Source organism: Mycobacterium sp. DHQP2018-32-09, assembly GCF_058148405.1.
Genome location: NZ_JBYVYK010000040.1, coordinates 1 through 56160 on the forward strand (window position 1 = coordinate 1; position 56160 = coordinate 56160).

The 56160-nt window shown below is 69.9% G+C and carries 58 protein-coding genes; 30 read left to right on the top strand and 28 right to left on the bottom strand.

Annotation, left to right across the window (positions count from 1 at the left end):
- The 3 genes from AC30CM_RS18940 to AC30CM_RS18950 all read right to left on the bottom strand — a co-directional run.
- Window positions 1–523 (bottom strand): MlaD family protein (locus tag AC30CM_RS18940; RefSeq protein WP_490118448.1); only part of this gene is annotated, 523 nt, incomplete at its 3' end.
- A 148-nt stretch (window positions 524–671) separates the two neighbouring features.
- Window positions 672–1079 carry a TIGR03668 family PPOX class F420-dependent oxidoreductase gene (locus tag AC30CM_RS18945; protein ID WP_490118449.1) on the bottom strand — a complete coding sequence of 136 codons (408 nt, stop codon included), beginning with the start codon at window positions 1077–1079 and terminating at the stop codon, window positions 672–674.
- A gap of 3 nt (window positions 1080–1082) precedes the next feature.
- Window positions 1083–1766, bottom strand: coding sequence for a hypothetical protein (locus AC30CM_RS18950; protein ID WP_490118450.1), 684 nt, complete (start codon window positions 1764–1766; stop codon window positions 1083–1085).
- 166 nt (window positions 1767–1932) lie between these two features.
- Between AC30CM_RS18950 and AC30CM_RS18955 the strand changes: the two genes are divergently transcribed.
- From AC30CM_RS18955 to AC30CM_RS18970, 4 genes are all read left to right on the top strand, one after another.
- Window positions 1933–3087, top strand: coding sequence for an ABC transporter substrate-binding protein (locus AC30CM_RS18955; protein WP_490118451.1), 1155 nt, complete (start codon window positions 1933–1935; stop codon window positions 3085–3087).
- A complete protein-coding gene (locus tag AC30CM_RS18960) occupies window positions 3084–3935 on the top strand; it encodes an ABC transporter permease (RefSeq protein WP_490118497.1) in 852 nt (283 codons plus the stop codon). Before AC30CM_RS18955 ends, AC30CM_RS18960 begins: the two co-directional genes overlap by 4 nt.
- A 71-nt stretch (window positions 3936–4006) precedes the next feature.
- On the top strand, window positions 4007–4696 hold the full coding sequence (locus AC30CM_RS18965; RefSeq protein WP_490118498.1) for an ABC transporter permease: 690 nt from the start codon (window positions 4007–4009) through the stop codon (window positions 4694–4696).
- Entirely contained in the window at window positions 4693–5757 is a 1065-nt protein-coding gene (locus tag AC30CM_RS18970) for an ABC transporter ATP-binding protein (RefSeq protein ID WP_490118452.1), read from the top strand. Before AC30CM_RS18965 ends, AC30CM_RS18970 begins: the two co-directional genes overlap by 4 nt.
- 13 nt (window positions 5758–5770) lie before the next feature.
- Here AC30CM_RS18970 and AC30CM_RS18975 read toward each other — a convergent pair whose 3' ends face one another.
- Together AC30CM_RS18975 and AC30CM_RS18980 are read right to left on the bottom strand one after the other, a co-directional pair.
- On the bottom strand, window positions 5771–6349 hold the full coding sequence (locus AC30CM_RS18975) for an orotate phosphoribosyltransferase (RefSeq protein WP_490118453.1): 579 nt from the start codon (window positions 6347–6349) through the stop codon (window positions 5771–5773).
- 49 nt (window positions 6350–6398) lie between these two features.
- Window positions 6399–7151: a HugZ family pyridoxamine 5'-phosphate oxidase gene (locus tag AC30CM_RS18980; RefSeq protein ID WP_490118499.1), complete on the bottom strand. Its 753-nt coding sequence runs from the start codon at window positions 7149–7151 to the stop codon at window positions 6399–6401.
- A gap of 475 nt (window positions 7152–7626) precedes the next feature.
- Here AC30CM_RS18980 and AC30CM_RS18985 point away from each other — a divergent pair, with 475 nt between their 5' ends.
- On the top strand, window positions 7627–8565 hold the full coding sequence (locus AC30CM_RS18985) for a hypothetical protein (RefSeq protein ID WP_490118454.1): 939 nt from the start codon (window positions 7627–7629) through the stop codon (window positions 8563–8565).
- 50 nt (window positions 8566–8615) lie between these two features.
- Window positions 8616–9965, top strand: coding sequence for a maltokinase N-terminal cap-like domain-containing protein (locus tag AC30CM_RS18990; protein ID WP_490118455.1), 1350 nt, complete (start codon window positions 8616–8618; stop codon window positions 9963–9965).
- Here the strand turns inward: AC30CM_RS18990 and AC30CM_RS18995 are convergent.
- A complete protein-coding gene (locus AC30CM_RS18995; RefSeq protein ID WP_490118456.1) occupies window positions 9962–11035 on the bottom strand; it encodes a cellulase family glycosylhydrolase in 1074 nt (357 codons plus the stop codon). The two genes, AC30CM_RS18990 and AC30CM_RS18995, sit on opposite strands and share 4 nt — an antisense overlap.
- Before the next feature lie 193 nt (window positions 11036–11228).
- On the opposite strand from AC30CM_RS18995, the gene AC30CM_RS19000 reads away from it, so the two are divergent.
- Window positions 11229–13190 (top strand): ArnT family glycosyltransferase, encoded by a 1962-nt coding sequence (locus AC30CM_RS19000; RefSeq protein WP_490118457.1) that lies wholly within the window; start codon window positions 11229–11231, stop codon window positions 13188–13190.
- Here the strand turns inward: AC30CM_RS19000 and AC30CM_RS19005 are convergent.
- Genes AC30CM_RS19005 through AC30CM_RS19015 form a run of 3 tightly spaced genes read right to left on the bottom strand, consistent with a single transcriptional unit; the run spans window position 13153 to window position 15249 of the window.
- Entirely contained in the window at window positions 13153–13893 is a 741-nt protein-coding gene (locus AC30CM_RS19005) for an ABC transporter permease (protein WP_490118500.1), read from the bottom strand. The genes AC30CM_RS19000 and AC30CM_RS19005 overlap by 38 nt on opposite strands.
- 58 nt (window positions 13894–13951) lie before the next feature.
- Complete coding sequence (locus AC30CM_RS19010) at window positions 13952–14803, bottom strand: ATP-binding cassette domain-containing protein (protein WP_490118458.1); 852 nt, start codon at window positions 14801–14803, stop codon at window positions 13952–13954.
- Entirely contained in the window at window positions 14800–15249 is a 450-nt protein-coding gene (locus AC30CM_RS19015; RefSeq protein ID WP_490118459.1) for a MarR family winged helix-turn-helix transcriptional regulator, read from the bottom strand. Before AC30CM_RS19015 ends, AC30CM_RS19010 begins: the two co-directional genes overlap by 4 nt.
- 100 nt (window positions 15250–15349) lie before the next feature.
- On the opposite strand from AC30CM_RS19015, the gene AC30CM_RS19020 reads away from it, so the two are divergent.
- Window positions 15350–15697, top strand: coding sequence for a hypothetical protein (locus AC30CM_RS19020; RefSeq protein WP_490118460.1), 348 nt, complete (start codon window positions 15350–15352; stop codon window positions 15695–15697).
- Between the two features lie 28 nt (window positions 15698–15725).
- On the opposite strand, the gene AC30CM_RS19025 is transcribed toward AC30CM_RS19020, so the two are convergent.
- Together AC30CM_RS19025 and glgX are read right to left on the bottom strand one after the other, a co-directional pair.
- Entirely contained in the window at window positions 15726–16466 is a 741-nt protein-coding gene (locus AC30CM_RS19025; protein WP_490118461.1) for an O-methyltransferase, read from the bottom strand.
- A gap of 59 nt (window positions 16467–16525) precedes the next feature.
- Window positions 16526–18667 (bottom strand): glycogen debranching protein GlgX, encoded by a 2142-nt coding sequence (gene glgX, locus AC30CM_RS19030; RefSeq protein WP_490118462.1) that lies wholly within the window; start codon window positions 18665–18667, stop codon window positions 16526–16528.
- 325 nt (window positions 18668–18992) lie between these two features.
- On the opposite strand from glgX, the gene AC30CM_RS19035 reads away from it, so the two are divergent.
- The gene (locus AC30CM_RS19035) at window positions 18993–19862 is read left to right on the top strand and encodes a hypothetical protein (RefSeq protein ID WP_490118463.1); all 870 of its coding nucleotides are present in this window, start codon (window positions 18993–18995) and stop codon (window positions 19860–19862) included.
- 68 nt (window positions 19863–19930) lie between these two features.
- Here AC30CM_RS19035 and AC30CM_RS19040 read toward each other — a convergent pair whose 3' ends face one another.
- From AC30CM_RS19040 to AC30CM_RS19070, 7 genes are all read right to left on the bottom strand, one after another.
- On the bottom strand, window positions 19931–20482 hold the full coding sequence (locus AC30CM_RS19040; RefSeq protein WP_490118464.1) for an isochorismatase family protein: 552 nt from the start codon (window positions 20480–20482) through the stop codon (window positions 19931–19933).
- 14 nt (window positions 20483–20496) lie between these two features.
- Window positions 20497–21813, bottom strand: a complete 1317-nt coding sequence (locus AC30CM_RS19045; RefSeq protein WP_490118465.1) for a hypothetical protein — start codon at window positions 21811–21813, stop codon at window positions 20497–20499.
- Window positions 21810–22256 (bottom strand): hypothetical protein, encoded by a 447-nt coding sequence (locus tag AC30CM_RS19050; protein ID WP_490118466.1) that lies wholly within the window; start codon window positions 22254–22256, stop codon window positions 21810–21812. The genes AC30CM_RS19045 and AC30CM_RS19050 overlap by 4 nt, the downstream gene beginning before the upstream one ends.
- Entirely contained in the window at window positions 22253–22465 is a 213-nt protein-coding gene (locus AC30CM_RS19055) for a hypothetical protein (RefSeq protein WP_490118467.1), read from the bottom strand. Before AC30CM_RS19055 ends, AC30CM_RS19050 begins: the two co-directional genes overlap by 4 nt.
- Window positions 22462–24318: a hypothetical protein gene (locus tag AC30CM_RS19060; protein ID WP_490118468.1), complete on the bottom strand. Its 1857-nt coding sequence runs from the start codon at window positions 24316–24318 to the stop codon at window positions 22462–22464. The genes AC30CM_RS19055 and AC30CM_RS19060 overlap by 4 nt, the downstream gene beginning before the upstream one ends.
- Window positions 24319–24448: 130 nt before the next feature.
- Window positions 24449–25816 carry an acyl-CoA dehydrogenase family protein gene (locus tag AC30CM_RS19065; protein WP_490118469.1) on the bottom strand — a complete coding sequence of 456 codons (1368 nt, stop codon included), beginning with the start codon at window positions 25814–25816 and terminating at the stop codon, window positions 24449–24451.
- A gap of 75 nt (window positions 25817–25891) precedes the next feature.
- Window positions 25892–26659, bottom strand: a complete 768-nt coding sequence (locus tag AC30CM_RS19070; RefSeq protein WP_490118470.1) for a CDP-diacylglycerol diphosphatase — start codon at window positions 26657–26659, stop codon at window positions 25892–25894.
- A gap of 24 nt (window positions 26660–26683) precedes the next feature.
- Here AC30CM_RS19070 and AC30CM_RS19075 point away from each other — a divergent pair, with 24 nt between their 5' ends.
- The 6 genes from AC30CM_RS19075 to mmpH all read left to right on the top strand — a co-directional run bounded on the left by AC30CM_RS19075 (window position 26684) and on the right by mmpH (window position 31199).
- On the top strand, window positions 26684–27217 hold the full coding sequence (locus tag AC30CM_RS19075; RefSeq protein ID WP_490118471.1) for a hypothetical protein: 534 nt from the start codon (window positions 26684–26686) through the stop codon (window positions 27215–27217).
- A 13-nt stretch (window positions 27218–27230) separates the two neighbouring features.
- Window positions 27231–27524, top strand: a complete 294-nt coding sequence (locus tag AC30CM_RS19080; protein WP_490118501.1) for a hypothetical protein — start codon at window positions 27231–27233, stop codon at window positions 27522–27524.
- 40 nt (window positions 27525–27564) lie between these two features.
- Window positions 27565–28017 carry a PPOX class F420-dependent oxidoreductase gene (locus AC30CM_RS19085; protein ID WP_490118472.1) on the top strand — a complete coding sequence of 151 codons (453 nt, stop codon included), beginning with the start codon at window positions 27565–27567 and terminating at the stop codon, window positions 28015–28017.
- 140 nt (window positions 28018–28157) lie between these two features.
- A complete protein-coding gene (manT, locus tag AC30CM_RS19090; protein ID WP_490118473.1) occupies window positions 28158–29417 on the top strand; it encodes an MMP alpha-(1->4)-mannosyltransferase in 1260 nt (419 codons plus the stop codon).
- Window positions 29411–30127: a class I SAM-dependent methyltransferase gene (locus tag AC30CM_RS19095; RefSeq protein WP_490118474.1), complete on the top strand. Its 717-nt coding sequence runs from the start codon at window positions 29411–29413 to the stop codon at window positions 30125–30127. The genes manT and AC30CM_RS19095 overlap by 7 nt, the downstream gene beginning before the upstream one ends.
- Window positions 30128–30131: 4 nt before the next feature.
- Window positions 30132–31199 carry an MMP endo-(1,4)-3-O-methyl-alpha-D-mannosidase gene (gene mmpH / locus AC30CM_RS19100; protein ID WP_490118475.1) on the top strand — a complete coding sequence of 356 codons (1068 nt, stop codon included), beginning with the start codon at window positions 30132–30134 and terminating at the stop codon, window positions 31197–31199.
- Window positions 31200–31206: 7 nt separating this feature from the next.
- On the opposite strand, the gene AC30CM_RS19105 is transcribed toward mmpH, so the two are convergent.
- Window positions 31207–31842, bottom strand: coding sequence for a class I SAM-dependent methyltransferase (locus tag AC30CM_RS19105; RefSeq protein ID WP_490118476.1), 636 nt, complete (start codon window positions 31840–31842; stop codon window positions 31207–31209).
- 52 nt (window positions 31843–31894) lie between these two features.
- On the opposite strand from AC30CM_RS19105, the gene AC30CM_RS19110 reads away from it, so the two are divergent.
- Complete coding sequence (locus tag AC30CM_RS19110; RefSeq protein WP_490118477.1) at window positions 31895–32464, top strand: TetR/AcrR family transcriptional regulator; 570 nt, start codon at window positions 31895–31897, stop codon at window positions 32462–32464.
- On the opposite strand, the gene AC30CM_RS19115 is transcribed toward AC30CM_RS19110, so the two are convergent.
- Entirely contained in the window at window positions 32451–33149 is a 699-nt protein-coding gene (locus AC30CM_RS19115; RefSeq protein ID WP_490118478.1) for a TetR/AcrR family transcriptional regulator, read from the bottom strand. The two genes, AC30CM_RS19110 and AC30CM_RS19115, sit on opposite strands and share 14 nt — an antisense overlap.
- Window positions 33150–33264: 115 nt before the next feature.
- Between AC30CM_RS19115 and AC30CM_RS19120 the strand changes: the two genes are divergently transcribed.
- A complete protein-coding gene (locus AC30CM_RS19120) occupies window positions 33265–34641 on the top strand; it encodes a cytochrome P450 (protein ID WP_490118502.1) in 1377 nt (458 codons plus the stop codon).
- A 15-nt stretch (window positions 34642–34656) separates the two neighbouring features.
- Here AC30CM_RS19120 and msrA read toward each other — a convergent pair whose 3' ends face one another.
- A complete protein-coding gene (gene msrA / locus AC30CM_RS19125; protein ID WP_490118479.1) occupies window positions 34657–35172 on the bottom strand; it encodes a peptide-methionine (S)-S-oxide reductase MsrA in 516 nt (171 codons plus the stop codon).
- The gene (gene msrB / locus AC30CM_RS19130; protein ID WP_490118480.1) at window positions 35169–35681 is read right to left on the bottom strand and encodes a peptide-methionine (R)-S-oxide reductase MsrB; all 513 of its coding nucleotides are present in this window, start codon (window positions 35679–35681) and stop codon (window positions 35169–35171) included. The genes msrA and msrB overlap by 4 nt, the downstream gene beginning before the upstream one ends.
- A 208-nt stretch (window positions 35682–35889) precedes the next feature.
- Here msrB and AC30CM_RS19135 point away from each other — a divergent pair, with 208 nt between their 5' ends.
- Window positions 35890–36408 (top strand): nuclear transport factor 2 family protein, encoded by a 519-nt coding sequence (locus AC30CM_RS19135; protein ID WP_490118481.1) that lies wholly within the window; start codon window positions 35890–35892, stop codon window positions 36406–36408.
- The gene (locus tag AC30CM_RS19140) at window positions 36405–37421 is read left to right on the top strand and encodes an NAD-dependent epimerase/dehydratase family protein (protein ID WP_490118482.1); all 1017 of its coding nucleotides are present in this window, start codon (window positions 36405–36407) and stop codon (window positions 37419–37421) included. Before AC30CM_RS19135 ends, AC30CM_RS19140 begins: the two co-directional genes overlap by 4 nt.
- Before the next feature lie 91 nt (window positions 37422–37512).
- Here the strand turns inward: AC30CM_RS19140 and AC30CM_RS19145 are convergent, their stop codons facing one another.
- Window positions 37513–38166: an enoyl-CoA hydratase-related protein gene (locus AC30CM_RS19145; RefSeq protein WP_490118483.1), complete on the bottom strand. Its 654-nt coding sequence runs from the start codon at window positions 38164–38166 to the stop codon at window positions 37513–37515.
- Window positions 38167–38204: 38 nt separating this feature from the next.
- On the opposite strand from AC30CM_RS19145, the gene AC30CM_RS19150 reads away from it, so the two are divergent.
- Window positions 38205–39578: an NAD(P)/FAD-dependent oxidoreductase gene (locus AC30CM_RS19150; RefSeq protein WP_490118484.1), complete on the top strand. Its 1374-nt coding sequence runs from the start codon at window positions 38205–38207 to the stop codon at window positions 39576–39578.
- An 18-nt stretch (window positions 39579–39596) separates the two neighbouring features.
- Here AC30CM_RS19150 and AC30CM_RS19155 read toward each other — a convergent pair whose 3' ends face one another.
- Window positions 39597–40082 carry an SRPBCC family protein gene (locus tag AC30CM_RS19155; RefSeq protein ID WP_490118485.1) on the bottom strand — a complete coding sequence of 162 codons (486 nt, stop codon included), beginning with the start codon at window positions 40080–40082 and terminating at the stop codon, window positions 39597–39599.
- Window positions 40083–40164: 82 nt separating this feature from the next.
- Between AC30CM_RS19155 and AC30CM_RS19160 the strand changes: the two genes are divergently transcribed.
- The 7 genes from AC30CM_RS19160 to AC30CM_RS19190 all read left to right on the top strand — a co-directional run bounded on the left by AC30CM_RS19160 (window position 40165) and on the right by AC30CM_RS19190 (window position 49446).
- On the top strand, window positions 40165–40536 hold the full coding sequence (locus AC30CM_RS19160) for a DUF427 domain-containing protein (RefSeq protein WP_490118486.1): 372 nt from the start codon (window positions 40165–40167) through the stop codon (window positions 40534–40536).
- Window positions 40537–40649: 113 nt separating this feature from the next.
- Complete coding sequence (locus AC30CM_RS19165) at window positions 40650–41552, top strand: DNA-3-methyladenine glycosylase family protein (protein ID WP_490118503.1); 903 nt, start codon at window positions 40650–40652, stop codon at window positions 41550–41552.
- Between the two features lie 104 nt (window positions 41553–41656).
- Window positions 41657–42214 carry a Dps family protein gene (locus AC30CM_RS19170; RefSeq protein WP_490118487.1) on the top strand — a complete coding sequence of 186 codons (558 nt, stop codon included), beginning with the start codon at window positions 41657–41659 and terminating at the stop codon, window positions 42212–42214.
- A 611-nt stretch (window positions 42215–42825) separates the two neighbouring features.
- Entirely contained in the window at window positions 42826–47457 is a 4632-nt protein-coding gene (gene gltB, locus AC30CM_RS19175; RefSeq protein ID WP_490118488.1) for a glutamate synthase large subunit, read from the top strand.
- Entirely contained in the window at window positions 47450–48916 is a 1467-nt protein-coding gene (locus AC30CM_RS19180; protein ID WP_490118489.1) for a glutamate synthase subunit beta, read from the top strand. Before gltB ends, AC30CM_RS19180 begins: the two co-directional genes overlap by 8 nt.
- A 25-nt stretch (window positions 48917–48941) precedes the next feature.
- A complete protein-coding gene (locus tag AC30CM_RS19185) occupies window positions 48942–49151 on the top strand; it encodes a hypothetical protein (RefSeq protein ID WP_490118490.1) in 210 nt (69 codons plus the stop codon).
- 145 nt (window positions 49152–49296) lie between these two features.
- Window positions 49297–49446: a hypothetical protein gene (locus tag AC30CM_RS19190; protein ID WP_490118505.1), complete on the top strand. Its 150-nt coding sequence runs from the start codon at window positions 49297–49299 to the stop codon at window positions 49444–49446.
- Between the two features lie 51 nt (window positions 49447–49497).
- Here AC30CM_RS19190 and AC30CM_RS19195 read toward each other — a convergent pair whose 3' ends face one another.
- Window positions 49498–50340 (bottom strand): LLM class F420-dependent oxidoreductase, encoded by an 843-nt coding sequence (locus AC30CM_RS19195; protein WP_490118491.1) that lies wholly within the window; start codon window positions 50338–50340, stop codon window positions 49498–49500.
- 94 nt (window positions 50341–50434) lie between these two features.
- On the opposite strand from AC30CM_RS19195, the gene AC30CM_RS19200 reads away from it, so the two are divergent.
- Both AC30CM_RS19200 and AC30CM_RS19205 read left to right on the top strand, forming a co-directional pair.
- Window positions 50435–51436, top strand: a complete 1002-nt coding sequence (locus AC30CM_RS19200; RefSeq protein ID WP_490118504.1) for a PHP domain-containing protein — start codon at window positions 50435–50437, stop codon at window positions 51434–51436.
- Between the two features lie 27 nt (window positions 51437–51463).
- The gene (locus tag AC30CM_RS19205; protein WP_490118492.1) at window positions 51464–51892 is read left to right on the top strand and encodes a hypothetical protein; all 429 of its coding nucleotides are present in this window, start codon (window positions 51464–51466) and stop codon (window positions 51890–51892) included.
- A 57-nt stretch (window positions 51893–51949) separates the two neighbouring features.
- Here the strand turns inward: AC30CM_RS19205 and dinB are convergent, their stop codons facing one another.
- Complete coding sequence (gene dinB, locus AC30CM_RS19210; protein WP_490118493.1) at window positions 51950–53152, bottom strand: DNA polymerase IV; 1203 nt, start codon at window positions 53150–53152, stop codon at window positions 51950–51952.
- A 41-nt stretch (window positions 53153–53193) separates the two neighbouring features.
- Entirely contained in the window at window positions 53194–53832 is a 639-nt protein-coding gene (locus AC30CM_RS19215; protein WP_490118494.1) for a TetR/AcrR family transcriptional regulator, read from the bottom strand.
- A 77-nt stretch (window positions 53833–53909) separates the two neighbouring features.
- Here AC30CM_RS19215 and AC30CM_RS19220 point away from each other — a divergent pair, with 77 nt between their 5' ends.
- On the top strand, window positions 53910–55379 hold the full coding sequence (locus AC30CM_RS19220) for a flavin-containing monooxygenase (RefSeq protein WP_490118495.1): 1470 nt from the start codon (window positions 53910–53912) through the stop codon (window positions 55377–55379).
- A 67-nt stretch (window positions 55380–55446) separates the two neighbouring features.
- Here the strand turns inward: AC30CM_RS19220 and rraA are convergent, their stop codons facing one another.
- Window positions 55447–55932, bottom strand: coding sequence for a ribonuclease E activity regulator RraA (gene rraA, locus AC30CM_RS19225; protein ID WP_490118496.1), 486 nt, complete (start codon window positions 55930–55932; stop codon window positions 55447–55449).
- Between the last annotated feature and the right edge of the window lie 228 nt (window positions 55933–56160).

Genomic DNA, 56160 nt, shown 5'->3' on the forward strand with positions numbered 1-56160 from the left:
CGTTGAGCTTGACCGGGTCGACCTTCTGGGCCACCGACACCACGGTCTCGAACAGCGTGTTGAACTCGGTGGTCACCGACGTCACGTCGATGGGCTGGGCCGGATCGATCCGGCCCTGCGGATCGCGCGGCGTCGACAGCGCGACGTACTTGTTGCCGAACACCGTCGACGCCTTGATCTGCGCCTCGACGTTCTGCGGGATCAGGTGCACGAACCTCGGTTGCACGTCGAGTGCGATGGTGGCGGCCGACGTGCCGCCGCGCCGAACGGGGGAGACCCCTGCGACGCGGCCGATCTCGACGCCGTTGTAGGTCACCTTGGAGCCGGGGTCCATCGACAGGCCTGACCGGGTGGCCACCAGGGTCAGCCGCGTCTTCAGGTCGAAGTCGCCGCGGAATTGCGCCCACACCAGGCCGATGACGAGCGCGGCGATCACGATCAGCACCACGGCGGACGTCTTGACCGGCGGGTCGTACCGCCAATGCCGAAACCGGTACTGCAGCGAAGCGATCGGGGAGCCCACCTGTGCTCCCTTCGAACCCGGGGTGCGGCCGAATCACCTTCTCAACCAGGCGGTTGGTCTGCAACGACTTTCGCCGGGATGCGACGGGTATCATCTTCGGCGCGCACTGTGATCGCGGTCACTGCGCGCCATCGCGGCTACGCGAGGATCAGGCGCGCCATCCCGACCACCGCGTCACGGTGATCGTCACCACGGGGCCGTCGAGCGCGATCCGGTCGTACTGCGGGTACTTCGCGCGCAGCAGGCCGTATCCCTTGGCCATCTGTTCACCGGTCTCGTGCACCTGCGCGGTGCCGTCCGCGCGCACCCACCACAGCTGCGTCCAGTCCTCGTCGTAGTGGTCCACCAGCAGGCTGACGCGCGGGTTGGCGGCGATGTTGGCGAGGCGCCGCAGCCGGTGTGTCGTCTTGCGCTTGGCGTCGACCGCGGTGAACACCACGCCCTGGCTGACGGCGAAGACCACGGGCACCACGTGCGGGGCCCCGTCGCTGCCCACCGTGGCGAGCGTCGCCACCGGAGCCTCGGAAAACCATGCCGCAGCATCGAATTCGGGCATCGCTCAGCGATTCGACGGCTTCTGCGGTGACACGCTCATGGGCGAACGGGTCACGTTGATCTCGGGCTTCTTCGACGGCCGCGGGTCATACCGCGGTCCCTGGTACACCGGCGCCGACGGGGCCTCGCTGGGCGGGGGCGGCGGCGGTGGAGGAGGTGGCGGGGGCGGCGGCAGGGCCGACGACGGCGTGGTGGTGGGCGCCGTGGTGGTGGGCGCATCCGACGTCGGCGCGGGCGGGGCATCGGATTCCCCCGACGAGCCGGTGCCGAAGGCCAACAGGACCACCGAGACCACGAGCGTCACCAGGGCGAGCCCCACCGCGGCGATGCCGACCTTGGCCTGCGTCGAGTCGTACCAGGGTTTGGGGGCCGACTTGAAGTTCCAGGTGTTGGCGTCGAAGGCGTCGAAGCGGTCACCGGGATGGACACCGGGATCGCCACCGTCGGCCCAATCGGTCTCACTCCAGGCGATGCCGCCGGTGTACCCGCCGGTGGGATCCGACGCCGGATCGTCGGCGTCCTCGAGTCGGTAGTCGTCGGGACGGACGACGGCCAGGGGGTCCGTCGGGGTCGGATCGTCCAGCGCGGCAACCGCGTCCGGCGCGGCATCACCCGACGTGTCGTCGGCCATGATGTCCCCGCCGTGCTGGGGGCGGTCGGCATCCCCCGCCGCGAGCCTGTCTGCCACCCCCCGATGGTATTCGCCGACCAGCGAAAACGTGCAAACCACGACGATTTGGGGTCGGTGTCGCTGGTAGAACGCCTCGGGGAGTTCACCTCGACGCCGTCGCGAGGTCACCGCGGGGTCGCCCGCGGGCCACCGTCACGACTCCCGACCTCGATTAAGGTGCGGCATGCCCTTCGTCACCCGTGCCGCCAGGCCCACCACGCGTCTGGTCGCCGGCCTGAGCGTCGTCGTCGCCCTCGCCCTGCCGTTCACCGCATGCGCACCGCCGCAGAAGGACACCGGCGGCGCCCAGACCCAGTCCGGCGTCCCCGCGGGCAAGGCCACCTCCGCCTCCGACTTCGGCGGCATGGACGGGCTGATCGCGGCCGCGAAGGCCGAGGGCGCGCTCAACGTCATCGCCCTGCCGCCGGACTGGGCGAACTACGGCGCGATCATCGAGGCGTTCGGCAAGAAGTACGGCATCACGGTCAACTCGATGCAGCCCACGGCCGCCAGCCAGGACGAGATCAACGCGGCCACCCAGCAGCGGGGCAAGTCCACCGCCCCCGACGTCTTCGACCTGGGGCAGTCGGTCGCGCTGGCCAACACCGCGATGTTCGCGCCCTACCGGGTGTCCACGTTCGACGACATCCCCGCCGCCTACAAGGACCCCGACGGCACCTGGGTGAACGACTACGGCGGCTACATGTCCATCGGCTACGACTCGGCCAAGGTGCCCGCGATCACCAGCGTCGACGATCTGGCCAAGCCCGAGTTCCGCGGCAAGGTGGCCCTCAACGGTGATCCGACCCAGGCGGGTGCGGCCTTCTCCGGTGTCCTGATGGCCGCGCTCGCCAAGGGCGGCTCCGCCGACGACATCGCGCCCGGTGTCGACTTCTTCGCCGCGCTGAAGCAGGCCGGCAACTTCCTGCCCGTCGACCCGACCCCGGCGACGATCGGCTCGGGCCAGACGCCCGTCGTCATCGACTGGAACTATCTCAACGCGGCGGTGAACGCGAAGTTGCCGACATGGCGGGTCTTCGTACCGGACAATGCTGCGGTGGCCGGTTACTACTACCAAGCGATCAACGCGGATGCGCCCCATCCCGCGGCGGCGCGACTGTGGCAGGAATTCCTCTACGGCGACGAGGGGCAGAACCTGTACGCGGCCGGCGGTGTGCGGCCGGTGCGTGCCGACGCCATGCTGCGAGCGGGCACCATGAATCCCGCGGTGGTGGCCAAGATCCCGGTGATCGACGGGCCCGTCACGGTGCCGTCACCCGCGCAGACCGCGGCCGCGGGAACCTACCTGCAGGACAACTGGGCCAAGGCGGTGGGCTGATTCTGCTTCGCCGACTGCGGGATTCACTGCCGCTGCTGCCGTTCTTCGCGATCGTCGCGATCTTCCTGATCGTGCCCACCGTCACCGTCGTGTTCAGCGCCTTCGTCGACGAGGGCGGGTTCTCCCTGGCGCGCATCGAGGCGCTGTTCTCCGCGACCGCGCTCGCCGCCCTGTGGAAGTCCGTCGTGCTGTCCGGCAGCACGGCCTTGCTCGGCGCGCTGTTCGGTGCCGTGCTCGCGTGGCTCGTCGTCACGCGGCCCGCCGAGTCGATGGTGCGGCGCACCGTGATCTCGCTGTGCAGCGTGCTGGCCCAGTTCGGCGGTGTCGCACTGGCCTTCGCCTTCCTGGCCACCATCGGCCTCAACGGCGTGCTGACGCTGTGGGTGCAGAGCGCGTTCGGCTGGAACCTCGCGGGTACGGGCTGGCTCTACGGGCTGCCGGGGCTGGTGTTGGTGTACACGTACTTCCAAATCCCCCTCATGGTCATCGTCTTCCTGCCCGCGCTGGAGGGACTGCGGGAGCAGTGGCGCGAGGCCGCCGTCAGCCTGGGTGCATCGACGTGGCAGTACTGGCGGGAGGTGGCGGTGCCGCTGCTCACGCCGGCATTCCTGGGCTCGGCACTGCTGTTGTTCGCCAACGCCTTTGCCGCCTATGCCACGGCTGCCGCGCTGGTGAGTCAGGGCAGCCCCATCCTGCCGCTGCTGATCCGGGCGGCGTTGACCAGTGAGGTGGTGCTCGGCCAGTCCGGCTTCGCCTACGCGCTGGCGCTGGAGATGATCGTCGTGGTGGCCGTCGTGATGGTGGCCTACAACCTGCTGGTGCGTCGATCGGCACGGTGGCTGCGGTGATCGCCAGACGTATTGCGCGAGCGGCCCTGTGGGTGGCCTTCGGCCTGTTCTTCCTGTTCCCGCTCTACGCGATGGCCGACTTCTCCACCCGAAACCTGCTGTCCGGTGGACGCACCGGGGCGGCCTGGGCGAACCTGTTCGCCGACGACGCGCTGTATCAGGCCATCGTCACGTCACTGCTGTTGTCGGCGTTGACCGTCGTCGCGATGCTGGTGATCCTGGTGCCCACCATGATCTGGGTGCGGCTGCGCACCCCGTGGGCCAAGGGCATCGTCGAGTTCCTCTGTCTGCTGCCGTTGACCATCCCGGCGCTCGTCATCGTCGTCGGCCTGAAGAACGTCTACCTGTGGGTGACGTACTTCCTCGGCGAATCACCGCTGACGCTGACGTTCGTCTACGTCGTCGTGGTGCTGCCGTTCGCCTACCGGGCGCTCGACGCGGCGCTGTCGGCCATCGACCTGCAGACCCTCGCCGAGGCCGCCCGCTCCCTCGGTGCCGGCTGGATCACCACCATCCTGCGGGTCGTGGTGCCCAACATCTGGTCGGGCGTGCTGTCGGCGGCGTTCATCTCGGTGGCGGTCGTGCTCGGCGAGTACACCATCGCCTCGCTGTCCGGTTTCGAGACGCTGCAGGTGCAGATCGTGTTGATCGGCAAGAGCGACGGGCCGACGTCGGTGGCGGCCTCGCTGGCGGTGTTGATCCTGGGATTCGTCTTGCTCCTGGGGCTTTCCCTACTGACCCGACGGAGGCGAAGGACATGACGGCCGCTGCTGCTGCTGGATCGACCGGACCGGGGGTGGGCGTCGAGCTGAGCGACCTCACCCGCGTCTACGGGTCCGTGCGCGCACTCGACGGGCTGACCCTGCACATCGAACCGGGCGAGTTCATCGCGCTGCTCGGGCCGTCGGGGTGCGGCAAGACCACGGCGCTGCGCATCCTCGCGGGTCTGGACGAGGCCACGTCGGGGACGGTGTCGGTGGGGGGACGCGACGTCACCTCGGTTCCGGCGAACAAGCGCGACATGGGCATGGTGTTCCAGGCCTACAGCCTCTTTCCGCACCTGACCGCGCGGCAGAACGTCGAGTTCGGGCTCAAGGTGCGCGGCCGTGGCAAGGGCGACCGGGCGCGCCGCGCCGGCGAGATGCTGGAGCTGGTAGGGCTTTCCGCCCACGTGGACAAGTACGCCTCGGAGATGTCGGGCGGCCAACAGCAGCGCGTCGCCCTGGCACGCGCGCTGGCCATCGAGCCCAGCGTGCTGCTGCTCGACGAGCCGCTGTCGGCGCTGGACGCCAAGGTGCGCACCCAGTTGCGCGACGAGATCCGGCGCGTCCAGCTCGACGTCGGCACCACGACGCTGTTCGTCACGCACGATCAGGAGGAGGCGCTCGCCGTTGCCGACCGCGTGGGCGTGATGAGCCAGGGCAGGCTGGAACAACTCGCGCCGCCCGCCCAGGTGTACGCCAACCCCGCCACCCCGTTCGTCGCGGAGTTCGTGGGGCTGAACAACAAGGTGGCCGCGACGGTCGCCGACGGCAGCGCGCAGCTGTTCGGCACCTCGGTGCCGACGCTACGGGGCTCGATCACCTCCGGTGCGGGCACGGCGCTGCTGCGGCCGGAGGCGGTGACGGTGACCGCCGATCCCCAGGGCGCCGCGACGGTCAAGTCGGTGGCGTTCCTGGGCCCGATCTCGCGGGTGTACGTGGCGCTGCCCGACGGCACGGTGGTGGACGCGCAGCTGACCAGCGCCGCCGCGCGCGCCTTCGAGCCGGGCTCGGCGGTGAGCCTCGGCGTGGAGCCGACACCGATCCTGGTGGTGCCCTGACCGCCGGTCGCGCCTAGACGTCCCGAACCGGGTCGATTCCGAGGTCGCGGTAGCTAACGAGGGCGGCGAACGGTACGCCCTTGCGGGCGAAGCGCGCCGCGGCGATGTCGCCGCGATCGACCATCGGGATCACGCCGGTGACCACCACACCCAGCGGCGCGATGCGGTCGTAGGCGAGCTCGGTGGATCCGCCGGTGCTGATGACGTCGTCGACCAGCAGCACGCGCGTGCCCGCCTCCAGCCGGGTGCCCTCGATCCACTGCTCGCGACCACGCTGCTTCTGCTCCTTGCGCACCGAGAACCACGCCTTGCCGGTCACCATGGCGATGCCGTGCGCCAGCGGGTCGGCGCCCATCGTGAGCCCGCCGACGGCGTCGAACTCGATGCCGTGGCGCGCCGCCAGATCGGCGACGGCACGGCTGACGATGGTGAGCCGTTCCCCGGTGTCGATGGCGAACTTGCCGTCGATGTAGTCATGGCTGAGTTGCCCACTGGCGAGCTTGAACGGCTCCTCGCGACGCTCGTGGCCACGGGTTCGGATCAGGTCGAACGCGGCTTGCCAGCTGTCCGGACGGTCGCTCGCATCAGGCATGGGGTGATCGTATCGGCCCCGGTCGAACCCGGGCCGCTGCGGTGCGGGATCACCGCGCGCGGCGGGCGAGTTCTGCTGCGGCCGAACGCAATCGAGCAGGGGAGTCGACGGGGCTGGCGAACCCCACCCGGGTGTAGGCCATGCCGCGTTCGCACGTCACCCGCAGGTCCAGTCCGTAGCGATCCAGCCCGGTGCACTGCGCGGCGGTGGTGTCCGGGTAGCCGCCGAGCGTGCGTGCCATGTCGGCCAGCGAGTCCGCATGGTCGGCGTTGAGGTGCGCGATCGCGCCCGCGGCGGCAGGCGAGACCGGATCGGGGGAGGCGGCGGCATAGTCGTCGCCGGTGGCCGAGTCCATGCGGCCGTAGCCGCCGACCCACCGCGCCCGGTCGACGCGCAGCACCCATAGGGTGAAGTCGGCGTAGTCGACGTAGTACTTCGCGGCGGGCACGGCGTCGAGATGCGCCTGGCGTGCGGCGTCGTAGGCATCGCCCGTCGGTGCGGTGACGACGCCGGCGAGCGTGATCCTGGCGTTGGCCAGCGGGTCGGTCTCGGTGGCGGGGGCGACGACGGCGATGCTGGCGCGCTGATCGCCGGCGAGATTGCGGCCGTGTTCGGCGAGGTTGGACACGCACAGCACCGGGGCGCCCCCGAGCAGTCCGTAGGTCACCAGCGAGGCCCACGGGGCGCCGTCGGCGGTGAGGGTGGCGAGCGTGCCGGTGTTCGTCGACGCCGCGATGGTCCGGGCCTCCTCGGCGGCCGACGGCCGTCGGGAGTCGACGACGGGCGTGAGTGGCGGCGGCATCGACGGGGCGTCACCGGGGTCGCCATGGTCGCGTAGTCGTGGGGCCACGACGGCACCTTACCCGCATCGGACGGCCGTCGATTCGACACCGGATGCGGCATGGGGTGTGCAACAATCCAACTCTGCTCGAATCGTCGTGAATTGCTCTGTCCAACAATTCAATTGCGCAATCAACTGGTGAAGAGAGAGGGACTTGTCGACCCCGTTCCAGCGCCTCGTGCACGCCGCCGGTGTCGTAGCAACGACACTGGTCCTCGTGTGCGCGAACGCCGGTCTCGCGGTCGCGGAACCCGACGAGTCCCCGTCCTCGCCCGAGGGGGGTCAGACGAGCGAACCCGCGCCCAGCGGTGATTCGGAAACCACGTCGGCCACCACACCCGACGTGAAGAGCCCTTCGACGCAGTCGGACCCATTGCCAGAACGCCCCCGCGCGGTCTTCGGCAACGGCCGGACACCCGGTCAATCCCGTCCGGTGATGAAGGTCGAGGCGCAACGCACCGTCCGCGGTGCCCAGCCGCCCGTCGAAACCGGCCCCCCACCATCCGACTCCGGCGAACCCGCGCCGGTGTCGCCCGCGGCACCGGCGGAGGCCGCATCACTACCCGCGCGGGGCCGACAGGCGGCCCCCGTCCCGCGTCCGCTGGACCCCACTCCCGCGCCGCAGCGCCCGTGGGACAGCAGCGCCGAGGTCCACTTGCCGTTCGTGGCACCGTTCACGGTGCCGCTGCCCACGTTCGTCGGGACCACCGCGACGCGCTACTCGATCGACCTCACCGATCCCTTCGCCGCCTACGCGTCGCTGCGCGACACGTACGACTCGTTCAGCTCGGTGATGGGCCAGGCGGTCGCGACCGCACGCGCGCCCTACGATCCGTCGCCGCCCCCACCGCCGGAGCCCGCGCTGCGGACCATGGAGGAGCAGCCCGTCGCCGACGCATCCGGTGGCCTCGTCGGGGGCGGGGGCATCGCGCCCGTCGCCAGCCGCGGCGGCGGCAGCGACGTCATGCCCAACGCGCCCGTGGTGCAGGCGCCCATGGCGGTCATGCCGCTGCCGCGGATCGGGCCGCCGCGCCCGGTGACGCGCGCCGTGCCCGCAGGTGCGGCACCGCAGGTGATCGCGACGGGTTCGGCGGGCGTGCGGACGTCCGAGGTGCGGGGCTCGGTGGTGCAGACGGGGACCGTGCGGGCCAGCGAGGCGCCCCCGGCCAACACCACGGCGGCGATGGGCAACACCGCCTTCCGGCAGGGATATCCGCAGGCGCTGCGCACGGCGCGGGTCGGCGAGGTCGCCGTCGTCGCCGTCCCTGGCCTCGCCGGCCTGCTGATGCTGGTCGCCGGCGGCGGCGTGATCGGCTACCGGCAGGCCAATACGATGCGCTACCTGCGCGCCGACGCCGCGCGCTTCCTGCACTGAACCGCGCGCGATGATTCCGGGGCCGCCTCGGTGGGTAGCTTGAAGTCACGATGCCGAATTCATTCGAGGAGTCGTTCGAATCGTGGCTGACCCGGCAGCGCTGGTATGCCGGTCGCACCCGCGAACTGTCCGCAGTGCGCCGTGCTGCCACCGTGCCGCTGGCCGATGGACTGGACTGGATGCTCGTCGACGCCGACTACGCCGACGGCTCGACGGACCGCTACCAGGTGATCGTCGGATGGCAGGCGGCAGGCGCGGCGGGCGCCGAGGACCAGGTCGGCGCCAGGGATGGAAACACGCACAGGGCCACCATCGGCGGTGACGGCCCGCGGGTCGCCCACGACGCTCTGTTCGATCCGGCGGCAGGCAGGCAGCTGCTCGAACTCGTGCGTCGGTCGGCGGTCGTCGGTCCGCTGCGCTTCGTCGCCGAACCCAGCGCGGACCTGCCGGTCGACGTCGACGTGCGCGTGATGGGCGCCGAGCAGAGCAACACCAGCATCGTCTTCGGCGACTCCGCGATCCTCAAGGTCTTCCGTCGCGTCAGCCCGGGCATCAACCCCGACATCGAGTTGAACCGCGTGTTGGGCCGTGCGGGCAATCGGCACGTGGCGCGGCTGCTGGGGTCCATGGAGGCCGACGTCGACGGTGCCCCGCACGCGCTGGGGATGGTGACCGCGTTCGCGGCGAACTCCGTCGAGGGCTGGGACCTGGCGACCGCCGAAGGGCGCGGGTCCACCGCCGACGACTTCGTGGACGAGTCGTTCGCGCTAGGCGAGGCCGTCGCCTCCGTGCACCGCACCCTTGCGGACGAACTCGGCACCGCCACCGAGGACTTCCCCGCCGACACGCTGATCCAGCGGCTGCACGCCATCGCGAACGCCGTGCCGGAGGTGGCCACCCATGCCGATGCGATCGAGGCCCGCTATGCCGCGCTGGCCGGCGAGACCGTCGTCGTGCAACGCATGCACGGCGATCTGCACCTGGGGCAGGTGTTGCGGACGCCGCAGCGGTGGCTGCTGATCGACTTCGAAGGGGAACCGGGGCAGCCGGTGGCCGAACGGCTGCGGCCCGACTCCCCGCTGCGGGACGTCGCGGGCATGCTGCGGTCCTACGACTACGCGGCCCACCAGCGTCTGCTGGCCGCGGGACCGGACGTCGGTTCGGATGCCGCGACCGCGGCCAGGGCGTGGGTGGAGCACAACGCCGCGGCCCTCTGCGAGGGTTACGCGTCCGTGGCCGGAGCCGACCCGCGGCGATCCGCGGGGGTGCTCGCGGCCTACGAACTCGACAAGGCGGTCTACGAGGCCGGTTACGAGGCGCGCTTTCGGCCGACGTGGCTGCCGATCCCGATGGCCGCCATCACCCGGCTGGTCGGCACGGACCAACCGCGAGGAAACTAGGTCAGCGCGGCGACAGCGGCCTGCGCCGGCTTGGGCGTCCAGTCGGTGCGGTACACGCCGAACGTGTCGTCGGGGTTGCCGCTGCCGGTGTTGCGGTCGCGGGTCGTGTAGATGTAGGCCGGTCCCGCGAACGGCAGGGTGCGCCACGTGGTGAGGAAGTCGGTGAGGTACGCCGCCTGCGTGGCCTCGTCGACCGCAGAGGTGGGCTCGCCGTACTCCGTCGCCCAGATCTTCTTGCCGCCGTCACCGTTGGCGGCCATGGCGCGGTGGATGCCCTCGGTCTGGCTCAGCGGGGTGTTGGCGGTGCCGCGACCCTTCGAGAACTCGTTGTTGTAGAGGTACGGGTGGAACGACAGCGCGTCGAACGAGCCCGCCGCGCCCGCGCCGTACATCTGCTCGACGAAGGTCACCGGGTCGGTGGTCAGGGCGAAGAACTGCACGACGGCGCCCACGACGCCGCCGATCACCAGCGCGGAGCGGTCGGCGCCCTTGATGGCGGGGTAGGCGGCCTTCAGCATGGCGGTGTACACGGCGGGTTCGGGGCCCTGCGGCCCGGACGTCCACGACGTCACCGAGTTGGGCTCGTTCCAGATCTCGTAGGCAGCGACGCGGCCGCGGAAGTGCGCGGCGGCGGCGCCTGCGAACTCGCCGTAGGTGGCGGCCGAGGCCGGGGGGCTGGAGATGGCCGGGTTGCCGGGGTTGACGGCCCACCCCGGCGAGGACACGAGGGTGCCGAGGACCGACATGCCGCGGGCGTTGGCGGCGTCGACGATCAGGTCGGCCTTACCCCAGTCGTACTGCCCGGGGTTGGGTTCCAGGCCGGCCCACGGCAGCATGACGCGGACGGTGCGCACGCCCGTGGCGGTCATCAGGTCCAGGGTGCGGTTGACGTCGTCGGGCGACATGCCCCACAGATCTGAGTCGGCGAACCCGACGGTGCTGCCCGAGGTGTTGATCGAGGCCGTCTCGACGTACGCGTAGGTGCGGGAGTCCGGGGTCAGAGTCGCAGCGGTCGCCGAGACGACCGCGACGGTCGCCACCGCCGTGACGAGTTTCAGCACGTTGCGCACGTTCTCCCCAATCGTTGGTCAGGCTAGACAACCTAACAGGCATGGATGACGCGCGCGTTTGCGCGCCGCCCCTGCCTGGACATCGTCTGGCAGTCGCTCCGGCGTTACGGACACGCGATCTCCAGCAGCCTCTCGGCGGCTTCACAGGCCGGTCCACGGTGGCGATGAGTCACTGGCAGACGTGACCATCGGCATGACGACCGCTCTCGTGGAACCGCCCAGCGCGCCGCCGGACCGCAACGTGCCGTGGCAGCGCCTCGGCTTGGCCGCGCTGCTGGTGGGCACGGCGGCGCTGTACCTGTGGCGGATCACGATCAACGGCATGGGCAACGCGTTCTACGCCGCCGCGGCGCAGGCGGGATCGCAGGACTGGAAGGCGCTGCTGTTCGGGTCGCTGGATCCCAACAACTTCATCACCGTGGACAAGCCGCCCCTGTCGCAGTGGGTGATGGGGCTGTCCGGTCAGCTGTTCGGCTTCAGCAGCGCCAGCATGCTGGTGCCGGAGGCGGTGATGGCCGTGGGCGCGGTGTGGTTGCTGTACGCCGCGGTGACGCGGGTGACCGGACCGTCGGCGGGGCTGATCGCGGGGACGGCGCTGGCGCTGACCCCGGTGGCCGCGTTGATGTTCCGGTTCAACAACCCCGACGCCGTGATGGTGCTGCTGATGACCGCCGCCGCCTACTGCACGGTGCGCGCGCTGGCGGGCCGGGGTGCGCGCTGGATGGCGCTGGCCGGCGTGGCACTGGGATTCGCGTTCCTGGCCAAGATGCTCGAGGGCCTGATGCTGGCCCCCGCGCTGGCGGCGGCCTACCTGCTCGCCGCGCCGGGGACGATGCGGTCACGGTCGGCGCACCTGCTGGGCGGCGCGGTCGCCGCGGTGGTGGCGGCCGGGTGGTTCGTGCTGCTGACGCTGTGGTGGCCGGCGTCGTCGCGGCCGTACCTGGCGGGCTCGACCGACAACAACTTCATGAACCTGGTGCTGGGTTACAACGGCATGGCGCGGCTGCTCGGCCGCAATCACGATGCGGGCATGCAGAACCAACTCGGCGTGATGGCGGGCAACGCCACCCACATCGTGGCCCCCGGCGGGAACCAACCCGGGGAGTTCGGGGGATTCGGGGGATTCGGCAACCAGGTGCACGGGTGGAACCGCCTGTTCACCGGCGAATTCGGTTACGAGATCGGCTGGTTGATCCCCGCGGCCCTGGTGGCGGTGGTTGCCGTGCTGATCGGCCGGGGGCGGGCGCCGCGCACCGATGCGGTGCGGGCGGCCACGGTGTTGTTCGGCGGTTGGCTGCTGCTCGACGGGGTGGTGCTCAGCTACATGCACGGCATGGTGCACCCGTACTACAGCCTGGCGATCGCGCCCGCGGTGGCGGCCATGTTCGGCATCGGCGTGCAGCAGACGTGGGCGCGTCGTGAATCATCCTGGTATCGCGTCGCCTTGGCGCTGATGCTGTTGGGCACCGGCGTGTGGAGCTGGTGGCTCCTGGGGCGCAACGCGACGTGGTTGCCCGCGCTGCGGTGGACGCTGCTGGTCGTGACGACGGCAGCCGCGCTGGCCATGCTGGGCACGTTGGCGGCGCGCCGCCAACGGGTGGCGGCCGGGCTGCTCACGGTCGCGGTGTTGGGCGCGCTGGCGGGCAGTGGGGCGTACGCCGTGGCGACCGTCGACACCGCACATTCCGGCGGCGGTCCCGTCGTGGGTCCCGCCCGGGGCGGCCAGATCAGCGGTGTGTGGGGGCGCACGCTCGACAACCCCGACCTCGACGGCCTGCTGGAGCAGACGCACACGGAGTGGTCGGCAGCCATCGACCGGTCGTCGAATGCCGCGGCACTGGAATTGTCCACGAACACCGCGGTGATGGCCATCGGCGGCTTCTCCGGCACCGATCCGACACCGACGCTGCAACAGTTCCAGGACGACGTCGCCGCCCACCGCGTCACCTACTACGTGACGACCGCGTCGGGGAGCAGCCGGGGATGGAATTCGCGCACCCACGAAGACATCTCGCGCTGGGTCGCCTTCACCTTCCAGGCCCAGACCGTCGGCAAGGACATCGTCTACGACCTGCGCAGGCCCATCGCCGCCGGCGGTGCGGCACCGGCCGCACCGGTCAGCGCACCAGCCGGCGCACCAGCGTCGACGCGGTGAACACGCCCAGCGCCGCGGCGAACACCAGCACCCCGACGTCGAGGGCTGGGTTGCCCGCGGTGCCGATGAGCAACGAGCGCAACGCATTAACCTCGTAGCTCAGCGGATTCACCGACGACAGCCACCGCAGCCACTGAGGCATGACGTCCACGGGATAGAGCGCGTTGGAGGCGAAGAACAGCGGCATGGTGATCGCCTGGCCGATGCCCATCAGCCGGTCGCGGTTGCGCACCAGCCCCGCGAGCGTCATCGACAGACAGGCGAAGAACGCCGAGCCGAGGATCACGATCGCCATGGCGCCCACGATGCGCAGCGGGTTGGCGGTGAGGTGGATTCCCATGAGATAGGCGATGATCAGCACACCGACCACCTGTGCCACCGACCGCACGCCCGCAGCGAACGCCTTGCCGCAGATCATCGCCGACGCCGGTGCCGGCGTCACCATGAGCTTGGCCAGGATGCCGGCGTCGCGGTCCCAGACGATCTGGATGCCGTAGAAGATCGAGATGAACAACGCGGACTGCGCGATGATGCCCGGCGCGAGGAACGCCAGGTACGGCACGCCGTCGGTGTCGATGACGTGCAGCCGCGAGAACGTCTGGCCGAAGATCAGCAGCCACAGTGCGGGTTGCACCATGCGCGTGAGCAACTCGCTGCGATCGTGGGAGAGCTTCTGCAGTTCGACGAGCGCGAAGGCGCCCATGCGACGCAGCAGCCCCGGAACCCGGCGCACGCCCCGTGGCGCGCGCACCACCGTCACGTCAACCACGGCGTGCCGCCCTCCTGGTCGAGCGGATCTGTTGCAGGGTCTGACGTGTGCCGTCGTCGGACAGGTCCGATCCCGCGTAGTGGCGAAACACGTCTTCGAGGGTGACGTCCGGGGTGTCCAGGTCGTTCGAGGTGGCCAGCGCGGCCTTGAGCCGGGTGGGCGAGTCGACGGCCTGCAGCGCGCCGTGGTGCATCAGGGCCACGCGGTCGCAGAGCGCGTCGGCCTCCTCCATGTAGTGGGTGGTGAGCAGCACCGTCATGCCGTATTCGGCCTGCATGCGGGAGACCTGCGACCACACGCCGTCGCGCGCGATCGGGTCCAGACCCACCGTCGGTTCGTCGAGCACGAGCAACGACGGCCGGTTGACCAGGGCTTGCGCCAGTTCGAGGCGCCGCACCATGCCCCCGGAGTAGGTGCCCGCCAGGTCGCCGGCGACCTCCAGCAGGTTCATCGCCGCCAGGGCCTCGTCCACCCTGGCGCGGCGCTGTGCGCGGGGCACGTCGTACAGCCGGGCGAACAGGTCGACGTTCTGCCTGCCCGTCAGCGCGGACTCGATCGAGAGTTGTTGGGGGACATAGCCGATGTTCTGCCGGATGTCGAGGGTGTCCCGGCGCGCATCCAGCCCGAACACCTCCACCGTGCCGTGCTGGACCGGGGTGAGGGTGGTCAGCACCCGGACCAGGGTGGTCTTGCCCGCGCCGTTGGGGCCGAGCAGGCCCAGCGTCTCGCCGCGACGGACCTCGAACGAGACGTCGTCGACGGCGGTGAACTGGCCGTAGCGGTGGGTGCCGTAGCGGTGGATGAGGTGCCGGCAGCGCACCGCGGGAGGCGGCTGATCGATCATGGATGCTCCTCGCGTAGCAGGGTGGTGAGTTTGGCCAGCACCGCCAGACCGGCGGTGAGCCGGGCCCGCTCGTCGGGATGCAGCCGGTCGAGTGCGGCGGCGAGCGTGGCCCGTCGCGTCGCGCGGGTCTCGTCGGCCACGTGCTGGGCGGGCTCGGTGAGGGCGAGCCTGCCGACGCGGCGATCGGCGGCGTCGACGGTGCGGTTCAAGAGGCCGTCGGCGCACAGCCGGGAGACCAGCGTGGACGCGGTGTTGGGCGCCAGTCCGAGTTCGGCGGCCGCCTCGCGCACCGAGATCCGGGGGTTCCTTCCCACGAGGCGCAGCAGCTCGGCCTGCGATTCGGGGAGCCCGGTGCCCAGTGCCGGACCCGATGATCGGCGGACCTGGCGGCGGAATCGTCCGACGGTGCCGAACAGTTCGGCGGCGAGTTCGGCGGTGGTGTCCACCTCGCCAGATTACCTCTGTTACAGACCTTTTTCGGGGTTGGGCGACCGCGCCGGTCCGGGTCGCTGGTCGCAGCCGTGACCCATCGGGCACGATGGGTTCATGAGCACCGACGGCTTCGACGACATCCCCCTCGACAAGTCCGAGTCTCTCGACTCCGACGAGGTGCGCAACGACGACGGTGACGAGGTGGCCGACCCGCCCGAGCAGTGGATCGAGGCCAAGGAGGACGAGACGCTCGACGAGCGGCTCGCCGAGGAGGAACCCGACGTCGCCGCCGACGACGAGGACGAGCCCCGTGAGGCGCACGACTCCGACTCCGGCGGCGGCCTGGAACTGGTCGACGACGACGAACTGGACCGCCTGGACCCCGAACGTCACGGCAAGGATCGGGGCCAGATCGACGGCACGCCGGAGGACGGCGACTCGTTCTACGACGTGGTGCGCTGAACCGGCGCGGCCAGCCGGTTCTGCCGCGTCAGAACGGTCGGAACCAGTCCCAGCGCCGCTCGTCCTCACTGACCTTGTGCAGCGCCATCATCGACCGGTGCTTGACCATGCCGAACGGATAGTCGTAGAGCCAGTGCGGCAGCGCCACGTCGGCCACCGGTTTGATCACCCGGCCCACCGCGCGGGCTGCACGATGTCCCAGGTTCGACGTCGCCGAACCCCCGACCACCTCAAAACACGGGTACTTCGAGAAGTACGACACGGCCTTGGACACGCTCGGCCATCCGCAGTCGTCGACCACCAGGTAGCCGCCCACGCGCAGTAGGCGCGTGGCGTAGAACATGTCCAGCAGCGTGTGATCAAAGGTGTGCCAGCCGTCGACGAAGATCAAGTCGAACGGCTCCACACCCTCGCTCAACAGCCGCGGCAGCGCCAATTCCGAGGGCTCCTCGACGAGTTCGAACGCCGTGACGCCCGCGCGGCGCAGATTGTCGACGCCGATGCTGCGCCAATCCGTCGTCTGGAACGGGTCGACGATGACGTGGTGGGCACCGCTCCGCCCGTGCGTGGCCCCGGTGATGTGCAGCGACGACAGCCCGAACGCGCAGCCTACCTCGAGGGTGCGGGCAATCTCCGGATGCTTGGCGACGAGGTCGTGCAGGAAGCGCCCCTCGTCGACGTCGACCTGGGAATGCAGCTCGTGCCGTTCGCCTTTGGCGTCCACCACGGCCCGCTCGCGGTAGATCTGGTCGATGATCGGCTGTGTCATGAACGTCCCCCGTCTGCGCAAGCCAAGCTGACGACCGGCTGTGAATACCGGCGACGCTATCAGGTGGCTTCGGGCTCCTGGGCCTGAAGCACGATGGTCGCGCGGGCCTCGACGGTGAGAGTCTCGCCGGCCGCGACGGCCTGTTCCTCGCCGCCGTCGGTGCGCAGCACCGTACGCCACGAGGCGCCGAATTCGGCCGGCGGCAAGGTGAACTCGAGCGGCTCGTAGTGCGCGTTGAAGCACAGCACGAACGAGTCGTCGACGATGCGCTGGCCGCGCTCGTCGCGGTCGGGGATGCCGAGCCCGTTGAGGTACACCGCGACCGACTTCGCAAAGCCCGAGCCCCAGTCCTCACCCGTCATCTCGGTGCCCTCGGGGGTGAACCACGCGATGTCGGGAGCGCCGGACTCGCCGCGCCTGCCCACGGGCTTGCCGGTGAAGAAGCGCCGCCTACGGAACACCGGATGGGCGGCGCGCAGCGCCGAGACCTCCTTGGTGAACTCCAGTAGTTCGGCGTCCGCGTCGGCCCAGTTCACCCACGTGATCTCGTTGTCCTGGCAGTACCCGTTGTTGTTGCCGCCCTGCGTGCGTCCCAGCTCGTCGCCGTGGCAGATCATCGGGACGCCCTGCGACAGCAACAGCGTGGTCAGGAAGTTGCGCTCCTGCCTGCTGCGCAGCGCCAGCACCTCCTGGTCGTCGGTGGGACCCTCGACGCCACAGTTCCACGACCGGTTGTGGCTCTCGCCGTCGTTGTTGTCCTCGCCGTTGGCCTCGTTGTGCTTCTCGTTGTACGACACCAGGTCTCGCAACGTGAAGCCGTCGTGGGCGATGACGAAGTTGATCGAGGCGACGGGACGACGCGCGGTGTGCTCGTACAGGTCGGCCGATCCGGTGAGGCGGTAGGCGAACTCGTCGAGCGTGGAGGGCTCACCGCGCCAGAAGTCGCGCACGGTGTCGCGGTACTTGCCGTTCCACTCCGTCCACTGCGGCGGGAAGTTGCCCACCTGGTAGCCGCCGGGGCCGACGTCCCACGGTTCGGCGATGAGCTTGACCTGGCTCACCGTCGGATCCTGTTGCACCAGTTCGAAGAACGTCGCCAGGCGGTCGACGTCGTAGAACTCGCGGGCCAGCGTCGAGGCGAGGTCGAAGCGGAAGCCGTCGACGTGCATCTCGGTGACCCAGTACCGCAGCGAATCCATGATGAGCTGCAGCGAGTGCGGATGGCTGACGTTGAAGCTGTTGCCGGTACCCGTGTAGTCCATGTAGTACCGCTTGTCGTCGTCGACCAGCTGGTAGTAGGCGGCGTTGTCGATGCCGCGCATCGACAACGTGGGGCCCATGTGGTTGCCCTCGGCCGTGTGGTTGTAGACCACGTCGAGGATCACCTCGATGCCGGCCTCGTGCAGGGCCCGCACCATGGCCTTGAACTCCTGCACCTGCCCGCCGGGGTTGGGGTTGCTGCTGTACTTGTGGTCCGGGGCGAAGAAACCGATGGTGTTGTAGCCCCAGTAGTTCGACAACCCCTTCTCGATGAGCGTCGAGTCGTTGGCGAAGTGGTGTACCGGCATCAACTCGATGGCCGTGATGCCCAGCGACTTGAGGTGCTCGATGATCACCGGATGCGCGACGGCGGCGTACGTGCCGCGCATCTGTTCCGGGATGTCGGGGTGCGTCTCGGTGAGCCCCTTGACGTGCGCCTCGTAGATGACGCTGTCGGCGTACTCGTGTTTCGGCGGCCGGTCCACGCCCCAGTCGAAGTAGGGGTTGATCACGACGGACTTCGGCATGCTGGCCGCCGAGTCGTCGTCATTGCGGCTGTCGGGGTCGCCGAAGGTGTAGCCGAACAGCGACTGGTTCCAGTCGAACGCGCCGTCGATGGCCTTGGAGTACGGGTCGAGCAGCAGCTTGTTAGGGTTGCACCGCTGGCCGTTGGCCGGATCGTAGGGGCCGTGCACGCGGTAGCCGTAGCGCTGCCCGGGTTCGACGTTGGGGATGAAGCCGTGCCACACGAAGCCGTCCACCTCGGGCAGCGTGAAGCAGCCGGTCTGGGTGCCGTCGGCGTCGAACAGGCACAGTTCGACCTTGTCGGCCACCTCGCTGAACACCGCGAAGTTGGTGCCCGTCCCGTCGTAGGTGGCGCCGAGGGGGTAGGCGCTGCCGCGCCAGATCTCGGGGGTGGTCGTGCCCTGGGGTTCGGTCACGTGAGGCCTTCCTGCCAACGGTCAACATGGCGACCATACGGTGCGCCGTGGATGCGGGCACGTGGGTGAGCAGCCTCGAGGAGCACTGACGTGGCCACTTGCCCCTGCTCAGTTGCCCATTTGACGGCCTCGACAAACCCCCGGCGCCCTGTGTCGACACTCACCCGGACTTTGGTGTCGTGGGGGCCCCGAGTGTGCATCCTCCGACGGCCACGCGGCGTGTCGCGTGCGGAGACGCACACTCGGCGTCCAGGGCTGTGGACAACCTGGGTCGAGTTGACCGCGGGGCGGCCGATGCGTCGGTCGGCGTCCGCAGGATCCAGCCATGACCGACGTTCCCTGGCCCTTCCTCGGCGTCGAGGCGCTCGGGGCTCGCGCGATCTCGGCGCGGACGATGCACCTGCTCTACGAACCCATCCACCCGGGTGTCTACGTGGCCTGGGGCGCTGCGCCGACAGCTCGCCAACGCGCCGAAGCCGCCTGGCTGTGGTCGCGGCGTCGCGGGGTGCTCGCCGGTCAGTCGGCGGCGGTGCTGCTGGGGGCCAAGTGGGTGGACGACGACGAGCCCGCCGAGGTGATCCACCGCAACCGGCGCCACCCGCCGAACGTCGTGGTGCGTACCGAGACCCTCGCGCCGGGCGAGATCGTCCGCGTGGGTGCCATGGCCGTGACGTCGGCGGCGCGCACGGCGTTCGACATCGGCCGCCACACGCGCTCGGAGATCCTGGCCGTGCGTCGGCTGGATGCCTTGGCCAACGCCACCGGCGTGCGGCGGGCGGACGTCGAAGCCGTCGCCGGCGCCCATCCCGGGGCCCGGCACCTCGGGCGGCTGCGCCGGGTGCTGCCGCGCGTCGACGGTGGGGCCGAGTCGCCACAGGAGACCGTCGCCCGCTCGGCTCTCGTCGACGCGGGACTGCCGGCGCCACGGACTCAGGTCGAGATCCGAGACCGGCTCGGCCGTTTCGTCGCTCGTGTCGACATGGCTTACGAGGAGGTCAAGGTCGCCATCGAGTACGACGGGCTGCAGCACTGGACCGACGCCCACGTACGGCAGCGGGACATCGACAAGGGCGTCGCCTTCGACGAGCTGGGCTGGCTGGTGATCCGGGTCGGCAGCGAACTACTCCACCGCCGGCGGGCGACGTACGTCGACCGGGTGGAACGTGCCCTGCGGGCTCGCGGCATGGTCTGGTGACGCGACGAGTGTGCGTTTTCGTACCGGGTTCCGGCGTGTCGCGTGCGGAGACGCACACTCGCGGGTGACTAGGCCACCTCGACGCCCACCGCGCGCATCGCGGCGACGGCGTCGGCGATGGTCTCGGGGTGGATGCCGGCGGTCAGGTCCACGAACACCCGCGTGCTGAACCCCGCGGCGGCGGCATCCAGTGCCGTGGCCTTCACGCAGTAGTCGGTGGCGATGCCGACGACGTCCACCGCGTCGACGTCGCGGGCGCGCAGCCAGTCCACCAGGGGCGTCTCGTCGTCGGCGTGGAATCCCTCGAACCCGCTGTAGGCCGCCGAGTACTGCCCCTTGTGGAACACGGCCTCGACGGCGCTGGGATCCAGCGCGGGATGGAACTCCACGCCCGGCGTGCCCACCACGCAGTGCGGCGGCCACGAGTCGACGTAGTCGGGCGTCGCGGAGAAGTGCGCGCCCGGGTCGATGTGGTAGTCCTTCGTCGCGACGACGTGCGCGTAGTCGTGGTGGGCGAGCAGCGCCGTGATCGACTGCGCGACCTCGACGCCCCCGTCGACCGCCAGCGTGCCGCCCTCGCAGAAGTCGTTCTGGACGTCGACGACGAGCAGTGCGCGCATGCCCTCGACGGTAGTCAGCCCCCGAACAGCAAGTACAGCCCCGTGAACGTGTAACCCACCATCACCAGCATCATCGCCAGCTGGCCGGTGAGCTGATTGCGCTTGGGCAGCACGCGCAGCGCCCGGTCGTGGGCCGCGACGACGCCCGCGACGTGCCCGGCCACGACGAAGCCCACCTTCAGGGTGGCCAGCACCGAGGGGTGCATCGACAACACGTAGGACACGTCGAGGCCCAGCCAGCCGGTGCCGAACGGGTCGAGCAGGCGCAGCACCGTCTGCTGCCCGCGCTCCACCAGGTAGGTGAGGTAGTGCGCGAAGACGTACCCGACCACGATCGGCACCAGCGAGTGCGCCATGAGCCCGGGCAGTTCGCGCCGCGTCCGGGCGTCGACGCCGCCCGTGGCGCGCGCGGCGAGGGTGAACGTCGCCGCGACCACCGCGGCGAAACCCGCCAGCCCCACGGTGCGCAGCAGCACGGCCGCCGTCGTCGAGCCGCCGGAGAGGTCGTCGACCAGCCCGCGCCACTGCGGCATGGCCGAGAAGCTGTCGAACGCCGTCGACCCCAGCAGCACCGCCAGCACCGCGACGGTGCCGGGGCGCACGGGCAGCGTCGGCAGGTGGTCGAACGGGTTGCCCACCGCGATGCGACCGTCGGCATCGCGGCGCAGCGGCGCCAGCCGGGACACGACGACGCCGTACACCTCGAACGGGTCGGCGTTGGCGCACCACCGGGTGCCGAAGCGCAGGGCGCCGGCCAGCGTCACCACCAGGTAGACCACCAGCCACGTCTTCACGGCGGTCAGCGATCCGGGGTCCGGGCTGGCCAGCTCCAGCCACACGAAGGCGAACAATCCCAGCGCAGCCGGCCAATGGCCCAGTGACGTCGGGTAATTCGCGGTCGTCGGGCGCGCGGGTAACAGGCGGTACAGCGTGCGCACCGGCGAGACGGCGCGCCACACCGGGCCGATGAGCACCGACAGCGCCACCAGGCCCACCCACAGCAGCACGTAGAAGACGCCGGGCAGCGGGTTCTCGCCGGTCTGCGGCCCGACGACCGCCACGATGCCGACCCACACCGCCAGCGCCAGCGCGCCGAGGCCCACCACCCACCGGGTCACCGGCGAGTCGACGGCGGCCGTGCACCACCGCGGTAGCGGCCTGCCCTGGTGTGCGGGGTCGAAACGTGGCTGCTTCCACGCCAATGCGACGACGGCGAACGTGAACGTCAGCGCCCACGCCGCACCGATGAGCGCATAGGTGTAGGGGATCGGGAGGTCGGACGACCCGCCGAGGCCGTGGGCCAGCAGGCCGGTGGTGGCGCCCGGGGTCACTGCTGAACGGCGATGGTGGCGACGGTCTTGTCGAGGTGGTGCAACTCGACGTCGACCCGGCCGGGAACGTCGACGGTGAACTGGAACTGTTGCCCGTTCTCGGCCTTCACCTCGAAGGAGTGCTCGGGGTTGGAGTGCACGTGCAACTCGTCGGCGGCATCACTGTTGACGCGGATCACGATGGGCTCGCCGACGCGCGCCTGGAACTGCTGGTTGGTGGGGGTCGCGGTCCCGTCGGCGATGGTCAGGTCGATCAGCAGTCGCGCCGTGGGCGCCTGCTGGTCGGTGAGCCGCGGTGCGGACGAGCCGCTGGTCGGCGCGGCGGATTGCGCTGCGCCACCGGACGATTCGGCCGTCTGGGACGATCCGCCGCAGGCGGTCAGGACGGCGGCGGTGGCGGTCGCCGCCACGACGGCGGCGACGCGTGTCTTCGGGTGGATCACGGGGCTCCATCTGCGCTGGGGGATCGGTCGCTGGGCAGGCGCGTGCCGTCGGTGGTGGCCTCGTCGTCCCCCTCGTGGTGCTCCCCGTCGTCACCGTTGCGGCGGTCGCGGCGGGCGATCCAGATGACGACGCCCACCACCACCAGGGCGGGCGCGAACGCCGGTATGGCCAGGAGCGCCGAGTGGTCGGCGAGGTAGACGGTCGTCATGCCTGCGCAGACGGCTCGAACTCGCGCTTGCTGGTGGTCGGCGCGCTGCCGTTGAGTCGTCCTGCGCCCCAGGACAATCCGGCGATCAGTGACAGCGTGCACACCAGGACCACGATGCATCCGACGAGCCACAGCGACTGCGGGACGTCGGGGTTGCGCTCACGCTGCAGGATGGTGATCTCGGCGACGAACGGACGCGTCATCGACGCCTCGGCGGGCACCTCCGCCGCGCCGATGCCGGGGTCGCCGTGCAGGTAGATCGGCACGGCGCCCATGGTGCGGCCGTCGTGCACGCGCAGCAGCGTCTTCCACTGGCCCGAGACCGGCATGGGCTCGGTGGAGCGGTAGTGGCCGGGGCCGACCTTCTCGAGGTGGTCGACGAAGATGCCCCGCTGGTTGGCCAGGCCACCCTGCCACCCGAGGATCGACACCCAGTTCGGGTCGGCGCTCACCAGGTCCGGCGGATTGATGCGGATGTCGGCGGTGGCCATCCGCTGATCGCCGATGCTCGGGGCATCGGTGAGCGTGATGCTGGCGGTGGCGTTCTGCGGCACGTCGTAGCGCAGACCGTTGGCGGTGGCACCGGCGATGGCGAGCACCGACAGCGCGACGAGGCCGATGCCGATGGCGCGCGTGGGGAGTCGCTGGTCGGTGAGGACCATGCCGATCATCGCGCCGCACGCTCCGACGAGCGCGGCGACGGGGATCGACATGGCCAGCGCCTCGGGCCAGATGCTGGTGGGCCAGGCGTACTCGTAGACCGCGTCGATCCACAGCGACTCCAGCCACAGGCCGACGGTGGCGATGCCGACGCCGCTGACGAGGCCGAACACGATGGGCCGCTTGAACAGTGGCGTCAACGCGAGCAGTTCCACCACCAGGGCGGGCCCCAGGTAGAGCGCGAACCAGTTGATGGGCGCCCCGAGCACGGGGCCGACGGCGAGGGCGACGAGACCGCGCAGCGCGATCGCCAGCAGCGCGGCGATGACGGCGGCGCCGCGGCCGAGCATGATGCGGGCCGCGACCAGGCCGAGGGCGGCGGCGGCGGCGATCAGCATCGGCTCGAACACCTGGCGGAACTGCATGACCCCGAAGTCGAACTCGATCTGGAAGACCGACATGCCGATGACCAGGCCGGCGAACGCCAGGTACTGCAGGAACTTGACGGTGGGACGGTCCTTGGGGGCGTCCTTGCCCGCGGCGAGCCGGCCCTCGTACTCGAGGTAGAGCGCGGCGAGGGTGGAGAAGCCGGCCCCGCCGATCATCATCAGGTGCGTGGGGCCCCACAGCGTGACGTCCTGGCCGAAGATGCGGTGCCACACGTCGTCCAGCGGGAACCCGATGAGCGCGTACAGGCCGCAGCCGGCCATCAGGATGCCGCCCACCGGCGCGTACCAGGTCTTGGTGATGCGCACGGCCGCCGGGCCCGGCTTGTCATAGGACAGGATGCAGGCCAGGCAGCCCGCGATGAAGAGGATGAACAGGCCGAACAGGATGAAGTAGTGCGCGGGGTTGGCCAGCGGCCCGGGGTCGCGCCCCTTGCCGATGTGCAGGCTGACGTCCCAGATGAAGCCGAACAGGGCGCAGATGATCGTGGTGATGAACAACATGATCGGCAGCGCCACCCACGGTGGCCGGTGGAACTTGTTGCCCGCCCAGTCGCCGAGGTCGCGCAGCCAGGTGATCTTGCGCTGGCGGTGCTGGTAGCCGATCCACAGCAATCCCAGCGAGATGATCATGGCCGCGACGGACATGCCGATGACCTGGTCGAGGGCGGCCCCGCCGCCCTCGGTGCCCTGCGCCAGGAACGTGGCCGCACTGTCCGTCGTGGTCTGCCAAGACGCCATCGTCATTCCCCACTCGTCTATCCGGATCGGTCACAACCTACCGGCGGGTAATGTTGCCAGAAGAAGTTATCCGGGACCAGGGGTACCGCGTGTTCCGTATCGTCACGGTTCGGTCGCGACCCGGCCGCCGGGCGGATTACCGGCGCGGCGGTCGCAGCACCTTCATCGCGAGGTTCATCACCGGCTCCGGGACGCGGTCCTTGGCGCCGAGCGCCGCGTTTGCCGCGCGTGTCCTCGTCACGGTGCCGCGGCCGAACCACGCGTTGAGCGGACCGCCGCTGGGGGGCAGGTCCACGTGCAGTGGCGGCTTGCCGTCGGCGGCGCCCAGGGCCTTGGAGATCACGACGCGTTGGATTTCGCTGGTGCCCTCGAAGATGGTGTACAGCTTGGCGTCCCGGTACCACTTCTCGACCGGGTGATCGGTGATGTAGCCCCACCCGCCCATGGTCTGGATGGCTCTCTCGGTGGCCTCGACGGCGAGTTCGCTGGCCGCCAGCTTGGACATGGACCCCTCGCCGCGCGTGAACGGCACCCCGTTGGCCGCCATCCACGAGGCCCGCCACGTCAGCAGCCGCGCCGCGTCCAGCTTGGTGGCCAGGTCGGCCAGCGGGAACGCGATGCCCTGGTTGTCGATGATCGGCGCCCCGAAGGCCTCTCGGCGGTTGGCGTACTCGGTGACGTATTCGATTGCGGCCCTGGCGATCCCGAGCGCCTGCGCGGCCACCATGGGGCGGGTCTGCTCGAACGTGCCCAGCGTGGCCGACGACCGGCCGCCCTCACGGGCGCGGGCCAGCTTGTGCTCCAGCCGCTCACTGCCGCCCAGCAGGTTGGCGCCCGGCACGCGCACGCCCGAGAACTTCAGTTCGGCGGTGTGCGACGCGCGGCAGCCCAGCTTGTCGAGCTTGCGCACCAACTCCAGTCCCGGCGTGCCGCCCGGGACGATGAACAGGGCCTGCCCGCGGTGGCCCAGCTCCTGGTCGACGACCGCGTTGACGACGTGCACGTTGGCGATGCCGCCGTTGCCGATCCACATCTTGTGGCCGTCGATGATCCAGTCGTCACCGTCGCGGCGGGCGGTGGTGCGCAGGTTGCGCACGTCGCTGCCGCCCTCGGGCTCGGAGATGGCCAGGGCGGCGAGCTTGATGTCGCTTGGCGTGCCGAAGCATTCGGGCGCCCACTCCAGCATCTGCTCCGGCGTGGCCGCCTGCCCGATGGCCGACAGTGCCAGCGCGGGCATCACGACCGCCAAGCCGATGCCGGCGCACCCCCAGAACAGCTCCTCCATGAACATCGGCAGCGACAGTCCCGTCGGATCGCCGATCAGGTCCCGGTAGAACAGCGGACTGTAGAACCCCTGGCGCGCGGCCTCCTGCAAGACCGGCCACGGGAACTCCTGGCGTTTGTCGTACTCGCCCGCCACCGGACGCACCACCTGCTCGGCGAACTCGTGCGCTCGGCGGGCGAGGTCGTGCTGGGCGACGGTGGGTGTGAAGTCGAGGCTCATGGCGGCACCCCGGTTCTCGGATGGGTTAGGCGGACGTGACGTGGCTCATACCCAGATCGTCGCGCTCGGAATCCTCTACTTCGCCCACGCGCCGTGCGGCGGCGGGCAGGCGTCGTGGTCCTGCAGGTCCTCGCTGCTGGCTTCGGGTCCGGCCGAGTTCGCCAGCAGCACGAAGCCCGGGCGCCCGTCGGGCAGGTACGCGCCGACGACGGCCAGCGTGTGGGCGCCCATGTCCGCCCGCGCGCCGGGCACGCCGTCGGCGAGCAGGGCGAACGGATTCACCGCGTCGAGGTCGTCGACCGCCATCGCGAGGTAGCCGGCGCCGGCCAGGGGTTCGGGGAAGGGCGCCCACCCGGGCCCGACCGGGTGGCGCGCCAGGGCGTCGTGCACGTCGGCGCGAATGCAGTCGACGTGCACGTGCAGCTGATCCTGGGTGCGCGCCTCGGCGGAGTTGATCGCCAGGCCCACCCAGTCGCGCGGCAGTGGCGTCCCCGCCCGCGCCTCGACGAAGGTGCGGGCCCGCCACGCGTCGGCGAGGTAGTTCGGTGACCCGGGCTGCAGCAGCTGCGGGCTCTCGATGCCGTCGACGCGCGCGGTGGGGATGAGGAGGTACTGGGTGGCGCCCACCAGATCCTTGAGCACCGCGTAGCCGTCGGGCCCGGGTTCGACCTGCGCGCACGGGCTCGGATCCCGAGTGCTCAGCTGATGGGGAACGCACTCCCCGGACACGATGTGCCAGAGGGCGTCCGGGTCCGCGGCGACCGGGGGTGCCAGCGCGACGGCGGCTGCGCACGCAACCGCCAACCCGGGCGCGAGCGCGCGCCCGAACGTCGTGCCCCACACGGACGTCGAGCCTAGGCTAGGCGCGTGCGCGGGGCGGCGGCGCGGCTGCGGCAGCGCGACGGGGTGTCGTGCGGACCCGCCGTCGCCGTGATGGCCGCCGCGCTGTCCGGCCTGGGGCGCACCGGCAGCGATCCCGTCGACCCGCGGTGGTTCGCCGCCGAGCAGGCGCGCGTGCACCGGCGGGCGAACGTGATCTGGCCACGAGCGCTCGGCACCACGCCGATGGGCATGGCGAAGGTGCTGGGCCAGGGGCACCGCTGGCGGCTCTACCGGGGAGCGCCGCGGCGCCGCGAGGTGCTGGCCGGCGTGCTCGCCGCCGTCGGCGCGGGCGCGCCGGTGGCCATGCTGATCGGCGGCGCGCTGCCGCGGCACTGGGTGTTGATCGTCGCGGTGCGCGGATCCGAGCTGCAGTGCTACGAACCGTCCTCCGGTGAGGTGCGCCGCGTCGGCCTCGCCGCCGTGCGACGGGCCCGGATCACCGGCCTCGGCTACCGGCGGACCTGGGCCTTCGTGGTGCCGAGTGAACCGGTTCCCCACCGACCCCATTCGAACATATGATCGATGAATGGCGATGCAGTCGATCGGGCACACCGGGCAGCCGGTGCAGCCGACGTTCCGGCGCGTCGATCCCGCGGTGGTGGTCCTGGTCGACCTGGCGGCGGTGTTCCCACGCGAGCCGCATGCGCGCGGCGGTTACCACCCCTCCGGGCTGCAGCTGCACGGCGTCGTCGAGGGGCGGCTGACCTGCTGGGGCCTGTGCGAGCAGGGGTATTGGTGGGGCTGGGTCACCTACGACGTGGCCTACGGGGCCGAGCGCCGGCAGGTGGCGCACTGGGTTCCGGCGTGGACGCTCAAGCGGCAGTAGTCCGATACCCGTTAGCCCTAGACCCCGGTAGCTTGAGACGATGCCCAAGTACGCCACCGCGCACTCCGTCGATCGCGCCGCCGTGCTCGACTTCGTGCGGCCCCGGCACCACATGGTGCTCACCACCTACCGGCGCGACGGCTCGCTGCAGAGTTCGCCCGTGACCGGTGGCGTCGACGCCGAGGAGCGCATCGTCATCGCCACCTATCCCCAGCGGGCCAAGACCGCCAACCTGCGCCGCGATCCGCGCGCCAGCGTGACCGTGCTGTCCGACGAGTTCGACGGCCCCTACGTGCAGGTCGACTGCGAGGCCGAGGTGATCGACCTGCCCGATGCGGTCGAACCGCTCGTCGAGTACTTCCGGGTGATCGCCGGGGAGCACTCCAACTGGGACGAGTACCGCCAGGCGATGGTGGACCAGGGCAAATGCCTGCTCCGGCTGACGCCGCGGACGTGGGGCCCGGTGGCCACCGGAGGCTTCCCGCCCGCCTAGCGCCCCGAGGGGCCGCAGGGGATCCAGGTGGAGTCCATCGGGGTCCACCGCCGACCGCATTGCGGCGGATAGCCTGTCAAACTATAGTCTGGACACATGTCCAGAGCCCTTCCGTCGACTCTGGCCGTGGTGAGCTGAGCATGCGGATTGCCCTGCTGTCGTATCGCAGCAAGACGCATTGTGGCGGCCAGGGCGTGTACGTCCGGCACCTCAGCCGCGGCCTCGTGGACCTCGGTCACGACGTCGAACTGTTCTCGGGTCCGCCGTACCCCGAGGGGTTGGACCCGCGTGTCCGCCTCACCGAGGTGCCGAGCCTGGATCTGTACCGCGAACCGGACCCGTTCCGCGTCCCGCGACCCAGCGAGATCCGCGACCGCATCGACCTCGTCGAACTGCTCAGCACGTGGACCGCTGCGTTCCCCGAGCCCAAGACGTTCTGCATGCGCATCGCGCGGATCCTCGCCGATCGCCGGGCCGACTTCGACGTGGTGCACGACAACCAGAGCCTGGGCACCGGACTGCTGGACGTGGCGCGCCTCGGGTTGCCCGTGGTCGCCACCGTGCACCATCCCATCACCCGCGATCGGGTGGTCGAGGTCGACGCCGCGGCCTGGTGGCGAAAGCCGTTGGTGCGCAGGTGGTATGGATTCGCGGAAATGCAGAAGAAGGTGGCCCGCCAAATCCCCGAGCTGCTCACGGTGTCCTCGACGTCGGCCACCGACATCGCCGACGACTTCGGGGTGTCGCCCAGTCAGCTACGGGTGGTGCCGCTGGGCGTCGACACCGAGTTGTTCCGGCCCGCGCCGGACCGCGTGCGCAACCGCATCATCGTCATCGCCAGTGCCGACGTGCCGCTCAAGGGCGTGAGCCACCTGCTGCACGCCGTCGCGCGGCTACGCGTGGAGCGTGACGTCGAGGTGCAACTGGTGGCCAAGCTCGAACCCAACGGCCCCACCGAGAAGCTGATCGCCGAACTGGGCATCTCCGACATCGTGCACATCTCCAGTGGCCTCACCGACGAGGAACTCGCCGCGCTGTTGTCCTCGGCGGAGGTCGCGTGCATTCCCTCGCTCTACGAAGGCTTTTCGCTGCCCGCCGTGGAAGCCATGGCCAGCGGCACGCCCATCGTCGCGAGCCGGGCCGGGGCCCTGCCCGAGGTGGTGGGCACCGACGGCGAATGTGCACGCCTGGTGGCGCCGGGCGACGTCGACGACCTGGTGCGCGTCATCGGCGAGCTGCTGGACTCGCCACGCGAACTGCACCGCCTCGGTGCTGCGGGCCGCCGCAGGGCCGTCGAGGTCTTCAGCTGGGAATCCGTTGCCGCACAGACGGTCTCGGTGTACGAGCAGGCCATCGCGCGCGTCCGGGGAGGCGCTGACAGGAGGGCTGGAGCATGCTGACCGTCGACTTCGACCGGCTGGGCGTAGGTGCGGGCACCACCGTCATCGACGTGGGCTGCGGCGCGGGCAGGCATTCGTTCGAGGCGTTCCGCCGCGGCGCGAACGTCGTCGCCTTCGATCAGAGCGCGTCCGACCTCAACGACGTCGACGCGATCCTCACCGCGATGGCCGAGCAGGGCGAGGCACCCGCGACCGCGAAGGCCGAGGCCGTCAAGGGTGACGCCCTGGACCTGCCCTACGAGGACGGGACGTTCGACTGCGTCATCGCCTCGGAAATCCTCGAACACGTCCCGGCCGACGACCGCGCGATCGACGAGCTGGTGCGCGTCGTGCGGCCCGGCGGCTGGCTGGCGGTGACCGTGCCGCGCTGGCTGCCCGAGAAGGTGTGCTGGCTGCTGTCCGACGAGTACCACGCCAACGAGGGCGGGCACATCCGCATCTACCGGGCCGACCAACTGCACGACAAGGTGGTCGCCCGCGGCATGGAGTTCGACCACCGCCATCACGCGCACGCGCTGCACGCCCCGTTCTGGTGGCTCAAGTGCGCGGTGGGCGTGGAGAAGCCGAACCATCCCCTGGTCTCGGCGTACCACAAGCTGCTGGTGTGGGACATGATGTCGCGGCCCTGGCTGACCCGCAACACCGAGGCCGTGTTGAACCCGCTGATCGGCAAGAGCGTCGCACTGTACTTCCGCAAGCCGGTGGCCTGAGCCGATGCGCCGTCACGACGTCCCTGGCGTTGCGGGCGTACTGACGCCCGCGGAATGCCTTCGTACGGCGGAGGCCATCGCGGCCACCCAGGAGTCGTCGGGCGCGCTACCGTGGTTCGATGGCGGGCACACCGACCCGTGGGACCACGTCGAGAACGCCATGGCCCTGACGGTCGCCGGGCTGTGGGAGCCGGCGCGGGCGGCCTATGACTGGTGCCGCACGCAGCAGCGCGCGGACGGCTCGTGGCCCATCCAACTGCGCAACGGCGTCATCGAGGATCACAACTCGGACAGCAACTTCTGCGCCTACGTCGCCACCGGGACGTGGCACTACGTGTTGAGCACGGGTGACCGCGAATTCGCCGAGACCATGTGGCCGACCGTGAGCCGCGCCATCGACTTCGTGCTCACGCTACAGCTTCCCGGGGGCGAGATCGCTTGGGGCGCAGGGCCGAATGGCGTCGTCGAGGAAGCGCTGCTGACCGGCAGCTCGAGCATCCATCACGCCATCCGGTGCGCGATCGCGCTGTCGAACTACCTGGGTGAGCCGCAGCCGGAGTGGGAGGTGGCCGTCGGCCGCCTGGGCCACGCCATTGCCGCGCACCCGGAATCGTTCCTGCTCAAGGATTCCTGGTCCATGGAGTGGTACTACCCGGTGCTCGGTGGTGCCCTGCGGGGGCCGGCGGCATGGGAGCGCATCGACTCCCGCTGGCACGAGTTCGTGGTGCCCGATCTCGGCATCCGGTGCGTGGATCACCGGCCATGGGTGACCGGCGCCGAGACGTGCGAGCTGGTGCTGGCGCTGGACGCGATGGGTGACTCCGCGCGGGCACACCAGCAGTTCGCGGCCATGCACCACCTGCGCGAAGTGGACGGCTCCTATTGGACGGGGCTGGTGTTCGCCGACGGCAAGCGCTGGCCCGTGGAGCGCACGACGTGGACGGGCGCCGCAATGATCCTGGCCGCGGATGCCCTGTCGCGCACGACGCCGGCCAACGGGATCTTCCGGGCCGACGATCTGCCGCGGGGCCTGGAGGGCGAGTTCGACTGCGCCTGCGTCACCCGGTCCTAGCTGGGCGTCAGACGCGCTCGAGCACGCGCAGCGATCCCGTGGCGGACACCTCGCGGAAGTCGCCCGAGTCCAGTGCGCGGCGGTAGACGTTGAACGGGGCCCGCCCGCCGTCGTCGGGATTGGGGAAGACGTCGTGGATCACCAGCGCCCCACCGGAGACCACCCAGCGGGCCCACCCCTCGTAGTCGCGCTGGGCGGCCTCCTCGGTGTGACCGCCGTCGATGAACAGGAACCGCACCGGCGTCTGCCAGCCGCGGGCCACCACCGCCGACTTGCCCACGATCGCCACCACGTGATCGTCGAGACCCGCCCCGTCGAGCGTGTGCCGCAGGACGGGCAGTGTGTCGAACAGACCCGTCACCGGGTCGACCATCGTCGCGTCGTGGTACTCCCAGCCCGCCTGATGCTCCTCGGAGCCGTGATGATGGTCGACGGTGTAGAGCAGCCCGCCGCCGGCCTGCGCGGCCGCGCCCAGCATCACGGTGGACTTGCCGCAGTACGTCCCGATCTCCACGCCGACGCCGTCGCCCAGGTAGCGCACGGCGGCGTCGTAGAGGGCGCGGCCCTCGTCGGCCGGCATGAAACCGGTCACCCCTTCGGCGTAGGCGAACAGCTGCTCGGCGGCGGGGGAGAGTGCGGTCATGGGGCCAACCTACCGTTGCCGGTGCCCCCTAGTTGTAGTAGCGTCCAGACACGTGTCCGATCCGGCCTTGGAGTCGACTCGGCGCCGTCTGACCGCCAAGCAGGCCGACACCGTCGATCGGTTGGGACGAGCCGCGGTCGAGCTGCTCCAGCGCGAGGGTTTCGGCAATCTCACCGTCCGTCGCGTCGCGGCCGAGGCCGGCGTCGGCGCGGCCACCGCCTACACCTACTTCTCCTCGAAGGAGCACCTCGTCGCCGAGGTGTTCTGGCGGCGGCTCACCGCGGCCCCGCCGGCGCCGCACGCGTCCGCCGATCCCGCCAGCCGCGTGGTCGACGTCCTGCACCACGTCTCGCTACTGTTGGCCGACGAACCCGAGTTCGCGGGTGCGGTGACCACCGCGCTGCTGGGCCGCGATCCCGACGTCGAGGTGCTCCGGCAGCGGATCGGCCGCGACATCCGGGAGCGGCTGGCCCAGGCGTTGGCCCCCGACCCCGATCCCGACGTCGTCGACACGTTGGAGTTGCTGTACTCGGGTGCGCTGGTGCGTTCGGGGATGGGCTATGCGTCCTACGAGGAGATCGCACGCCGGCTGGAGGCCGCCGCACGGCTCATGCTGGGCTGACGCGCGGCCCCAAGATCGCCGTCGCGGCGACCACGGCCGGTTCGAGGATGCCGCGCAGGTCGGCGCCGTCCTCGACGGTCAGCGCGGTCAGTTCGCGCAACCCGCCCAGCAGGATGAGCGCGAGCGCCGGCGTGACGGGCGGCAGCTGCGCGCGGCGAAAGCCCGGGCTGTCGGTCAGGTCGACGAGCATGTCGGTGAGCGCGCCCATGGCACCCCGGTGCAGGGGCAGCGCGACGGCGCCGAGGGCGGGTGCCTCCCGGATCCAGCTCAGCGTGATGGCCGGCCGGGACGCGATGTGCTCGACGTACGCCGTTGCCGCGCCGAGGATTTGCTCGCGCCAGTCCGCCTCCGGCGGTACGGCCGCCCGGATGCTCGCGATCATCTGTTCGTTGTTGGCGGCCAGCAGCGCCAGGAAGCACTCCTCCTTGCTGGCGAACTCGCCGTAGAAGGTCCGCTTGGAGGTCTTGGCGTTGCGCACGACGTCGGCCACCGTGGTGTCGCGGTAGCCGCGGTCCTCGATGGCCTGGCGCAACCCGTCGAGCAGTCGGGCGCGAAACGCCGGACCCGCACTCGAGCCGTCGGGTGAGTCGGTGTCGCCCGAGTCGGTGACGCCCGTGCTGGTGACGCCCGAGTCGGCGATGCCGCCGTCGGCCACTGCGTCACCTACCGCTGCGTCACCTCCCATGGCGTCACCTCCCACCCTTGCGTCCGTGCGGTACTTGGCGGTACCGTACCCCACACGACCTCGGTACATCGCAGTACCACCACCTCGTCGGGAGATTCGCGTGAACTCACCCACCGTGGCCGGCAGTGCCAGTGCCAGTGACACTGCCAGTGCCAGTGCCAGTGCCAGTGCCCCCGCTACGCCACCCGCGACGGCCCTGCCCCCCGGACCCGGCTGGCCCGCGTTCGTCCAGGGTGTGGCGTACGCCGTCTCGCGCACCTGGACCGTGCACCGGCTGATGCGCACGCACGGTGACGTGATCTCGATGCGGCTGCCGGTGTTCGGCCCGTCGGTGATCGTCGGCGACCCACAGCTGGCCAAACAGCTGTTCGCCGCCAACACCGACGACGTGGGCAACATCCAGCCCAACCTCAGCCGCGTCCTGGGATCGGGCTCGGTGTTCGCCCTCGACCGCGGCGAGCACCGCCGCCGGCGCAAGCTGTTGACGCCGCCGTTCCACGGACGCAGCGTGAAGAACTACGAGCGCATCTTCGAGGAAGAGACACTGCGAGAGGCCCAAACCTGGCCCGACGGCCGTGAATTCGAGACCCTCGAACCGATGATGCGGATCACGCTCAACGTGATCCTGCGGGCGGTGTTCGGCGCCGACGGCGAACGGCTCGACGAACTGCGCCGCATCATCCCGCCATGGGTGACCCTGGGATCACGGCTGGCCGTCCTGCCGACCCCGGCGCGCACGTTCGGACGGCTGACGCCGTGGGGCAGGCTGGCCGCCTATCGCCGCCAGTACGACGAGGTGGTCGACCGGCTGATCGACGAGGTGCGCGCACGGCCCGACTTCGACACCCGCGACGACATCCTCGCACTGCTGTTGCGCAGCACTTACGAGGATGGAACGGCCATGTCCCGCAAGGACATCGCCGACGAACTCCTGACGCTGCTGGCTGCAGGCCACGAGACCACGGCCTCCACGCTGGCCTGGGCCTTCGAGCGCATCGTGCGTCACCCCGAGGTGCTCGCGGCATTGCAGGACGAGGCCGCCACCGACGACAACGCCTACCGGCAGGCGGTGATCCTCGAGGTGCAGCGCGTCCGCACCGTCATCGACTTCGCCGGTCGGCACGTCTACGCCCCGGCATTCCAGCTGGGCGAATGGTCGATTCCACGTGGGCATTCCGTCACCGTGGCCATTCGAGAGCTGCACCAGCGCGAGGCCGACTTCCCCGATCCGCTGCGCTTCGACCCCCAGCGCTTCGTCGACGACAAGCCCTCCATGACCGCGTTCCTGCCCTACGGCGGGGGCACCCGGCGCTGCGTCGGCGCGGTCTTCGCCAACGTCGAGATGGACGTCGTGTTGCGGACGGTGTTGCGGCACTTCGAGATCGAGACGACCACCGCGCCGGCGGAGAAGACCCATTCGCGCGGGGTGGCGTACACGCCCAAACGCGGCGGGCGCGTCGTCATGCGCCGACGCGCCACGCCGCTGCGGTGAGAGGAGGCACGGCGCCTACGACGCCGCATGCTCCCGCTTGGGCAGCTTCCAGCCCGGGCGCGGGAAGTGGCACGTGTACCCGCTGGGGTAGCGCACCAAATAGTCCTGGTGCTCCGGCTCGGCCTCCCAGAACTCGCCGGCCGGCGTCACCTCCGTGACCACCTTGCCCGGCCACAGTCCCGACGCGTCGACGTCGGCGATGGTGTCCTCGGCGACGCGCTTCTGTTCGTCGTCGAGGTAGAAGATGGCCGACCGGTAGCTGCTGCCGACGTCGTTGCCCTGTCGATCCTTGGTGCTCGGATCGTGGATCTGGAAGAAGAACTCCAGCAGCGCGCGGTAATCGGTCTTGGACGGGTCGTAGACGATCTCGATGGCCTCGGCGTGACCCGGATGGTTGCGGTAGGTCGGGTGATCGTTCGTGCCGCCCGTGTAACCCACCCGCGTCGTGACCACGCCGGGCTGCTTGCGGATCAGGTCCTGCATCCCCCAGAAGCAGCCACCCGCCAGAATCGCGGTCTTGGTTTCCGTCATGCCGTTGCCTCCTTGAACATCTGCCGATAGTGGCCGTAGCCCTGCTCCTCGAGCTGGTCGAGGGGGATGAATCTCAGCGAAGCCGAGTTGATGCAGTAGCGCAACCCGCCCTCGGCCCGGGGTCCGTCGGTGAACACGTGGCCGAGGTGGCTGTCACCATGCGCCGAACGCACCTCGGTGCGCATCATCAGGTGGCTGAAGTCGCGCTTGGTCACCACGTTCGCCGCGTCGATGGGCCGCGTGAAACTGGGCCAGCCCGACCCGCTCTCGAACTTGTCGACCGACGCGAACAGCGGTTCGCCCGACACCACGTCGACGTAGATGCCGGCCTCGTGGTTGTCCCAGTACTCGCCCGTGAATGGACGCTCCGTGCCGTTCTCCTGGGTGACGCGGTACTGCTCGGGTGAGAGCGCGTGCACCGCGGCGGGATTGCGGTGATAGCCGACCGCGTCCTGCGGGGCGTCTCCATCGTGCCGCTGCACCGGGTCCCGCGTGTCCTTGCGTGACATGGCCACTCCTTCCTGAACACGACCACCGTGAACACCACCACGCGTCACCGGCGGTGACACGTCCGCCCCGAGTACAACCTCGACCGTGGTCGAGATCATCCTTCGAGGATGCCCGATCGCCGTCGTGAGGTGACGTCGCGGGAGTACCCAGTGCCGGGTGCGCCGAGACCCTCGACAATCCCGGGTAGAACGTGTTCTATTTTTGGGCGTGACCGGACGCACCTTCAGCCGCGACGAGCTGGTCGAGGCATTCGCGGTGTTCGAACGCACCGTCGACCGGGCCGCGCGGACGCGCGACTGGGATCAGTGGGTGGAGCACTACACCGACGACGTGGTCTACGTCGAACATGCCGCGGGCACCATGCGCGGCCGTGAAGAGGTGCGGCGCTGGATCTGGCAGACCATGGAGAGCTTCCCCGGTAGTCACATGACGGCCTTCCCGTCGCTGTGGACGGTGATCGACGAGGCCACGGGCCGGGTGATCTGTGAACTGGACAATCCCATGCGGGATCCGGGCGATGGCACGATCATCAGCGCCACCAACCTGTCGATCGTCACCTATGCCGGTGACGGCAAGTGGTGCCGGCAGGAAGACGTCTACAACCCGCTGCGATTCGTCACGGCGACCACGAGGTGGTGTCACAAGGCCCGCGAGCTGGGCACGCTGCCCGCCGAGGCGCAGGAGTGGATGTCGACGGTGGGTGCCCGGCTCGGCGGTACGCGATGACGGCCCTGGTGATCGGCGCCAACGGCTACCTGGGGTCGCACGTCACCCGGCAGCTGGTCGACGCGGGCGAGGACGTCCGCGTCATGGTTCGCGAGGGCGCGAAGACCGTGGCGCTGGACCACCTTCCCGTGACCCGCCACGTCGGCGACGTGTTCGACGACGACGTCCTGCGCGCCGCGATGTCCGGGGTCGACGACGTCTACTACTGCGTGGTGGACACCCGTGGCTGGCTGCGCGACCCGGCGCCGCTGTTCCGCACCAACGTCGAGGGCACCCGCAACGTGCTCGACGTCGCGGTCGAGGCGAACCTACGCCGCTTCGTCTTCACCAGCAGCTACGCCACCGTGAACCGGCGACGTGGACGCGTCGCCACCGAGGCCGACGTGATCGCCGACCCCGAGGACCGGCGACTGACCGCCTACGTACGATCGCGCGTCCAAGCCGAGAACCTGGTGCTGCGCTACGCGGCCGAGCGCGGACTGCCCGCCGTCGCCATGTGCGTGTCGACCACCTACGGGGCCGGCGACTGGGGCCGCACACCCCACGGCGCCATCATCGCGGGCGCGGCCCTCGGCAAGCTGCCGTTCGTCATGAGCGGCATCGAACTGGAGGCCGTCGGCGTCGAGGATGCCGCCCGCGCGCTGCTGCTGGCCGCCGAGCGAGGCCGGGTCGGGCAGCGCTACCTGATCTCGGACCGCATGATCAGCAACGCCGAGGTGGTGCGCATCGCCGCGGCGGCGGCCGGCGTACCCGCGCCCACGCGCTCGCTCCCGTTGCCGGTGTCGTACGCGCTGGCCGCCGTGGGCAGCCTGAAGGGCCGGCTGCGCGGCACCGACGAGCGGCTGTCGATCAACTCGCTGCGGCTCATGCGGGCCGAGGCTCCGGTCGACTGCCGCAAGGCGCGCGACGAACTCGGGTGGCAGCCACGCCCCGTCGAGGAGTCGATCCGAGAGGCGGCCCGATTCTGGGTGGACCTGCGCAAGGCCAAGCAGGCGAACCGCCAACCCGGCTGAGTGATGCGTCACCCGACGCGCCTGCCCAGCGCCGGTTGCACGCGCGGCGGCGGTCATCCCCAGTCGTGTCGCGATCCGGGCGCCGGCACGGTTACGCCATCAGCGTCGCGACGACCTCCGCGTAGAGCGTGGCCTTGATGGCGCCCATGGTGGGCCCCGCCTTCGGTGCCCGCTCGGCAGCCCGGGCGACCGCGATGTCGAGCAGTTCGTCCTCGAAGCCGACCCCGGCGACGATGCCGTGCTCGTGGGCCTCGTCGCCGCCGTACCGCCGTCCGGTGGTCATGGCCTCGTGGGCGGTGGCGATGGGCAGGCGCGCCCGGATCAACGCGCTCATGGCCGGCGTGAACGGGATGCCGAGATCCACCTCCGGGAGGCAGAAGTAGCCGCGATCGGACCGCATCACGGCCAGGTCGTGCGTCAGCGCCAGCATGGCGCCCGCCGCGAACGCGTGCCCCTGCAGCGCGGCGACGGTCGGGGCGCCGAACGTCAGCAGGCGGGCGAACAGCGCGTGCACCGAACGCAGATTCGCCTCTGCCGCTTCGGGATTCGCGGCCATGTACTCCAGGTCCAGGCCGTTCGAATAGAACTTGCCGGTGCCGATCGTCACCAGCGCCTTCGGTCGGGTGTCGGCCTGCACCTCGTCCAGCGCGGCGTTGATCGCTCGCACGCGGTCCGGATGGAAGCGGTTCTCGTCGGCGCCGAAGTCGAGCACGAACACGTCCCCGCGGCGATGTAGGCCAGTCACCGGGCGATTGAACCACCACGTGCTGCCAGAATCGGACGATGCCGCAGCCCCGTAACGGACTCGTCTCACATTGGATCGACCGACTGCCGTCACCACGCCCGCCGCTGCCGGGCGACCGCGACGCCGCGGTGTGCATCGTCGGCGCCGGATACACGGGCCTGTGGACCGCCTACTACCTCAAACGGCACGACCCGGGGCTCGACGTCGTGGTGCTCGACGCGCGATTCGCGGGGTTCGGCGCATCGGGACGCAACGGCGGCTGGCTGTCCGGACTGGTCCCCGGCGACCGTCACGCCCTGGCGGCCCGGCACGGCCGCGACGCCGTCATCGCGTGGCAGCGCGCCCTCAACGACTCCGTCGACGACGTGATCGACGTCGCGGGGCGCGAGGGCATCGACGCCGGCATCGTCAAGGGCGGCACGCTGCGCATCGCCCGCAACCGCGCCCAGTCGGAACGACTGGCCGTCGAACTGGCCGAGTACCGCCGCTGGGGTGTCGACGGCGTCGAACCGCTGACCACGGGCGAGGCGGCGCAACGGATCCGGCTGGCGGGCGTGACGTCGGCGTACCACCAGCCGCACTGCGCCCGCATTCATCCCGGCCACCTGGTGCGCGGGCTCGCCGACGCCGTCGAACGCCTGGGCGTCCCCGTATACGAGATGACCGAGGTCACCGAGATCTCGCCGCGGCGGGTGGCGTCGACCCGCGGCACCGTGCGCGCCCCCATCGTCGTGCGTGCCACCGAGGGGTTCACCACGGTGCTGCCGGGGCTGCGTCGGCGCTGGTTGCCGATGAACAGCTCGATGATCGTCACCGACCCCATCCCCGCGGCCACGTGGGACGAGATCGGCTGGGACGGCGCCGAGACCGTCAGCGACGCCGCGCACGGCTTCTTCTACGCGCAGCGCACCGCCGACGACCGCATCGCCATCGGCGGGCGCAGCCTGCCCTACCGCTTCGGCAGCCGCTTCGACCTCGACGGCATGGTGCCCCCGCGCACCGTCGAACACCTCACCTCGGTGCTGCGGACCGCGCTGCCGCAGGTGCGGCACGTGCCGGTGGCGCACGGCTGGTGCGGGGTGCTGGGCGTGCCGCGGGACTGGCAGGCCGGCGTCGGGTTCGACCGGGCGACGGGGCTGGCGTGGGCGGGCGGTTACGCCGGGCACGGCGTCACCGCGGCGCACCTTGCGGGCCGCACCCTGGCCGACCTGATCACCGAGCAACGCACGCCCCGCACCGAGCTGCCCTGGGTGGGCCACCAGACGCGCGACTGGGAACCCGAACCGCTGCGCTGGCTCGGCGTCCGGGCGCTGTACGCCGCCTACGGGCTCGCCGACCGTGACGAGTCCCGCGGCAGGCCCGACACGTCGCCCATCGCGCGGCTCGCCGACCGCATCACCGGCAAGCCCTAGCCGACCCCATGCCTCGGCTCAGGAGGACTCCGCGCGGGCCTTGAGCCGGCGCAACGTCTCCTCGATGTGCGCGGCGTTGGCGCTCCTGCGGTCGCCGACGCCGGTGGTGAGCTTCGCGGTGGGGGCCAGCCAGCGTGGCCGCATGTCCCACGTGCTCTCGGTGACCGTGCAGCCGCCGGCGTCCGGGCCGCCCGCGGCGACGATGTCGTAACGCCAGTGGGCGATGGGCACCACCCGGGCCACCCGGACGTCGAACGCGAACGTGCGCCCGGCGACGGCGTCGGTGACCGTGCAGGACGTCGACCACCGGTGCGAGCCGTTGCCGTTGCGGCCCGTGAACACCGCCCCCGGCGCCACTGCGGTGCCCTTGCGCCACCGCATCGAGACGATCTCCTCGCCCAGCTCGGCCAGCGTCGGCAGATCCGTGATGAGCGCGTACACCGCCTCGGGGGCGGCGGCCACGGTGATCGACGAGTGGCAGGTGGGCGGACCGGAGGGCGTCATGGGCAGACAGTAGCCAGCCCGCTGAGCGAGACTGTGCCGAAACGTCCGAAATTTCGGGCCCGCCCCAACCGTTGGAGACCACATGAGCGACCGTCCCGTCTTCCAGCCCAGTGCTGCCCACCCCATCACGATCACGCCCACCGAGGGACGCGTGACCGTCCGTGTCGGCGGCGTCGTCGTCGCCGAGACCGACGCCGCACTCTCCCTGAGCGAGGCGACCTACCCGGCCGTGCAGTACGTACCGCTGGGCGCCGTCGACAAGCGGATGCTGCGCCGCAGCTCGGCCACCACCTACTGCCCCTACAAGGGCGAGGCCAGCTACTACGACGTGCTGGTCGACGGCGACCGCGTGGCCGATGCCGGGTGGAGCTACGAGAAGCCGTTCGCGGCGGTGGCGGCGATCGGTGGGTACGTGGCGTTCTATCCGGAGAAGGCGGAGATCACCGTCGGCTGACGGCATCGGGCACCGTCGGCTGACGGCATCGGGCACCGTCGGCTGACGGCATCGGGCACCGTCGGCTGACGGCATCGGGCACCGTCGGCTGCCATGCTGAGGGGGTGAGCGGGTTGCGGCGCACGGTGAGCTTTCCGGGTCCGGCCGCGCCCACGCTGACCCTGTCGCCGCTGCGGCGCGGCCCCGGCGACCCGTGCTATCAGGTGCTCGACGGTGCCATCTGGAAGACCAGCCTGCTTGTCAGCGGGCCGGTGACGGCGCGGCTGGAGCGCACGGCGCGCACCGAGGTGACGTGCGACGCGTGGGGTGACGGCGCTGCCCAGTTCGTCGACGAACTGCCCGCGTTCCTCGGGTTGTTGGATGACGCAACGGGTTTCGCTCCGTCCGAGCCCACCGTCGCCGCCGCGTACCGGCGGGTACCGCACCTGCGGCTGGGCCGTACCGGGCGGGTGCTGGAGGCGCTGATCCCCGCCGTGCTGGAACAGCGGGTGGCGGGCAAGGACGCGTTCCGGGCGTGGCGGCTGCTGGTCACGAAGTTCGGCGCGCCGGCCCCCGGCCCGGCTCCGGCGCGGATGCGCGTCATGCCCACCGCCGACACGTGGCGGCGCATCCCGTCCTGGGAGTTCCACCTCGCCAACGTCGATCCGGGCCGGGCGCGCACCGTGGTCCTGTGCGCGGCGCGCGCGGACTCGCTGGAACGGCTCGCGACGCGGCCCAGTGCCGAGGCGAGGACGGCGCTGCAATCGCTGCCCGGGGTGGGGGAGTGGACCAGCGCCGAGACCGCGCAGCGCGCCTGGGGTGACCCCGACGCGCTGTCGGTGGGGGACTACCACCTGTCGAACATGGTGGGCAGCACGCTGCTGGGGCACCGCATCGACGACGCCGAGATGCTGGAGCTGCTGGAGCCGTTGCGTCCCCATCGGCAGCGAGCCGTGCGTCTGCTGGAGGCCAGCGGCCTGGCGCGCAACCCACGTTTCGGCGCCCGCATGGCCATCCCCGACCTGCGGTCCCTCTGAGCGCACGGCGGGCCGTGATCGCCGTCTCGTGCGATTAGCCGACGCGACGCCCGGGTAGCTCTTCTACGACGCCGAATGCGGATGCCGAACAAAAGGAGTCGCTGATGACCGAATTCACCCTTCCCGGAATGTCGGAGCAGACCGGCCGCGAGGTCGCCGAACTGCTGCAGAAGCTGCTGAGCACGTACAACGACCTGCACCTGACGCTCAAGCACGTGCACTGGAACGTGGTGGGACCGAACTTCATCGGGGTGCACGAGATGATCGATCCCCAGGTGGAGTTGGTGCGTGGGTACGCCGATGACTGCGCCGAGCGCATCGCCGCCCTGGGCACCTCCCCGAAGGGCACGCCGGGGGCGATCCTGGCCGACCGCACGTGGGACGACTATTCGGTGGGCCGTGACACGGTCCAGGCCCACCTGGCGGCCCTCGACCTGGTCTACACCGGTGTGATCGAGGATGCGCGCAAGACCATCGATCGCCTCGACGAACTGGACCTGGTGTCACAGGATCTCGTCATCGGCCAGGTGGGCGAGCTGGAGAAGTTCCAGTGGTTCGTGCGCGCCCACCTGGAGAACTCGGGCGGCGAGCTGGCCAACGCCGGTGAGACCACCGAGAAGGGTGCGGCCGCCAGCGCCAAGGAGAACTCCGCGGTCAAGTGACCCAACCTGCGTCGCACGGGCTCGCCTCCGGATGGGGGCGGGCCCGTTCGTCGTGTCGGGCGGTACCCGCACCGGTGTGACGCCCTGTCGAGATGCGCTGTGCGCGAACGGTTCCGCCTTCGGGGCACCCACGTGCCGGCTGCGGTCTCGGCGTTCCTGGCCCGTGACGGGGCGACGATCGACGGCGTGCCCGTCGTCCTGGCGATTCTAAGAAACCTACGAGGGTTGCAGCTAACCTCGCGTGGCCGCGAGAATGCATTGCCAGACGCTGGAACGTTTCATTCAGCAAACCCCGAAGAAAGCCATGGCGGCGGTGCCTCGTGCGTCACTGCCGTCACCGTGGCCTCGTCGTGCGGCCGAAGGGCTTGCGCGCCAACGCGTCCCGTCCTCGAGATCGCCGGAGCGCCGCCTCGGCCCCGCGCGCACCTGGGCAACCTAGTTAGGTATGACTAAGTTGGCATGCCGCCCGGCCTGTGGCTTATCGTTGCCCCACTCGAGGCGTATGGGTGACAAGGCCCGTCGTTCAGTGCTGCACGCAGGCACGCATACGCCGACGCCGGTCGCCGGGGAGGCAGCCGCGCGCCCGCGTGAAAAGAAGAGGTCAGGTGATAATGGCCCCCAACCCGGTCGGGCTCTACAACCCCGCTCACGAACACGACGCCTGCGGCGTGGCCATGGTCGCCGACATGCACGGTCGACGCAGCCGCGACATCGTCGACAAGGCCATCACCGCCCTGGTCAACCTGGAACACCGCGGCGCCCAAGGCGCCGAACCGAACACCGGTGACGGTGCCGGCATCCTGATCCAGGTACCCGACGAGTTCTTCCGCGCCGTCTGCGCCGACGAGGGGTTCGAGCTGCCCGCGCCGGGCACCTACGCCACCGGCATCGCCTTCCTGCCGCAGTCCTCCCGCGATGCCGCCACGGCGTGCGAGGCCGTCGGCAAGATCGCCGAGGCCGAGGGACTGACCGTGCTGGGCTGGCGTGACGTCCCCATCGACGACTCGTCGTTGGGTGCACTGGCCCGCGACGCCATGCCGACCTTCCGGCAGGTGTTCCTGGGCATGGGCGAGCGCGGCGACGCGGAGTCGTCGAGCGAGCCGGGCATGGAACTGGAGCGCCGCGCCTTCGTGGTGCGCAAGCGCGCCGAGCACGAGCTGGGCACCAAGGGCCCGGGCCAGGACGGCCCCGGTCGGGAGACCGTGTACTTCCCGAGCCTGTCGGGCAAGACGTTCGTCTACAAGGGCATGCTGACCACGCCGCAGCTCAAGGCGTTCTACCTGGATCTGCAGGACGAGCGCATGACCAGCGCGCTGGGCATCGTGCACTCCCGGTTCTCCACCAACACCTTCCCGTCGTGGCCGCTGGCCCACCCGTTCCGGCGCATCGCCCACAACGGCGAGATCAACACCGTCACCGGCAACGAGAACTGGATGCGGGCCCGCGAAGCCCTCATCAAGACCGACGTCTTCGGCACCAAGGGCAACCTCGACAAGGTGGTGCCGATCTGCACCCCCGGCGCCTCGGACACCGCGCGTTTCGACGAGGTCCTCGAACTGCTGCACCTCGGCGGCCGCAGCCTGCCCCACGCCGTGCTGATGATGATCCCCGAGGCGTGGGAACGGCACGAGGCCATGGATCCGGCACGCCGGGCGTTCTACGCCTACCACTCCTCGCTCATGGAGCCGTGGGACGGTCCGGCCTCGGTGTGCTTCACCGACGGCACCGTCATCGGCGCCGTGCTGGACCGCAACGGCCTGCGTCCGTCGCGCATCTGGGTGACCGCCGACGGCCTGGTCGTGATGGCCTCCGAGGCCGGTGTCCTGGATCTCGACCCGGCCACCGTCGTCAAGAAGCTCCGACTGCAACCCGGCCGGATGTTCCTCGTCGACACCGACCAGGGGCGCATCGTCTCCGACGAGGAGATCAAGGCCGACCTCGCCGCCGAGCAGCCCTACCAGAAGTGGCTCGACGAGGGGCAGTTCCACCTCGAAGACCTGCCGCAGGGCGACTACGTCCGCATGCCGCACCACCGGGTGGTGCTGCGCCAGCAGGTGTTCGGCTACACCTACGAGGAACTGAACCTGCTGGTGGCGCCCATGGCGCGCACCGGGGCCGAGGCCCTCGGCTCGATGGGCACCGACACCCCGGTCGCCGTGCTGTCGGCGCGGCCGCGGATGCTCTACGACTACTTCCAGCAGCTGTTCGCGCAGGTGACCAATCCGCCGCTCGACGCGATTCGCGAAGAGGTGGTCACCAGCCTGCAGGGCACCGTCGGACCCGAGGGCGACCTGCTCAACCCGACGCCCGACTCGTGCCGCCAGATCGTGCTCAAGCAGCCCATCCTGCGCAACGCCGAGCTGTCCAAGCTGATCTGCGTCGACCCCGACCACGAGATCCGTGGACACAAGCACGGCCTGCGGGCCGCGGTGATCCGCTGCCTGTACCCGGTGGCCCGCGGCGGCCAAGGGCTCAAGGAGGCGCTGGCCGACGTCCGCGCCAAGGTCTCCCAGGCCCTGCGCGAAGGCGCCCGCATCATCGTGCTGTCCGACCGCGAGTCCAACGAGCAGATGGCACCCATCCCGTCGCTACTGTCCGTCGCCGCCGTGCACCACCACCTGGTGCGGGAACGCACGCGCACCCAAGTCGGTCTGGTGGTGGAGGCCGGCGACGCCCGCGAGGTGCACCACATGGCCGCGCTGGTGGGCTTCGGCGCCGCCGCCGTCAACCCCTACATGGCGTTCGAGTCCATCGAGGACATGGTCGACCGCGGTGTGATCACGGGGATCTCCAGCGACCAGGCCAAGGCCAACTACGTCAAGGCCGCGGGCAAGGGCGTGCTCAAGGTGATGTCCAAGATGGGCATCTCGACGCTGGCGTCCTACACCGGGGCCCAACTGTTCCAGGCCATCGGCGTCAGCCAGGCGGTGCTCGACGAGTACTTCACGGGGCTGCACTGCCCGGTGGGCGGCATCGACCTCGACGACATCGCCGCCGACATCTCCGCGCGGCACGCGCTGGCGTTCCTGGACCGGCCCGACGAGCGGGCCCACCGCGAACTCGAGGTGGGCGGTGAGTACCAGTGGCGCCGCGAGGGCGAGTACCACCTGTTCAACCCCGACACGGTGTTCAAGCTGCAGCACTCCACCCGCACCGGGCAGTACGAGGTGTTCAAGGAGTACACCTCCCTGATCGACGACCAGAGCGAGCGGATGGCCTCGCTGCGCGGTCTGTTGAAGTTCAAAGACGGTGTGCGCGAACCGATCTCGATCGACGAGGTAGAACCCGCCAGCGAGATCGTGAAGCGGTTCTCCACCGGTGCCATGAGCTACGGCTCGATCTCGGCGGAGGCCCACGAAACGCTCGCGATCGCCATGAACCGCCTCGGTGGGCGGTCGAACTCCGGCGAGGGCGGTGAAAGCGTGGCCCGCTTCGACCGCGACGAGAACGGCGACTGGCGGCGCAGTGCCATCAAGCAGGTGGCCTCGGGGCGCTTCGGCGTGACCAGTCACTACCTGACCAACTGCACCGACATCCAGATCAAGATGGCCCAGGGCGCCAAACCCGGTGAGGGCGGCCAACTTCCGGGACACAAGGTGTACCCGTGGGTGGCCGAGGTGCGGCACTCGACGCCCGGCGTCGGGCTGATCTCACCGCCGCCGCACCACGACATCTACTCGATCGAGGACCTGGCGCAGCTGATCCACGATCTGAAGAACGCCAACCCGAGCGCGCGCGTGCACGTGAAGCTGGTCTCCGAGAACGGGGTGGGCACCGTCGCCGCGGGCGTGTCCAAGGCGCACGCCGACGTGGTGCTCATCTCCGGGCACGACGGCGGCACCGGTGCCACGCCGCTGACGTCGATGAAGCACGCCGGTGCGCCGTGGGAGCTGGGCCTGGCCGAGACGCAGCAGACGCTGCTGCTCAACGGGCTTCGCGACCGCATCGTGGTGCAGGTGGACGGCCAGCTCAAGACCGGTCGCGACGTGGTGATCGCCGCCCTGCTCGGCGCCGAGGAGTTCGGCTTCGCCACGGCGCCGCTGGTGGTCTCGGGCTGCATCATGATGCGCGTCTGCCACCTCGACACCTGCCCGGTGGGCGTCGCCACGCAGAACCCGGTGCTGCGCCAGCGCTTCAACGGCAAGCCCGAGTTCGTCGAGAACTTCTTCCTGTTCATCGCCGAAGAGGTCCGGGAACTCATGGCGCAGTTGGGTTTCCGCACCGTCAACGAGATGGTGGGCCAGGTCGGCGCACTCGACGTGACGCAGGCGGCCAAGCACTGGAAGGCCCACAAGCTGGACCTGTCCCCGGTGCTCGTCGCGCCGGAGTCGGCGTTCATGAACCAGGACCTGTACTGCAGTTCGCGGCAGGACCACGGGCTGGACAAGGCGCTCGACCAGCAGCTCATCGCCCAGAGCCGGGAGGCCATCGACGGCGGTGCGCCGGTGCGGTTCCGCACCACCATCGCCAACGTCAACCGCACGGTGGGCACCATGCTGGGCCACGAGGTCACCAAGGCGCACGGTGGGGACGGTCTGGCCGACGGGTCCATCGACATCACGTTCGACGGCTCGGCGGGCAACAGCTTCGGCGCGTTCCTGCCCAAGGGCATCACGTTGCGCGTGTTCGGTGACGCCAACGACTACGTGGGCAAGGGGCTGTCGGGCGGTCGCATCGTGGTGCGGCCCTCCGAGGGTGCCCCCGCCGACTACGTCGCCGAGGACAACATCATCGCGGGCAACGTCGTGCTGTTCGGCGCCACCAGCGGGCAGGCCTTCCTGCGGGGACAGGTGGGCGAGCGGTTCGCCGTACGCAACTCGGGCGCCCACGCGGTGGTCGAGGGCGTCGGCGACCACGGCTGCGAGTACATGACCGGCGGCAAGGTGGCCATCCTCGGCCCCACGGGACGCAACTTCGCAGCGGGCATGTCGGGTGGCATCGCGTACGTGTACGACCGCGATGCCCGACTGGGGGAGAACCTCAACCCCGACATGGTGGAGTTGGAGACGCTGGACGCCGACGACCTCGACTGGTTGCGCGACATGCTGACCGCGCACGTGGAAGCCACTGATTCCGCTGTAGCCCAGCGGATCCTGAACGACTGGGACGACGAGGTGCGAAACATCGTGAAGGTGATGCCGCGCGACTACAAGCGCGTGCTGAACGCCATCGCCGAGGCCGAACGCAACGGCGCGGACGAGCAGCAGGTTGCCGAGGCGATCATGGCGGCCGCCAATGGCTGATCCACGCGGGTTCCTCAAGCACACCCACCGCGAGACGCCGCAGCGCAGGCCGGTTCCGCTGCGCCTGCAGGACTGGAAGGAAGTCTACGAGGACTTCTCCCACGAGACCCTCCAGACGCAGGCCGCACGGTGCATGGACTGCGGCATCCCGTTCTGCCACAACGGTTGTCCCCTGGGGAACCTCATCCCGGAGTGGAACGACCTGGTGTACCGGGACCGGTGGCGGGACGCCATCGAACGGTTGCACGCCACCAACAACTTCCCGGAGTTCACCGGGCGGCTGTGCCCGGCACCGTGTGAGGCGTCGTGCGTCCTGGGGATCAACCAGGACCCGGTGACGATCAAGCAGGTCGAGGTCGAGATCATCGACAACGCCTTCGACGAGGGCTGGGTGGTGCCCCTACCGCCCGACCGCCTGACGGGCAAGAAGGTCGCCGTCGTCGGTTCGGGGCCCGCAGGCCTGGCCGCGGCCCAGCAGCTGACACGGGCCGGCCACGCCGTCACGGTGTTCGAGCGCGCCGACCGCATCGGCGGTCTGCTGCGTTACGGCATCCCCGAGTTCAAGATGGAGAAGCGCCACATCGACCGCCGGCTGGAGCAGATGGCGGCCGAGGGCACGGCCTTCCGCACCGGTGTCGACGTCGGCGTCGACATCACGGTGGCGCAGCTGCGCCTGAACTACGACGCCGTGGTGCTGGCCGGCGGTGCCACCGCCTGGCGGGATCTGCCGATCCCCGGTCGCGACCTCGAGGGCATCTACCAGGCCATGGAGTTCCTGCCGTGGGCCAACCGCGTGCAGTTGGGCGACGACGTCCTGGGACCCGACGGCGAGCCGCCGATCACCGCCAAGGGCAAGAAGGTCGTGATCATCGGTGGCGGCGACACCGGTGCCGACTGCCTGGGGACGTCGCACCGCCAGGGTGCGGCGAGCATCCACCAGTTCGAGATCATGCCGCGGCCCCCGGAGACCCGCGCCGAGTCCACCCCGTGGCCCACGTACCCGCTGATGTACCGGGTGTCGTCGGCGCACGAAGAGGGCGGCGAGCGCGTCTTCTCGGTGAACACCGAGGAGTTCGTCGGCAAGGACGGTCACGTCACCGCGCTGAAGGTGCACGAGGTCGAGATGAAGGGCGGCAAGTTCGAGAAGGTGGAGGGTTCGGACTTCGAACTCGAGGCCGATCTGGTGCTGCTCGCCATGGGCTTCGTGGGCCCGCAGCAGGAGGGCCTGCTGGAGAAGCTCCGGGTGGAGCTGACCGATCGTGGCAACGTCAAGCGCGACAAGGACTTCCAGTCGTCGGTGCCGGGCGTGTTCGTCGCGGGCGACATGGGACGCGGGCAGTCGCTGATCGTGTGGGCCATTGCAGAGGGGCGGGCCGCGGCGGCGGGTGTGGATCGGTACCTGATGGGGCAGTCGGCGTTGCCGGCGCCGATCAAGCCGACCGCCGCTCCCCAGCGATGAGCGCTTACGCGAAGAGCGGATCTGCTTGAGCGATGAGCGCTTGCGCGAAGAGCGGATCTGCTTGAGCGATGAGCGCTTGCGCGAAGAGCGGATCTGCTTGAGCGATGAGCGCTTGCGCGAAGGGCAGAACTGCTTGAGCGATGAGCGCTTGCGCGAAGAGCGGATGGCTCGTGTGAGCGCGTGCGCTGGCGGCGGGTTCGCCCGTCCGCCGGCGGTCGTCGTCGGCCCGTTCTGAGTCACACCAGTCACATCTGCCACACCAAAAACATCAGATTTTTGTTCGGCGCGCCGCTCGGTGTTAGCCACGTCACAGGTGTCTAATGGTCGCGCGGGGGTCTTGCGACAGTTTGGCCCCACGGTGCAACCATGCCGACCCAGGAGTGAACACCGTGCACAACTACCCGCTGTCCCGAACGAGGATGAGCCGTATTGCCTGGTCGATGCTGCGTCATCCGATGAAGCGGCGGGACTTTCCCGCCAAGCACGAACGCCTGATCACACCCGCCGAACTGCTCCGGTACGGCTACTGACCCGAGCCCTGCCTGACGGCGGCGCAGATTTGCCGCCGTCAGGACGTCCGGTTAGACGCCGGAATCGCGGATGGTCTCCGCCAGGGGTTCGAGCACCTTCACGTCGTACGGCGGCGGTAGGTAGATGATCGCGAGGTCCAACCCGGCCTCGCCGAGCGCCGCCGCCTCGGCGACCACCTTGGCGTAGTCGCGATCCTCGCCCAGGCGCACGTGCGCCGAGGTCATGATCTCCTCGGGGTCGCGGCCGATGTCGGCGCAGTGCCCGTCCAGTACGCCCCGCAACCGGGCGAACTCCTCCGGCGGTCCGCCGACGAAGTTCCAGTGCTGGGCGTACTTGGCGGTGATGCGCAGCGTGCGCTTCTCGCCGCTGCCGCCGATGCAGATGGGCGGGTGGGGCTGCTGCGGTCCCTTGGGCTCGTTGCGGGCGTCCTTGAGCTGGTAGAACTTTCCGTCGAACGTCGTGGTCTCCTGGGTGAGCAGTCCGGTGAGCACCTCGCAGGCCTCCTCGAAGCGGTCGAACCGCTCCCTGATGGAACCCAGTTCGATGCCGTAGGCGCCCGACTCCTCCTCGTTCCAGCCCGCGCCGATGCCGAGTTCGAGCCGGCCGTTGGACACGATGTCCAAGGCCGACGCCATGTTGGCCAGCACCGCCGGATGGCGGTAGTGGATGCCGGTGACCAGCACGCCCACCCGGAGGCGTTTCGTGGCCTGCGCCAGTGCCGTCAGCGTGATCCAGCCCTCGAGGCAGGGGCCGGTCGAGTCGGAGAAGATCGGATAGAAGTGGTCGAAGGTCCACCCGGACTCGAAGACGTCGATGTCGTCGGCAACCTGCCAGACCGACAGCATGTCGTCCCAGGTGGTGTTCTGCGGTGAGGTCTTGAACGCGAATCGCACTCTTGCGAGCGTAGCCCGCATGGTTCGTCGCGGCGAGGGGACCGAGCCGGGGCACACTAGGACCATGGACCCCGAGACCATGGACCCCGCGACCATGGACCCCGCCGCAGCGCTGCGTGAGATCGCGTTCTACAAGGACCGCGCCCGGGAGGACTCCCGCCGGGTGATGGCCTACCGCAAGGCCGCCGACGTCGTCGACCGCCTCGACGACGCCCAGCGGGCGGCGCACGGCAAGGCCAACAGCTGGAAGTCGCTGCCCGGCATCGGGGACAAGACCGCCGCCGTCATCGCGCAGGCGTGGGCCGGTCGCGACCCCGACGTCCTCGTGGAATACCGCTCCGCGGCAGGCGATCTCGGCGGGGGAGCCGTGCGGGCCGCGCTCAAGGGCGATCTCCACGTGCACTCCGACTGGTCCGACGGCTCGGCCCCCATCCCGGAGATGATGGCCACCGCACAGCGCCTCGGACACGAATACTGCGCACTCACCGACCACTCGCCGCGGTTGACGGTGGCCAACGGGCTGTCCCCCGACCGGCTGCGGCGCCAACTCGACGTCATCGACGAACTGCGAGAGCGGTTCTCGCCGATGCGCATCCTCACCGGAATCGAGGTCGACATCCTCGACGACGGATCGCTGGACCAGGAGCGCGAGTTGCTCGAACGACTCGACGTCGTGGTCGCGAGCGTGCACTCCAAGCTGAAGATGGACGCCTCGGCCATGACGCGGCGCATGGTGCGGGCCGTGGGCGATCCGCTCGTCACGGTGCTCGGGCACTGCACGGGACGCCTGGTGGAAGGCGCCCGCGGCACGCGGCCCGAGTCGGCATTCGACGCCGAGAAGGTGTTCACGGCGTGCCGCGATCACCGCACCGCCGTCGAGATCAACTCCCGCCCCGAGCGTCGCGATCCGCCGACGCGCCTGCTGGCGCTGGCGTTGGAGATCGGCTGCCACTTCTCGATCGACACCGACGCCCACGCCCCTGGCCAGTTGGACTTCCTGGGCTACGGCGCACAGCGCGCACTCGACAACGACGTGCCGGTGGAGCGGATCATCAATACCTGGCCGGTCGACGAACTGCTGGGATGGGCCGCCTGACGCGGCCATGCCTGATGGAATGACCCCATGGACGCGCTCGGCATCGACACCAGGGTCACCATCCTGCTGGCGGGACTGATCTTCCTGTGGGCCCTGCTGCTCGGCGTCTGGAAGTACCGGCAGATGGCGACGTCGGAGAACCACCTCGCCCACCCCTATGTCGACATCGCGCACCGCGCCGCGCTGCTCTACGCGTTCGCGACCATGCTGCTGGCGGTGTTCGTCGAGCTGAGCGCTTGGCCCACCTGGGTCAACCTGACGGCCATGCTCGTGGTGGTGGCCTTCTTCGTGCTGGCCATCGCCATCTACGTGCGCCACGGGATGGCGCGCGACACCACCAACCAGTTCGCGGACGCGACCACCACCGTGCACGCGGGCACCATCCTGCTGGCGGTGGCCGAGATCGCCGGGTTCGCCGTGCTGCTGGCCGGATTCGTGGCGGCGCAGTTCCCCTAGTTGTCACGACACCTCGTTGTCAGTACACCTAGTCGAGGGACCCGGTCGTACTGACGCCTAGTCCGGCAGCATCGGCATCTCCAGCCCGGGATCGCGCCCCAGCAGCACGCCGCGCGTCACCGCCGCGGTGCCGTATCGGGTGCGGATCTGGTCCACCGCGGCGTCGACGGCGCCGGTGTCCACCCGAGGTGGGAACGGCAGCTCCAGCTGGGCGGCGCCGTCGCGGTCGATGTTGGACACCGCGAAGCCCACCAGCGTCAGGCCGCGCGCGGCGATCAACGGCGCTGCCGCGTCCACCAACGACCGCGCCGCATGGAGCACCTCGTCGGTGGCGGCCGTGGCCCGGGGAAGCGTGTGGGAGCGGGTGACCCGGCTGAAGTCGTCGAACCGCAGCCGCAGCACCACCGTGCGGCCGGTGCGGTGGGCGGCTCGCATCCGTCGGGTGATGCGATCCACCAGGTTGACCACGACCGCATCGATCTCCTTGGCGGACATCGTATTTCCGGCACGGCCCAGCGCGCGCTGGGCGCCCACCGATCGGCGCCGCGTGCCCGCCACCACCCGCCTGCGGTCGACGTTGTGCGACAGCGCGAACAGTTGTCGGCCCATGCCGGGCCCGACGAGGGAACCCAGGGTCGACTCGGACAGTTCCGCCACGTCGGCCACGGTGTGGATGCCCGCGGCGTTGAGCTTGGCGGCCGTCTTGGCGCCCACGCCCCACAGGCGACGGACCGGGAGGGGATGCAGGAACGCGAGTTCGCGATCGGGTGGCACCAGGAGCAGGCCGTCGGGCTTGGCCTCTTGGCTGGCCACCTTGGCGAGGAACTTGGTGCGGGCGATGCCCACCGTGATGGGCAGGCCCACCTCGTCGCGGACGCGCTCGCGCAGGCGCGCGGCGATCCGCACCGGAGTCCCCGACACCCGTTCGAGGCCCCCGACGTCCAGGAACGCCTCGTCGACCGACAGCGGCTCCACCAGGGGAGTGGTGTCGCGGAAGACCTCGAACACCGCGCCACTGGCCTGCGAGTACGCCGACATCCGGGGAGGCACGACGATGGCGTGGGGACACAGCGCCCGCGCCTGCCCGCCCCCCATCGCCGTGCGGACGCCGTACGCCTTCGCCTCGTAACTGGCGGCCAGCACCACGCCGCCGCCCACGATCACGGGCTTGCCGCGCAGCGCCGGATCGTCACGCTGCTCGACCGAGGCGTAGAACGAGTCGAGGTCGGCGTGCAGGATGCTGGCACCGGACACGAACACATGTTCGCATGACGCCCCGACACCCGCGTCCGAACGAGCGGCTACCGGCCGCCGTAGATGCTGCTGGTCCAGATGTGCACCAGCGTGTCGAGCACGGCCTCGTCGGGCACCGCGGGCTGCAGGCCAGACCAGCTCGACAACATGATCTTCTCGTTGAGCAGGTTCAACGCGGTGGAGAGGTCGCGCGCCGGAATGGTCACCGGCGCGACGCCGCGAGACCGCTCGAACTCGATGACGGCCTCGGTGTGCTCGACCCACTTCTGCATGAACCGCGACCACAGCTCGGCGATGTCGGCGTTGGTGCGGGCCAGGTTGGCCGCCAGCGACACCGCCCGATGGGCCCCGAACGTCTCGACGAACACCCGGATGCCCTCGCGCCAGAGCAGGTGCGTGGGTTCGGTGGGCGGCGCGGAGTCGAGCGCCTCGAGCGCGGCGTCGGCCTCCAGCACCACGCGCTCGAACAGCGTCAGCAGCACGGCCTCCTTCGACGGGAAGTAGAAGTAGAACGTGGGCCGCGACAGGCCGGCGCCCTTGGCGAGGTCGTCGACCGACACGTCGGCCAACCCGCGCTCGGCGAGTAGGCGCTCGGCGGTCTCGAGGATCGCCTGTTCGCGATCGTCACCGGAGGGGCGGGCGGAGCGACGGCCGCGGCTGGGGCGGGTGGGACTGGTAGCGCTCACGGGTAGTCACTTTACGCCATGTCGAAATGCTCGACACACCGTTGACCTATTCAACACGACGTTGATAACCTGTCGGCATGACCGAACACCTCGACGTCCTGATCATCGGCGCCGGCATCTCCGGCGTCAGTGCCGCATGGCACCTGCAGGACCGCAGCCCCTCGAAGAGTTACGCGATCCTCGAGCGCCGCGAGAACCTCGGCGGCACCTGGGACTTGTTCAAGTATCCCGGCATCCGGTCCGACTCCGACATGTTCACCCTCGGCTTCCGCTTCAAGCCGTGGCGCTCGTCGAAGCTGATCGCCGAGGGACCCGACATCCTCTCCTACGTCAAGGAGGCAGCGTCGGAGAACGGCATCGACCGCAAGATCCGCTTCGGGCACCGCGTCGTCGCCGCCGACTGGTCCGATGCCGACAACCGGTGGACGGTGACCTACGAGCACGACGGCACGCAGGGCACGCTCACCTGCTCCTTCCTGTGGGCCTGCAGCGGCTACTACGACTACGACAAGGGGTACTCGCCCGACTTCCCCGGAGCCTCGGACTTCGGCGGCACCATCGTGCACCCGCAGCACTGGCCCGAGGACCTGGACTACGCAGGCAAGAAGATCGTCGTGATCGGCAGTGGTGCCACCGCCGTCACGCTGATCCCCGCCCTCATCGACAACGGCGCCGGGCACGTGACCATGCTGCAGCGCACGCCCACCTACATCGGCTCGCTGCCCGACGTCGACCCGTTCGCGGAGAAGACCAACAAGTACCTGCCCGCCAACGTCGCGCACTTCCTCAACAGGTGGAAGGCCATCGCCTACTCCACCGGGCAGTACCAGGTGGCCCGCCGCTTCCCCAACGTGTTCAAGAAGGCCCTGCGCGAGATGGCCACGCGCCGCCTGCCCGAGGGCTTCGACTACGACAAGCACTTCGTGCCGAACTACAAGCCGTGGGATCAGCGAGTCTGCCTGGCCCCCAACGGCGACATCTTCAAGAAGATCCGTCAGGGCACCGCCGACGTGGTCACCGACACCATCGAGCGATTCGACGCCACCGGGATCCAGCTGACGTCGGGCAAGCACCTCGACGCCGACATCATCATCACCGCAACGGGTTTGAACATGCAGCTGTTGGGAGGCGTCAAGCCCAGCCGCAACGGCGAGCCGATCGATCCCACCGCGACCATGACCTACAAGGGCCTCATGCTCTCCGGCGTGCCGAACTTCGCGATCACGTTCGGATACACCAACGCGTCGTGGACGCTCAAGGCCGACCTGGTGTCCGAGTTCGTCTGCCGCGTGCTGAACTACATGGACGAGAACGGCTTCGACACCGTACAGCCCGAGCATCCGGGCACCGAGATCTCCGAACAGCCGTTCATGGACTTCTCGCCCGGGTACTTCCAGCGCGCCATGCACCTGCTGCCCAAGTCCGGCGACAAGGCGCCCTGGCGCCTGCGGCAGAACTACTTCCTGGATCTGCGCCTGATCCGACAGGGCAAGGTCAACGAGGAGTCACTGCACTTCACCAAGCACCGGGTGCCGGCCAAGGTCTGATTCCCCCACCACCAGACACGAATGTGCGCGACACCCAGGGTGTCGCGCACATTCGTGTCTGCTCGCGCTAGGCGGGGGCGGCGACGACGACGATCCCGTCCTCGTCGCAGTACGCGATCTCACCGGGATGGAACGTCACGCCGCCGAAGCACACCGGGACGTCGCGTTCACCCGCCCCGGTCTTGGTGCTCTTGTGCGGGTTGCTCCCGAGCGCCTTGATGCCGATGTCCAGTGTCCGCAGCGTGGCCACGTCGCGGACCGCCCCGTGCACCACGATGCCCGCCCACCCGTTGTCCCTGCCAAGGGCCGCAATGAGATCGCCGACCAGAGCGGTGTGCACCGATCCCGCGCCGTCGACCACCAGTACGCCGCCGTCGCTGGGTTCGGACAGGACTGACTTCAGCAGCGCGTTGTCCTGGAAGCACCGCACGGTCGTGATGGGACCCGCGAACGTCGACACCCCGCCGAAGGTGCGCAGTTGCACGTCGCAGCTGCGGACGTCGGGGTAGAGGTCGTCGACGAGATCGGCTGTCGGACGCGCTTCGATGGTCACCGGTCGATGTTAGCGAGCTACCCGTGCTCCTCAGTCCTGCGAGTGCCTGCGCACCAGCAGCACGACGAGCACCGCCAGCACCCCCGCGACCACCGCGGCGACGACGGGTGATACCTCGAATCGATTGCGTCGCCTTGCGCGGCGGCCATGTCAGCGAGTTTGGGACTCATGAGCGACGCTCCCAGAATGCCGGTCCGACGGGTTCGATGAAGTCGCCGTTGGCGACCA

Bases quoted from the DNA above. Each gene is read 5' to 3' on its own strand.
- AC30CM_RS19205 (WP_490118492.1), top strand. From the start codon at position 51,464: ATGGACGCGCTCGGCATCGACACCAGGGTCACCATCCTGCTGGCGGGA.
- AC30CM_RS19160 (WP_490118486.1), top strand. From the start codon at position 40,165: ATGAGCGACCGTCCCGTCTTCCAGCCCAGTGCTGCCCACCCCATCACG.
- msrA (WP_490118479.1), bottom strand. From the start codon at position 35,172: ATGACGGAAACCAAGACCGCGATTCTGGCGGGTGGCTGCTTCTGGGGG.
- AC30CM_RS19170 (WP_490118487.1), top strand. From the start codon at position 41,657: ATGACCGAATTCACCCTTCCCGGAATGTCGGAGCAGACCGGCCGCGAG.
- msrB (WP_490118480.1), bottom strand. From the start codon at position 35,681: ATGTCACGCAAGGACACGCGGGACCCGGTGCAGCGGCACGATGGAGAC.
- manT (WP_490118473.1), top strand. From the start codon at position 28,158: ATGCGGATTGCCCTGCTGTCGTATCGCAGCAAGACGCATTGTGGCGGC.
- mmpH (WP_490118475.1), top strand. From the start codon at position 30,132: ATGCGCCGTCACGACGTCCCTGGCGTTGCGGGCGTACTGACGCCCGCG.
- AC30CM_RS19150 (WP_490118484.1), top strand. From the start codon at position 38,205: ATGCCGCAGCCCCGTAACGGACTCGTCTCACATTGGATCGACCGACTG.
- AC30CM_RS19200 (WP_490118504.1), top strand. From the start codon at position 50,435: ATGGACCCCGCCGCAGCGCTGCGTGAGATCGCGTTCTACAAGGACCGC.
- gltB (WP_490118488.1), top strand. From the start codon at position 42,826: ATGGCCCCCAACCCGGTCGGGCTCTACAACCCCGCTCACGAACACGAC.
- AC30CM_RS19095 (WP_490118474.1), top strand. From the start codon at position 29,411: ATGCTGACCGTCGACTTCGACCGGCTGGGCGTAGGTGCGGGCACCACC.
- AC30CM_RS19060 (WP_490118468.1), bottom strand. From the start codon at position 24,318: ATGACGATGGCGTCTTGGCAGACCACGACGGACAGTGCGGCCACGTTC.
- AC30CM_RS19220 (WP_490118495.1), top strand. From the start codon at position 53,910: ATGACCGAACACCTCGACGTCCTGATCATCGGCGCCGGCATCTCCGGC.
- AC30CM_RS19035 (WP_490118463.1), top strand. From the start codon at position 18,993: ATGACCGACGTTCCCTGGCCCTTCCTCGGCGTCGAGGCGCTCGGGGCT.
- AC30CM_RS19140 (WP_490118482.1), top strand. From the start codon at position 36,405: ATGACGGCCCTGGTGATCGGCGCCAACGGCTACCTGGGGTCGCACGTC.
- AC30CM_RS18955 (WP_490118451.1), top strand. From the start codon at position 1,933: ATGCCCTTCGTCACCCGTGCCGCCAGGCCCACCACGCGTCTGGTCGCC.
- AC30CM_RS19105 (WP_490118476.1), bottom strand. From the start codon at position 31,842: ATGACCGCACTCTCCCCCGCCGCCGAGCAGCTGTTCGCCTACGCCGAA.
- AC30CM_RS19065 (WP_490118469.1), bottom strand. From the start codon at position 25,816: ATGAGCCTCGACTTCACACCCACCGTCGCCCAGCACGACCTCGCCCGC.
- AC30CM_RS19155 (WP_490118485.1), bottom strand. From the start codon at position 40,082: ATGACGCCCTCCGGTCCGCCCACCTGCCACTCGTCGATCACCGTGGCC.
- AC30CM_RS18965 (WP_490118498.1), top strand. From the start codon at position 4,007: ATGGCCGACTTCTCCACCCGAAACCTGCTGTCCGGTGGACGCACCGGG.
- AC30CM_RS19055 (WP_490118467.1), bottom strand. From the start codon at position 22,465: ATGACGACCGTCTACCTCGCCGACCACTCGGCGCTCCTGGCCATACCG.
- AC30CM_RS18970 (WP_490118452.1), top strand. From the start codon at position 4,693: ATGACGGCCGCTGCTGCTGCTGGATCGACCGGACCGGGGGTGGGCGTC.
- AC30CM_RS19180 (WP_490118489.1), top strand. From the start codon at position 47,450: ATGGCTGATCCACGCGGGTTCCTCAAGCACACCCACCGCGAGACGCCG.
- AC30CM_RS18945 (WP_490118449.1), bottom strand. From the start codon at position 1,079: ATGCCCGAATTCGATGCTGCGGCATGGTTTTCCGAGGCTCCGGTGGCG.
- AC30CM_RS19000 (WP_490118457.1), top strand. From the start codon at position 11,229: ATGACGACCGCTCTCGTGGAACCGCCCAGCGCGCCGCCGGACCGCAAC.
- AC30CM_RS18985 (WP_490118454.1), top strand. From the start codon at position 7,627: ATGAAGGTCGAGGCGCAACGCACCGTCCGCGGTGCCCAGCCGCCCGTC.
- AC30CM_RS19040 (WP_490118464.1), bottom strand. From the start codon at position 20,482: ATGCGCGCACTGCTCGTCGTCGACGTCCAGAACGACTTCTGCGAGGGC.
- AC30CM_RS19020 (WP_490118460.1), top strand. From the start codon at position 15,350: ATGAGCACCGACGGCTTCGACGACATCCCCCTCGACAAGTCCGAGTCT.
- AC30CM_RS19085 (WP_490118472.1), top strand. From the start codon at position 27,565: ATGCCCAAGTACGCCACCGCGCACTCCGTCGATCGCGCCGCCGTGCTC.
- AC30CM_RS18975 (WP_490118453.1), bottom strand. From the start codon at position 6,349: ATGCCTGATGCGAGCGACCGTCCGGACAGCTGGCAAGCCGCGTTCGAC.
- AC30CM_RS18980 (WP_490118499.1), bottom strand. From the start codon at position 7,151: ATGCCGCCGCCACTCACGCCCGTCGTCGACTCCCGACGGCCGTCGGCC.
- AC30CM_RS19025 (WP_490118461.1), bottom strand. From the start codon at position 16,466: ATGACACAGCCGATCATCGACCAGATCTACCGCGAGCGGGCCGTGGTG.
- AC30CM_RS18990 (WP_490118455.1), top strand. From the start codon at position 8,616: ATGCCGAATTCATTCGAGGAGTCGTTCGAATCGTGGCTGACCCGGCAG.
- AC30CM_RS19080 (WP_490118501.1), top strand. From the start codon at position 27,231: ATGCAGTCGATCGGGCACACCGGGCAGCCGGTGCAGCCGACGTTCCGG.
- AC30CM_RS19010 (WP_490118458.1), bottom strand. From the start codon at position 14,803: ATGATCGATCAGCCGCCTCCCGCGGTGCGCTGCCGGCACCTCATCCAC.
- AC30CM_RS19115 (WP_490118478.1), bottom strand. From the start codon at position 33,149: ATGGGAGGTGACGCAGCGGTAGGTGACGCAGTGGCCGACGGCGGCATC.
- AC30CM_RS19005 (WP_490118500.1), bottom strand. From the start codon at position 13,893: ATGGGCGCCTTCGCGCTCGTCGAACTGCAGAAGCTCTCCCACGATCGC.